General features: G+C 62.2%; 32 protein-coding genes and 1 tRNA gene. 15 read left to right on the top strand and 18 right to left on the bottom strand.

The annotated features are described in order from the left end of the window. Nucleotides 1-136: 136 nt before the first annotated feature. The 3 genes from JNK74_22940 to JNK74_22950 all read right to left on the bottom strand — a co-directional run bounded on the left by JNK74_22940 (nt 137) and on the right by JNK74_22950 (nt 6,601). On the bottom strand, nt 137-4,150 hold the full coding sequence (locus tag JNK74_22940; GenBank protein ID MBL7649044.1) for an IPT/TIG domain-containing protein: 4,014 nt from the start codon (nt 4,148-4,150) through the stop codon (nt 137-139). Nucleotides 4,151-4,500: 350 nt separating this feature from the next. Further along, nucleotides 4,501-5,361 (bottom strand): prolipoprotein diacylglyceryl transferase, encoded by an 861-nt coding sequence (locus JNK74_22945; protein MBL7649045.1) that lies wholly within the window; start codon nt 5,359-5,361, stop codon nt 4,501-4,503. A 115-nt stretch (nt 5,362-5,476) separates the two neighbouring features. Then, nucleotides 5,477-6,601, bottom strand: coding sequence for a hypothetical protein (locus tag JNK74_22950; protein MBL7649046.1), 1,125 nt, complete (start codon nt 6,599-6,601; stop codon nt 5,477-5,479). A gap of 134 nt (nt 6,602-6,735) precedes the next feature. Between JNK74_22950 and JNK74_22955 the strand changes: the two genes are divergently transcribed. From JNK74_22955 to JNK74_22965, 3 genes are all read left to right on the top strand, one after another. Further along, a complete protein-coding gene (locus tag JNK74_22955; GenBank protein MBL7649047.1) occupies nt 6,736-8,403 on the top strand; it encodes an SUMF1/EgtB/PvdO family nonheme iron enzyme in 1,668 nt (555 codons plus the stop codon). A gap of 131 nt (nt 8,404-8,534) precedes the next feature. Beyond that, a complete protein-coding gene (locus tag JNK74_22960) occupies nt 8,535-9,278 on the top strand; it encodes an FKBP-type peptidyl-prolyl cis-trans isomerase (protein ID MBL7649048.1) in 744 nt (247 codons plus the stop codon). A gap of 85 nt (nt 9,279-9,363) precedes the next feature. After that, nucleotides 9,364-10,062, top strand: a complete 699-nt coding sequence (locus tag JNK74_22965) for a DUF1499 domain-containing protein (GenBank protein MBL7649049.1) — start codon at nt 9,364-9,366, stop codon at nt 10,060-10,062. On the opposite strand, the gene JNK74_22970 is transcribed toward JNK74_22965, so the two are convergent. After that, complete coding sequence (locus JNK74_22970; GenBank protein MBL7649050.1) at nt 10,053-11,519, bottom strand: FkbM family methyltransferase; 1,467 nt, start codon at nt 11,517-11,519, stop codon at nt 10,053-10,055. The two genes, JNK74_22965 and JNK74_22970, sit on opposite strands and share 10 nt — an antisense overlap. A 160-nt stretch (nt 11,520-11,679) precedes the next feature. Between JNK74_22970 and JNK74_22975 the strand changes: the two genes are divergently transcribed. After that, nucleotides 11,680-12,447 carry a hypothetical protein gene (locus tag JNK74_22975; protein MBL7649051.1) on the top strand — a complete coding sequence of 256 codons (768 nt, stop codon included), beginning with the start codon at nt 11,680-11,682 and terminating at the stop codon, nt 12,445-12,447. A 7-nt stretch (nt 12,448-12,454) separates the two neighbouring features. Here JNK74_22975 and JNK74_22980 read toward each other — a convergent pair whose 3' ends face one another. Further along, nucleotides 12,455-14,095 (bottom strand): hypothetical protein, encoded by a 1,641-nt coding sequence (locus JNK74_22980; protein ID MBL7649052.1) that lies wholly within the window; start codon nt 14,093-14,095, stop codon nt 12,455-12,457. Between the two features lie 103 nt (nt 14,096-14,198). Beyond that, nucleotides 14,199-15,560, bottom strand: coding sequence for a sulfatase-like hydrolase/transferase (locus JNK74_22985; protein ID MBL7649053.1), 1,362 nt, complete (start codon nt 15,558-15,560; stop codon nt 14,199-14,201). 175 nt (nt 15,561-15,735) lie between these two features. On the opposite strand from JNK74_22985, the gene JNK74_22990 reads away from it, so the two are divergent. Then, nucleotides 15,736-16,185: a hypothetical protein gene (locus JNK74_22990; protein ID MBL7649054.1), complete on the top strand. Its 450-nt coding sequence runs from the start codon at nt 15,736-15,738 to the stop codon at nt 16,183-16,185. 235 nt (nt 16,186-16,420) lie between these two features. Here the strand turns inward: JNK74_22990 and JNK74_22995 are convergent, their stop codons facing one another. From JNK74_22995 to JNK74_23010, 4 genes are all read right to left on the bottom strand, one after another. Further along, complete coding sequence (locus JNK74_22995; protein MBL7649055.1) at nt 16,421-17,239, bottom strand: flagellin FliC; 819 nt, start codon at nt 17,237-17,239, stop codon at nt 16,421-16,423. A 263-nt stretch (nt 17,240-17,502) separates the two neighbouring features. Then, the gene (locus JNK74_23000; protein MBL7649056.1) at nt 17,503-18,624 is read right to left on the bottom strand and encodes a tetratricopeptide repeat protein; all 1,122 of its coding nucleotides are present in this window, start codon (nt 18,622-18,624) and stop codon (nt 17,503-17,505) included. Between the two features lie 3 nt (nt 18,625-18,627). Next, a complete protein-coding gene (locus JNK74_23005; GenBank protein ID MBL7649057.1) occupies nt 18,628-18,939 on the bottom strand; it encodes a hypothetical protein in 312 nt (103 codons plus the stop codon). A 20-nt stretch (nt 18,940-18,959) separates the two neighbouring features. Continuing rightward, nucleotides 18,960-19,844, bottom strand: coding sequence for a hypothetical protein (locus JNK74_23010; protein MBL7649058.1), 885 nt, complete (start codon nt 19,842-19,844; stop codon nt 18,960-18,962). Nucleotides 19,845-20,288: 444 nt separating this feature from the next. Between JNK74_23010 and JNK74_23015 the strand changes: the two genes are divergently transcribed. Continuing rightward, nucleotides 20,289-20,807 (top strand): ankyrin repeat domain-containing protein, encoded by a 519-nt coding sequence (locus JNK74_23015; GenBank protein MBL7649059.1) that lies wholly within the window; start codon nt 20,289-20,291, stop codon nt 20,805-20,807. Here JNK74_23015 and mnmA read toward each other — a convergent pair. From mnmA to trxB, 5 genes are all read right to left on the bottom strand, one after another. Next, nucleotides 20,804-21,886: a tRNA 2-thiouridine(34) synthase MnmA gene (mnmA, locus tag JNK74_23020; protein MBL7649060.1), complete on the bottom strand. Its 1,083-nt coding sequence runs from the start codon at nt 21,884-21,886 to the stop codon at nt 20,804-20,806. The two genes, JNK74_23015 and mnmA, sit on opposite strands and share 4 nt — an antisense overlap. A 207-nt stretch (nt 21,887-22,093) precedes the next feature. Further along, nucleotides 22,094-22,513: a polymer-forming cytoskeletal protein gene (locus tag JNK74_23025; GenBank protein ID MBL7649061.1), complete on the bottom strand. Its 420-nt coding sequence runs from the start codon at nt 22,511-22,513 to the stop codon at nt 22,094-22,096. 178 nt (nt 22,514-22,691) lie between these two features. Continuing rightward, nucleotides 22,692-23,699 carry a M23 family metallopeptidase gene (locus JNK74_23030; protein MBL7649062.1) on the bottom strand — a complete coding sequence of 336 codons (1,008 nt, stop codon included), beginning with the start codon at nt 23,697-23,699 and terminating at the stop codon, nt 22,692-22,694. Nucleotides 23,700-23,953: 254 nt separating this feature from the next. Next, nucleotides 23,954-24,559 carry a YkgJ family cysteine cluster protein gene (locus tag JNK74_23035; protein ID MBL7649063.1) on the bottom strand — a complete coding sequence of 202 codons (606 nt, stop codon included), beginning with the start codon at nt 24,557-24,559 and terminating at the stop codon, nt 23,954-23,956. A gap of 503 nt (nt 24,560-25,062) precedes the next feature. Then, nucleotides 25,063-26,010, bottom strand: coding sequence for a thioredoxin-disulfide reductase (gene trxB / locus JNK74_23040; GenBank protein MBL7649064.1), 948 nt, complete (start codon nt 26,008-26,010; stop codon nt 25,063-25,065). A gap of 272 nt (nt 26,011-26,282) precedes the next feature. Between trxB and JNK74_23045 the strand changes: the two genes are divergently transcribed. The 3 genes from JNK74_23045 to JNK74_23055 all read left to right on the top strand — a co-directional run bounded on the left by JNK74_23045 (nt 26,283) and on the right by JNK74_23055 (nt 28,458). Further along, nucleotides 26,283-26,359: transfer RNA gene (locus JNK74_23045), tRNA-His, on the top strand. A gap of 265 nt (nt 26,360-26,624) precedes the next feature. Further along, a complete protein-coding gene (locus JNK74_23050; protein MBL7649065.1) occupies nt 26,625-27,776 on the top strand; it encodes an AAA family ATPase in 1,152 nt (383 codons plus the stop codon). Next, a complete protein-coding gene (locus JNK74_23055; protein MBL7649066.1) occupies nt 27,769-28,458 on the top strand; it encodes a DUF4276 family protein in 690 nt (229 codons plus the stop codon). The genes JNK74_23050 and JNK74_23055 overlap by 8 nt, the downstream gene beginning before the upstream one ends. A gap of 75 nt (nt 28,459-28,533) precedes the next feature. Here the strand turns inward: JNK74_23055 and JNK74_23060 are convergent, their stop codons facing one another. Next, the gene (locus JNK74_23060) at nt 28,534-30,003 is read right to left on the bottom strand and encodes a hypothetical protein (protein ID MBL7649067.1); all 1,470 of its coding nucleotides are present in this window, start codon (nt 30,001-30,003) and stop codon (nt 28,534-28,536) included. Between the two features lie 323 nt (nt 30,004-30,326). Here JNK74_23060 and JNK74_23065 point away from each other — a divergent pair, with 323 nt between their 5' ends. The 5 genes from JNK74_23065 (at nt 30,327) to JNK74_23085 (ending at nt 38,476) form a co-directional block, all read left to right on the top strand. Next, a complete protein-coding gene (locus tag JNK74_23065; GenBank protein ID MBL7649068.1) occupies nt 30,327-30,971 on the top strand; it encodes a TetR/AcrR family transcriptional regulator in 645 nt (214 codons plus the stop codon). After that, nucleotides 30,959-32,704: a TolC family protein gene (locus tag JNK74_23070; GenBank protein MBL7649069.1), complete on the top strand. Its 1,746-nt coding sequence runs from the start codon at nt 30,959-30,961 to the stop codon at nt 32,702-32,704. Before JNK74_23065 ends, JNK74_23070 begins: the two co-directional genes overlap by 13 nt. Continuing rightward, nucleotides 32,691-33,920 (top strand): efflux RND transporter periplasmic adaptor subunit, encoded by a 1,230-nt coding sequence (locus JNK74_23075; protein MBL7649070.1) that lies wholly within the window; start codon nt 32,691-32,693, stop codon nt 33,918-33,920. The genes JNK74_23070 and JNK74_23075 overlap by 14 nt, the downstream gene beginning before the upstream one ends. After that, the gene (locus JNK74_23080; protein ID MBL7649071.1) at nt 33,917-37,033 is read left to right on the top strand and encodes an efflux RND transporter permease subunit; all 3,117 of its coding nucleotides are present in this window, start codon (nt 33,917-33,919) and stop codon (nt 37,031-37,033) included. Before JNK74_23075 ends, JNK74_23080 begins: the two co-directional genes overlap by 4 nt. A gap of 129 nt (nt 37,034-37,162) precedes the next feature. Continuing rightward, nucleotides 37,163-38,476 carry an alpha/beta hydrolase gene (locus tag JNK74_23085; protein ID MBL7649072.1) on the top strand — a complete coding sequence of 438 codons (1,314 nt, stop codon included), beginning with the start codon at nt 37,163-37,165 and terminating at the stop codon, nt 38,474-38,476. A 10-nt stretch (nt 38,477-38,486) separates the two neighbouring features. On the opposite strand, the gene JNK74_23090 is transcribed toward JNK74_23085, so the two are convergent. Together JNK74_23090 and JNK74_23095 are read right to left on the bottom strand one after the other, a co-directional pair. Beyond that, nucleotides 38,487-40,784: a Tat pathway signal sequence domain protein gene (locus JNK74_23090; protein ID MBL7649073.1), complete on the bottom strand. Its 2,298-nt coding sequence runs from the start codon at nt 40,782-40,784 to the stop codon at nt 38,487-38,489. Between the two features lie 772 nt (nt 40,785-41,556). Continuing rightward, on the bottom strand, nt 41,557-42,618 hold the full coding sequence (locus JNK74_23095) for an acyltransferase (GenBank protein MBL7649074.1): 1,062 nt from the start codon (nt 42,616-42,618) through the stop codon (nt 41,557-41,559). A 365-nt stretch (nt 42,619-42,983) separates the two neighbouring features. Here JNK74_23095 and JNK74_23100 point away from each other — a divergent pair, with 365 nt between their 5' ends. Continuing rightward, entirely contained in the window at nt 42,984-44,120 is a 1,137-nt protein-coding gene (locus JNK74_23100; GenBank protein MBL7649075.1) for a DUF2961 domain-containing protein, read from the top strand. Nucleotides 44,121-44,171 lie beyond the last annotated feature (51 nt).

The following is a 44,171-nucleotide window of genomic DNA, read 5'->3' on the forward strand; positions in this document are numbered from 1 at the left end:
CATACGACCCATACGACCCATAAGACCCATAAGACCCATAAGACCCATAAGACCCATAAGACCCATAAGACCCATAACCAAAACGGCGGCGCGCAATCTCTTGCGCGCCGCCGCCACGAAACGTTACGGAATCAAATCAGCCCTTGCGAGTCAGGCGCCGCTTGCGGCGCGCGATAAACATCGCCGCCATGGACAGCACCAGCACCCCGAAGAGCACCGGCGACGTCAACGCCAGCTTGCCCAGGAAAACCACCGGCACGAGGGCCAGGCGGACCATCGCCGCGAGCGCGGGGCTCTGGGCGACCCAATCGGCAATTGCCGGGCTCACGTGGTAGTACACATCCACGAACGCCGTGCCCGCCGCATTGTCCAGCAGGTAGGTATCGCGCACATCCCGGAGCACGTCAATCTGAGCAGTCATGGGCGTGTCATAAGCCGCCGTGGCGATGAAGCAGGGGCCACCGCCGCCGCCACCCGAGCCGCCGGCGATCAGGCCAAGCAAGGCAAGGAGGAAGCCCAGCAGCGACACGATCGGCAGGTCCTGACCCTGGCGCGGCGTGTATTCAAAGAATGCCGGCAGGGTGACCGCCGCCGTGTCCGGATTGGAGGCGAGGAAGATCGTCACATCCGTGATGCCCGTGCGGTTGGTGGCCGGCGTGCGGAACGTGAACGTCGTTTCGCTGGCGCCCGGAACAGACACGAAGTCGTCCGATTCCACCGTGACACTGACCTGCTTCGAGGCCTGCGTCGTGGTCAGCGTTACGTGGTCCACCCAGGCCAGACCGCCTTCAGGCGAAACAATCGTGACTTCCGTGCCGCCCGCCGTCGTTCCGTCGAAGGAAACATCGGCGTTCGCATCCAGAATCGAATCCACCAGGGCGTCCGGGATGCTCGCGCCGCGTCGCAGCGAGAAGCCGTTCAGGCTGTAGAGCCGCGCCTCGTTCACCGCGTCGATCGGGGTGTTATCCGTGACCGTCGGTGTCAAGCTCGGGTCGACTTCGGTATTCAACAGACCCGACTGGTAGGCCACCATCGCCGTTTCGGGCACGGTCAGCTCGCCGGTCGTATAGTCGAAGGTGCTTTCCACGCCGAACCACGTGAGGCCGGTGCGAACCACGCCCGCGTTGAAGTCGTCGTCGTTGGTAACGAAGGACAGCTCGATGGGGGCCAGCTCAATCGGCTCGCCCGTGGTCGAGTCGATGACGGGCTCGCCACTCTCGTCCAGCAAGTAGCGCGACCGCGCGCCCGCGGCGAAGGCGCCGCCGGTGGCCGGGTCCGTCGACGGAAGTCCGACGGAGGGCGTGTTGTTCTTGGCGTCGCTGAAGTCAATGGGCTCATAGAAGTACAGGGCGAAGTCGTTGATGCCGCCGCCCAGCGTTGAGCCGGCGTCCACACCCTGTCCGTTGAGCACGGTGTCGATAGCGCCGGTGCCCAGCGGACCATCGGTCTGCTTTGCGCCCGTGGAGGCCGTGCGCACAATGCCGTAGGTGCGACCGCCATTCGCCACCGACGGAATCGTGATGGTGCCGAAGTCGTTTTCGCCCAGCGCCACATCCAGCGAGGCCACGCCCTCGTCACCATCGTAGTAGTAGGCCGTCGTGTTGACGGTCTCGCCACGGGTGTATCGGTTGTAGCGGAAGCTGTTGAAGATGGACGCCGTCTCCTGGCCGTTGTTCGCCACCGTCACCGAAACGTCCACGAAATCACTGTTGGACATGTCGGGGCTTTCGGGAACAATCACCTCGATCGTGTTGCCGCCATCGCCCACACGGAATCCATCCACTTCGACGCCGCCTATCTTGATGACGGTGCCTTCGCTCAGATTCTGACCCGTTATCTCGGCCACCACGCCACCGAAAATCCACGCCTCGGCGGGTGTGATTCCGGTGATGACGGCTTCGCCGACCGTCTGGAACGCCTGAAGCTCACCGATCGCAAGGCGCTGATCGTTGTTGGTGTCCAGGCGGCCAAACTGGTCAACCGTCAGGGACGGATTGTAGAGTTGCGCTTCCACAAGCGTCAGCAAACCATCGTTGTCCGTGTCCGCCTCGTCAAAGTTCGCGATGAAATCCGCAGCGACTTCCTCGTCGGTCGGCTCAACTTCGCCTTCGCCTTCGCCTTCGCCTTCACCTTCACCTTCGCCTTCACCTTCTCCCTCGCCTTCACCTTCTCCCTCACCTTCGCCTTCACCTTCTCCCTCACCTTCGCCTTCGCCTTCACCTTCACCTTCACCTTCGCCCTCACCTTCACCGCCCGGCGTGCCGAAGGTCACGGCCAGAACCTGATCCTGATCAATGTTGAAATTCAGCGTGTTCGCTTCCGTGACGTTCTCGGTCACGTCGAAGCCGCCCAGCAGCACTTCCAGAATCTCCAGGCCTTCGCCCGGAGTGAAGGTCGCAACCAGCGCCTCGTCCTTCACATAGATCCCGCCGGAAGTTTCGCCGCCCAGGGCCGCGGGGTCGATGGTTACGGCACCGTCGCCTTCCACTTCGACCGAAAGTTCCACGGTGGCGGTGAGCGTCGCCGCATCCGTCAGCGTGACGCTGTTGCCTTCATTGCTGTTGTCCACGACCGTAACGGTAACGGGCGTATCCACCGCCTCGCCGCTGATCACATCCAACGGCAGGGAGGGCGTGGTGACATAAAGCGCGGTCGACGTCGCCGCGATTCCCGTCTGCTTGCCGACCAACTCGATTTCGCGGAAGGTCGCGGCCACGCCGTTCAGCGTCACCGTCAGGGCTTCGGCGGCATCCGCCGCATTCAGCGGCGTCTCGCCGATGATCGGGAAGGCGCCGTTGATGACGATATCGAAATTCCGTTCCGCGGGAAGCAGATCGGGGGTAACGCCGCCCACCTCCAGCGCGGCGGCAAACGGGGCCACCAGCGAAAGGGTCGAAAGGTTTACATTAATGTCGCCGTCGATGGAAAGGGGCGCGGCGGAAAGGAGGGACCAATCGCCGTCGGCGGCCGATTCCAGCACCACGGCGGAGGCATCACTCGTGCCGGAGGCCACGCCATAGGCATAGAGCTGCACGCGATCCAGTTCTTCTTCGGGGAATTCATCACCGGCGATGAAAAGATTGACTTCCAGATCACCCAGGTCCGATATCGAAGTCATGTCGGCGGTCGAGGTGCCGGCGACGATGCTCATCGCCACGTAGGGAGACCCGGCAAGAATATCCAGCGGCTGCGCGGCGGCAACGGCCGTCGCCCACTCGCTCTGGCTTCCACCCGTCGTGTTCTCGTCGATGGCGCCGTTCAGATCGCCAACCACTTCCACCAGGATAAAGGCGGAGTCGCCTTCCTGAATCAGTCCCTCGGCCAGCAATTCGCTGGTGGTGGGAGCCGTAACCATGACGTTACCGGCGGCCAGAACGATGTCCTGAGCCACACCCTTGCCGAGGTCGTTCAGATTCGCCATCAGCGCCGTGCGGCTTCCGCCATTCACCGTCACCGTGGCAACGGAGCTCTCCCCGGTGTTCACAAAGGTAAAAGGATCGTCCGGGAAACCGTTGGCGTCCGCATCGATATCCACCGACTTCAGCGTCAGGGCGATGGCGTCTTCCGCCGCGTTGACCGCCTCATACGTGTAGGTCGAGGCCTGCTTGGCATCCGCCACCGCGTTGACCAGCGCGTAGATCAGCACCGCCGTCGCCTGGCCGTCCGTGCCGGAAACGAAGCTGCTGAGCGGCAGGGTGCTGGAGAAATCGGAAAACACGCCGTCCTCCGAGACGACGCCGTCGGCACCCGTGGTGTACACGCCGTCATTCGTCTGCCAGGGCGCAACCTGTTCACCCTCGTCGTCCGCCTCGTTGGCCACATACGTCACCGTCGTGTCGTTGCCCGAGCCGGGAACCGTGGCGCTGAGCATCAAGTCGATCTCGCCCTCATTCGAGGTCGGAACCAGAATCGTATCGCCGGTGCTGTAGGGCGTGGAATCCAGCGTTATGACACTGGCGCCTTTATCGGCCAGCGCGCCCCCCTCGTTCAGCAGGATCATGTCCAGGAACTGACCGAAGTCAATCCGCCCGTTACTCCCGGCGGCACTGGTACGGTCCGCGTCGTGGGACGGCACCAGGCCGATCCCGAACGCGAGTACCACCATCATGCTCACGAGCGATGCGAGCATTAGTTTCTTGCTGGTCCCCATTCTGGCTTCTCCTCTACACCGTTGGTATTGCTCAGGATACGCAGACGCCCCACGTCGCGGAGACAAAGGGACCACCTGTCGTAACGCTTTCAAGTCTGGGTTAGAAATTGCACTTGAGAAAGTCCCCTCCGACCCCGAAACGGGTCTCGCAGGCCGATACTGAGGCGGACATAACACACCAATTCTGGTTTTGCTTAGTATAGATAAGCGCTAAAACCTTGTCAACACTTTATCTGGCGGGGGAAACACATAACCATATATTCCGCCGCGCAGCCTCATGGATGACCACCCGCACAGTGCGACAGATGCGCATTATGCCCTCCGGCCGGTTTCCCGGGGGAACCGCCGCGCTATTTCTCGCTGGAGGCCGGGCCCGCACTGACCGGTGCCCGCCAGATCGTCTGGAACAGAACCACATAGGTACAGGCCGCGCTCAGAAACAGGCCCAGGGCCACCGCCTGACTCACGGTCATGAACCCGAAAACGGACCGCACGCTTTCCCCCCGGAAGGACTCGTCGGTGAAACGCAGGATACCGTAGAGCAACGGATACAGCAGCATCACGGAGCCGTCGTACTTCTTGTGCTTGTAGGCGTAGCGCATGACGAGAAAGATGCAGAAGAGACCGCAGGACTCGTAGAGCTGGGTGGGGTGAACCGGCAGGGAATGTTCCGCGGAGCGGGTGATCAGGCCATCTTCCAGTTGCCGTCGCCAGGCCAGGCTGAATTTGGGAAAAGAAACGCCGGTGAAGGCATCCGTGGGATATCCCCAGCAACAGCCGTTAAAGAAGCAGCCAAGTCGGGCAATGGAGTGGCCCAGAGGCAGAAAGGGCAGGCCCACATCGCCCATCTTCAGGAAGGGCACGCGCTTGTACTTGATGTACGAGATCCCCCCAATCACCCCGCCGATCAGACCGCCAAAGAAGACCTGGCCCCCCTCCCACAGGAAGAACACACGGTACCACTGGTAGGGATTTCCCTCGTCATCCACCCAGGTGAGTCCGTACTGGAGATACCAGTAGATCTTGGCACCCAGCAGCGCGCCAAAAAAGATCCAGACCCCGCCCGCGGGCGTTACGTTGAAGGGGTGCTCCAACTTATAGTTCTCGCGCACGGCAAGCAGCACACCGACCAGAAAGGCGATGGCCGTGGCGACCGTGTAGGCGTGGAAGTCCATATTTAAACTGTCGATGGAGAACAGGGTTGGGTTCATACTGGAATGAGCCTCTTACGCGAAACGCCGCCGCAGTGATTCAGGTTGGGTTGACCAAGGCCGGAACAAGACCGCCCATTGTGTCACAGGTTCCAGCCGCGTATCGAACCGGCCGTCAGGCACCCGAGCGCGCCTTCGGGCGCATGGGTGCCGTGGAAAGCGCGAGCAGCAGTACCGCCGAGGCAAATAGCGTACCCATCGCCGCGAAGCGCGCGCTGCCCGCCGTGCGGAAGCCCTCGGCGGGCGCCGCGCTCAGGGGGCTCTCGCAGCCCTCCTCGGAACGGGCCTTCACCCAGTAGAAATAACGTACTTCCCGCAGCGTGTCGGGCGCATTGCACCCTTCCCCGGGAACGACTTCCGGCACGAGGGCCGTAATATCACTGAAGGTTGCCTCGGCCTGCCAGCCCTCGCCTATGGGTGCGGCCGTGGCCGCATTGTTGGCGGTATTCCGGTAGACACGGTATTCGATTCCCGCGCCCGCCACGGCACTCCACGATACAAACACGCTGTCACTGCGATTCTGGGTCGCCGTCACGCCGCCCGGGGCGACCGGCGGAACACAACCGATGGGTACCGCCACATCTTCGTAGCGATAGGTCACATCGACCACCTCAAAATTCCCGGGCGAGGTTTCCACACTGCGCGCCGCCGATGTGGCCACCGCCGTGACGCCGCCGTTGCCGTCGGGAATCAAGACTTCGGCCCCTTCGCTTACGCCGGCAATTTCCGTCGTCGTTCCCTCGGCAGCGTCTTCCGCGACCTGAAACGCCACGGTAAACAACTCGCCCGGAGCGATTTCGAGCATATTCAACCCCTGAATGCTCACCCCGAGCACGCCCTCGTCACCATAGGTCTCGGAGTCGATGCTCTTTCCCGATCCGCGCAGGTTCTCCGAGGGGCGCAGTGCGCTGAAGGTGGCGATGGTGTTGCCCTCACCGTCCAAGATGGGTTCGCCGGACAGGGCATCGCGCAGAACGAGTTCATAAGCGTCTTCCACCGGAGTGAGCACGGCGGGATCGTAGGCAAGAAAAAGCACCAGAGATTCGGGCAGGATATCATCCGCTTCCATCGTCACCGTCACTTCAATGGCGTCCCCGGCGTTTCCGGTTGTTGAGCCCAGCCGAAGTGTTATATCATTTCCTTCCTGGGCGGCGGCAAGCCCCATGCCCGCAGCCCACATAAGCAGGCTGGCCAAGAGGATAGCGGGCGCGGTGGCCGAACCGAACAGTTTCCGGGACATACAACATACTCCTTCAGAATGGAATCGAGATTGCCTAGCCTAATGATTGCACCAATGCTCAGTCAAGTACCGCGCGCCGGTCGCCGAAACACAGCGCCTTGTGTATTTCCGCCCCTAACGTGTACGATTTCAATATGATACAGGTTACTTGCGCACACTGCGGCCTCCGGATCATGGTGCCACCTACAGTACAAGGGAAGCAGGGCCTTTGTTTCAATTGCGCCCAGCCCCTTCAGATACCCTCCGCGGGCGATATCAACCGGCACATCAACTTACAATACGAGCAGGGCGACAAAATCGCTGACCGCTATGTCATCGAGCAGCACGTGGGCAAAGGCGGCATGGGCGTGGTTTACCGCGCCCACGACACGCTTGTGGACGAGACGGTTGCCCTCAAGTTCATGAACCCCAAGCTCTTGAGAACCTCCAAGGGCAAGCGCCTCTTCATCCAGGAAGCCCAGATCGCCCGGCGCCTCCGCCACGAAAACATCGTGGCCGTGCACGACGTAAGCTGGACCAACGAGGGCATCCTCTATCTTTCCATGGAGTTCGCCGAAGGCCAGTCCCTCCGCACCTACCTCCGGAAACACCGCACCGAGCGCCGCTACATCGACGTGCGTCTTTGCGTAACCTATATCACCCAGATACTTCGGGCCCTCGAAAATGCCCACCGTACCGTGATCCATCGCGATATCAAGCCCGAAAACCTCATCCTCATGCCCGGCGAACGTATCAAGGTACTCGATTTCGGTCTGGCCAAGGCCGTGCAGGAGGAGTTCCTCAAGCACGACGCGGACGAAAAACAGCCCAACCAGGTCATCGGCACATTGGCCTACGCGGCCCCGGAGCAACGCCGCGGCATGACGGTCGATCCCCGAACCGATATATTCGCCGTGGGGCTGGTCTTCCACGAACTGCTGACCCTGCGTACACCCATGGACGAGCCCGTCACCGTGGAACGGGTCCGGGAGGACGTGGCCCCCTCACTCCTCATGGTGCTGAAAAAATCCCTCCACGAAGAAAAGGAGCATCGCTGGCAGAATGCCCGCGAGTTCCGCCGCGCCCTGGAGGGGGCCTTCAACGAGTCCTACCGGCGTCTGACCGAGCAGATTGAGGTCAATACCGAGCGGGGCGCCGTCTCCACCGAAAACATGGTGTTTATGGAAGGCGGCAACTTCATCATGGGCAACGATGCCTACCGGGAATCGGCCCCCGAGGCGGAAATCTACGTCGCCCCCTTCTGGATCGATGCCTACCCCGTGACCGTTAAACAATACCAGGCCTATCGCGAGGCCACCGGCGTGCCCGAGCCCAAATACTGGCGGGACCCGAACTACAACGGCCCCGATCAGCCCGTCATCGGCGTGACCTGGCAGGAAGCCCAGAAATATGCGGAATGGGCCGGAAAAAGGCTGCCGACGGAGGCCCAGTGGGAGTTTGCCGCCCGAGGCAAAGAAAACCGAAAGTATCCCTGGGGCAACCTTTCGCCCGACACCACCCGCTGCAACTATGCGGACTATCTGGGCATGCCCTCCATCGTGACCATGCACGAAGACGGTCGGACACCGGAAAACGTGTATGATCTGGCCGGAAACGTCATGGAATGGACCCTGGACCCGTTTATCCCCTACAAGAAAATCCGCCAGGAGCCCGACATCATCCTCGATGCGCCGCGCCGGGCCGTGCGCGGTGGCTGCTTCAACTCCTCGGCCGACGAACTCCTCACGAGCGTGCGCCGGGGTATCTTCCCCGAGTCGCAATTGACCACCGTGGGCTTCCGCTGCGTCTTGCCCGCCGGATAGGCGGGAGCCTCCAGATGATATTTTGATTTTCATCCCTTCCAGACGATAAGCTGTCCCGATTGTCCGGGCTGCAAGGCGCGACATGGTATCGAAAATCCTCCCCTTTTCCATCAACCCTAAGGAACACATGAATGAAAAACGCAATGCGCCTGGCCTCCCTGACCGCGGGAGCCGTCGTCATGACCCTGACGATGTCCGCGAACGCCGCTGAAGAAGCCGCCGCCGCGCCGGCCCCCAACCTCGAGTCCGAGATGTCCAAGGAAAGCTACGCCGTGGGCGCAAACATCGGCCGCAGCATCGCCGAGCCCGGTATCGAGCTGGACCTGGACGCCTTTCTGGCCGGTTTCAAGGCCGCCTATGCCAAACAGGAACTGGCCATGAGCGTGGAAGAGATCCAGGCCGCCATGATGTCGCTGCAGGGCAAGGCCCAAGCCGCGGGCCAGAAGAAAATGGAAGAAGCGGGCGCCACGGCCAAGGCCGAGGGTGAGGCGTACCTGGCCGAGAACGCGAAGAAAGAAGGCGTGAAGGTTACCGAGAGCGGCCTCCAGTACAAGGTCGTCACCGAAGGCACCGGCGCCATTCCCACGGCCGCCGACACCGTCAAGGTCCACTACACCGGCACCTTCACCAACGGCGAAAAGTTTGACAGCTCCGTCGACCGCGGCGAGCCCGCCATGTTTGGCGTGACGCAGGTCATCAAGGGCTGGACCGAAGCCCTTCAGATGATGAAGGTCGGTTCGAAGTGGCAGCTTGCCATCCCCTCCGATCTCGCCTACGGCCCCGGCCGCGGCTCCATCCCCCCGAACGCCGTGCTGCTGTTCGATGTCGAGCTGATCGATATCGTGAAGCCCGAGGCGGCCGCTGCCCAGCAGTAATCCAATCGCATGCCCCGAACGGCAGCCGCGGAATGCGCGGCTGCCGTTTTTTGTTCCCCTTGTGTACCCCGAAGCGGAGCCAGTCATGTTTGGAAAAGCCACGATCACCATCGCCCTGTCCTCCGTCGTGTGCGTGATTGCCGGCCCCGGCCTCGCCCACGTCGGGCTCCTGCCGCCCCTCGTCGGGCTGGCGCTCTTCGCCTTCAGTGGGTTGATGGGCATGGCGGCGATTATCGCCTCGGCTATCTCCGCGCTTCGATTTCGCGCGTGGTTTCCCTCCCTCGTGGGCATGCTCGGCTGTCTGCCCCTCATCGCCGTCGCCGCCGGCACCATCGATGGACTTCGCTACCCCCCCATCAATGATGTCGCCACCGATCTCGCCGATCCCCCGGCGCTGGTCCACGCCGCGACCCTCCCGGAACTGGCTGATCGGGATCTGACCTTTCCCGCCGGAAACGTGGAGGTGGTCGCCGCGCACTATCCGGAATTGAAACCCCTCCATCTCAAGGAGCCGGCCCTGCAGGTGCACCAGCGCGCGCGGGCCATCGCCGCCTCGAAACCATTCGGCTGGACCATCACGATGGAAAGCGAAAACTACGGCGGTTTCGAGGCCATCGCCGAAACCCGGCTCTTCAAGTGGAAAGACGATGTGGCCGTTCGTATCCGCCCCGAAGGAGAAGGCACCTGCATTGTGGACGTGCGCTCCCGCTCCCGGGAGGGCAAGGGCGACCTGGGCGCCAACGCGCGACGCATCCGCCACTTCCTGGAAGCCCTTCAGGAGTAGGGGTGACGGTTTCGCGCCCAGACAATCGCCGAGGACGTGCCTTCAAAATGGGTCAGGGGCCGCCGCCGGGAGGTCTCCCCGTAGTTGTGAGACTTGGCCACCTGCACGTCAAATCCGGACCTCTCCAACAGCGCCAGTATTCGCACCAGCCGTTCCGAGTCCAACCCGCCCCCCTGGTGAACCTCACAGAAGATCTGCCCCACGTTGGGGAGCAAGTCCGATGCCTCCGCCAACACCTCCCACTCCGCACCCTCGATATCCAGCTTCAGAAAATCCACCGGCTCGCGCAGATAGTCGCTCAAGGGCACACAACTGACGGATATCGCCGATACCTCGTCCCCCTGGCCCGCGCGTCGATCCACCAGCGAACCCGCCATACTCCAGGTTGCGGATGCGTAGAACGTTGCCTCGCCGCAGTTGGCCGCGAGCGCGTGGGGCAGGATTTCCACATCCTCCCAGCCGTTGCGGGCGGCGTTCTCTTCCGCCATCGCGCGAAGGGCCGGATGGGGTTCGAAGGCCGTAATCCGCGCCTGGGGATAGAGCGATTTGAAGTAGTAGATCGCCATGCCCATGTGTGCGCCGCCGTCGATGATACGCGGGCGCACTGAATCGCAGGCGAAGTAATAGGCTTCGTTCAGCAGAATTTCATGCAGCAAGGTCCACAGGGAGTGACGGCAGGCGAAACGCAAGGTCCCATGGGCAAGGCGGACCGTATCGCCCTCCGTGATGGCGTCAATGATCCGCCCGCGCACGTGTTCGGGCCGCGCGATGCGCGCGATTGACGTCCGAATCCGCGCGCCGAGTCCCCCGTCATCCGCCGACAGAATGGGCAGCAGTTGCTCCCAGGTCCTCGCGAGTTCCAGCATGGCGTAGAGCCGGGGCTCGCCCAGCACACGCTCCTGAAAGCCATCCATGCGCGTCAACAGTTCCAGGGGCTCGGGACGGCCCGCGAAGAGCAGGGCGCCGGCCAGTGCGGCCCGTTCCGACGCATCGAGGGAGGCCAGCACGGGCACGAGCGCCCCCGCGCCCCGCACCCGGAGAACGTGGCGCAACAATGCGGCATCATCCTCAAAGAGCAGCGCGGTGAGCGGAGCCCCCTGTCGCGCGCGGGCGATCATGGAAAACCAGGCGGGATCGCCTTCCAGCATGATCGCCTTCAGCGCTTCATGTCCGCGACGGGCGAGCAGGCTCTTGAGCAGGCGATAGTCGTCCTCAAAGAGGAGCCCCTTTAGCGCTTCATGGTCCCGCGGGGACAGCAGGCGCTTGAGCAGCCGAGCGTCCTCGTCGAAAAGCAGCGCTCTCAGGGGCGCGCAATTCGATGACAGGGCCAGGGAGCGGAAGCGCCCGGCATCGCCCCGCAGGAGCAGGCGGGCGAGGGCCCCTTCAGCCCCCGGAAGCCGCAGCACCAGCTTCATGAGCCATCCGGCAACTCGGCCCGTCTTTTCGGTAGTGTCCATATCAGTTCCAGTTTGCCCATACGCCGTGAAGGATGGTATCACATGCGAATTCATCGGCGAAGTGAACACGATGAGCCGCCCCGCCCGAAACACCCCCTGGACTTGTCTGCACGGGACGAAACCTGCTTCAATGACGCTCCCCAACCACTGGAGTTGCCCCGTGATTTCTTACCGCATGACCGAACGCCCCGCCGCCCTGACCATCATCGTGGCCCTTCTGCTCGGCGCATGCGCCTCGGCCCCCCAAAGGCCCGATCCATTGAAACCCTTCACGCTCGTGGCCTTTGGCGACTCCACCACGGCGCCGCGCGAGGTGGACGGCGCGGCACTCCGGGTCTACGCCGACATCCTCCAGGAGGATCTCGTACGGCGCGGAATTCACGGAACCGTCATCAATGCCGGGGTGGGTGGAAACAACACGGATCAGGCCCGCGCCCGTTTCGACACCGACGTGCTGGCCCACCATCCCGATCTGGTAATCATCCAGTTTGGGCTCAATGACTCCTGCATCGATCTCTGGGACGGCAAGGACCGGCCCCGGATCTCGCGGGAGACCTATGCCGCCAACTTGCGGTATTTCGTGGAGAGCCTGCGCGGTCGGGACTGCGACGTTATTCTTATGACAGCCAATCCGATGCGCTGGACCGCACCGCTCATCAAGCTCTATGGCCGCGCGCCCTACGACGTGAATGATCCCTGGGGATTCAACCTCACCAACCGGGAATACGGCGACGCGGTACGCGCACTTGCGGCGGAACTGGACGTTCCGCTTATCGATGTGTATCAGCGGTTCTACGATTATGACGGCGTGGCGGGCCAGGCCACGGAGGATCTGCTGCTGGACGGCATGCATCCGAATAGTCGGGGCCATGCCATGATAGCGGGCTGGCTGCTGAAAGAGATGGGGACGCTGCGCGGGGTGCCCTGAGGCGCGCTCACTTCCAGCCTTCAAGTGTCAGGGAACGCTCCGGAACGCAGAAAACAACCCATTGCGCGGTCGCCAGCTCATCGGCTTGCCCGGACGCCAGCCACGCGGGAATCTCCGGATCCGGCAGGTGCTTTTCGGGAAGGGCCACGGGAAAGCCGAGGGCCCGGGAGAGATGGGCCGCGAAGGACGCGCCGCGCACGTGATGGAGAATTGCGAGACTGCCCGCGGCGAGCACCGGACTGGCGGGCGCGGGCCGGAACAGTTCCCCCTTCCCATCGCGCACACTCTGAATCGCATGCGCCTCTTCCGGTATGGTAGCGCGAAGCTCCTCCGGCAGCCCCGCAACCAGGCGCTGCTCCACGGGAATCTCATCCACCTTTTCCGTGTAGGCCTGCCGTAGTCCCTCGGGCGCCAGCAGGCCCATTTCGAGAAGCCTTGGCGCGCACCACTCGGCCAGGGCCTTGAGCGTCGCGCTCGGCACATCCCCGTCGCCATTCCAGAAAAGTGGGATACCCTCGGATTTCATTGTCCAGAGCACGGGGGCCGGGTCAAGCACCAGCACATCCTCCACAAGCAACTGCTCCACGAGCGCCGCATGGGCGGAGAGGTTCACGGGAAGATCAATGGCGGCGTCACTGAACGCGCCAAAAGTGAGTTGGATTCGTTCAGGAACGGGAATGACCACAAGCTGTACGCCCCGGGCGTTCAGCGCCCGTTCCGCCCGACGCAAGGCCGCGCGCGCGGGCCCGAAGAAATCGGAATCGCGCGGCGCGCTGTGCTGCGCAAACCAGTCCAGTTCTTCCCGCGCGGCTACAACGTGTTCGTCGCCGAGTATACTCCGGCCCGGGGCGCCCCCGGCGCTCAGAAGACGGGCGGCCGCATCGCGATTCGGCGTGGTGGCCCGGGCCCAGGACTCCACACCACCGTAGAGTGCGGCCTGGCCCCGGATCTGATCGAGGGCCTGCCCCACGAGCGCGCGGCGCGGCGCGACGTCCGCAACATTCACGGGTTCGGTCGCCTCCGCGCTTTCTTCGAGGCGCCAGGCGGACCAGACCACCGCGCCGGGAAAGGCGCTGCCGGCAAGGGCATGGCTGGAGAGAAGGACGGTGCCCCCGGCCCGGGTGCGGAAGGTGCCTTTGAAGCGCGCGGGGGTCTCGCCGCGCACCTCAACCACGCTGCGCGCAAGGGTGCGACGCGGCCCGCCGTCACCGATTTCGACAGCGCAAATCGCCGCCCCGAACCCGGCGGTGGCCGACGCAATGACCTCCAGCCGGTACTGCGTGTCGGGTGCGAGATTCACCTTCGTGCTGAAGCCCTGTTCGGGCGGCGCGTCGGTTCCGGGTCCCCGCCAGGTCTGGCGCGCCGTATACCCGGTTGCGCCGAGATGACCCCGCTTTGCATCGCGCACGAGAGTCGATTCCGAGATTCTTGCCGGCGCGTGGAAACCCTGCGGTGCGGGCAGGCCCGCATGCCACACCTCGAAATTTCCGTTTGGCAACAGGGCATCCGCGTCCGATTCATCCACACGCTCGACCGAGATCATGCGCCATGTGCCCGGCGCGGGAGACGTAGCGACGGGCGGGCTCTCGGGTCCGCAACCCGCGAGAAGGGACAAGGAGATGGCTGTGAGCGTTCGGGAGATTGACATGCGGGGCGTTACACTTTAGACGAGGAAAATAGACCGATCCATCGGAGTTGGGCTGCCGCTTGAGTGTATGCCGGGTCTGGCGGTAATTACAAACGGCGGCGCGTCACGGGCCCGCCACAGCCCGCTGAAGCCAGGCCTCGTGCAGCGCTTTCAGCCGCGCCAATTGCTCCGGGTCCGACGCGCTGCGGTTTTCACGTTCTTCCGGATCTCTTGCCAGATTTACGAGGTAGTGCGACGGCAGCGACTCCCCCGGAGGCAGGGTCGGGTCCTGAGGATTCCCGATCAACTTCCAGTCGCCTTCCCGCACCGCCCACTGCCCCTGTTCCACCGACCCGGTCAGCCAGTGAAGAACGCTATGTGGGGTGGGCGCTTCCGCCGATGCAATCACGGCGGCAAGACTTTTTCCATCCAGGGACGACCCGGGCAGTTCGACCCCGCAAAGGTCGGCAATGGTGGGAAGCCAATCGCATCCGTGGGCCAGTTGAGTCCGAACGGCTCCACCTTCGATTTTCCCGGGCCAGCGAATGATGGCGGGCACGCGAAGTCCCCCTTCGAACATGCTGAACTTGGCGCCGCGAAGCGACCCCGCGCTGCCGCCGCCGAAGTGGGCGCGCTCTTCCACGGAGTGGCCATGATCGGACTGAAAGATGATAATGGTGTCCTCCGCAAGCCCGAGGGCTTCCACCCGCGCCACCAGCGCGCCGATCCGCGCATCCGCGCTGCTCAGAAACGCCCCGTAGAGATTGCGCGGATAGGCCATCGACGCCGCCGCATACGTGTCCAGCCACTCGGGTTCGCCCTGGTAGGGGTAGTGCGGCGCGTTCATGGCGAAGTAGATGAAGAAGGGCTCCTCGCGGTGGGCCGCCATGAAATCTCCCGCCTCCTCCACCATCAGATCCGGAAAATATTCGCCGTCGTGATGCACCTCGACTCCGTTGCGGTACAGGTCGTGCACATTCGGTCCAGACCAGTAGAAGAAATGGGAGTAGTTGTCGATACAGCCCCCCATGTGGCCGAAGGAATGGTCGAAACCCTGACCGTTGGGCATCGTCTCGGGCGTGAAGCCCAGATGCCACTTGCCGATGTGCGCCGTGGCGTAACCCGCGCCCTTCAGCATCTCCGCAATCGTCACCCGGTCCGGCGGCATGCCGGCCTCGCCCCGCGTGGAAGAGACATTGCCCGGCACGCCCGCGCTCAGGGGATAGCGTCCCGTTAGCAGCCCCGCGCGTGACGGTGAGCACACCGGGGCCGGCGCATAGAACTGCGTGAATCGGAGGCCCGTGGCCGCCAGGTGATCAATCGCGGGCGTCTTGATATCGGAGCTGCCATAACAACCGGCGTCGGCCGAACCCTGATCGTCGGTGTAGATGATGATAACGTTTGGATGGGTATCGCGCGCGTGGGCGATTGGGGCGGCGAGACTGAACAGGAATATTGTGAGACGAAACGCAACGTGGGACTTCATGGGGAGAGTACCTGTGGGTTCAAACGAGATGCCTGTATTCAGACTCTCAGCAATTCTGGTCGGATCGGAGTAGGAGGCGCGGGGCATCATGCCATTCATCTGTCTCCGATGCAAGCGGACGGTGTACCCACGCATCCGTGAGTTTCTTTCGTTTCCGTGGTCGCCTGAAAGCGTAATGACCAAGGAGCGCACCGAAGAACGGAGTGTTAATCAAAAAGTGACGATCGACCCCAAAGACGTTCTTCTTCAAGAGAAGGGTGGCTCATCCGGATCGGGCGTACTGTTGGACCTTGCTGGCAAATTCATCGGGCTCCGCCGTTACATTGATCGGGGTGAAAGCGCCAGAGGTATGATTCGCGATGAGCTTCCCACGTGGGCAACGGTATTAGCTCCGCAGGAGCGGCAGTCAATAGCCTGGGGCGTAAGTCCCAGGTTGACGCTTCGCCATCCGTTTGAATCCGCGAAGCGGATGGTAGGGCAATACCACATGATTCTGACATCCGCTTTGCGGATTGGCAATGTCGTGGTCCGGATAAGCGGTCCGGAAATCTCGACCCGCGCTTCACCACGTTTCACTCGTATGGAAGCCAAAGGCTCTGGCGGATTGGACCTGTACCTGGATTAGCCGCCCCCTTTCAGGGGCCTTCCTCATACCCCCGGTTCTACCGGTGATTACTGATTCGAAGCGACTTCGCGAACAATTGCCGGGAGATTGCCTGTGCCCGCGATTTCTGGACGATTCTCGCCTCGAGAAGCCCACATGGTTAAACGAAGGTACGCTCAAACCGGGCGCACCACGAAAAAGCCCGGCGCGGAGACGCCGGGCAATCCAGTCACGATAAAGTTTTTGAGGGAACCGCTTATCCGCCGAGCAACTGGAGGGCCGTCTGCGGGACGATGTTGGCCTGGGCCAGTACGGTCGTGCCAGCGCTGACCAGAATCTGGTTGCGGGTGAATGCCTGGGTTTCGAGGGCGACGTCCGCATCGCGGATTGCGCTTTCCGAGGCCGCCGCGTTTTCTTCCTGAATGCCGAGGGTCGCGATGGTAAACTCGAGGCGGTTCTGCAACGCACCGAGAGCGGCCCGGAGGTTGTTGATGCTCTGGAGTGCCGCATCCACCGTGCTCAGGGCGCCTACCGCGCTGGCGACGGAGGAGATGTTCACCGCCGACACACCCAGGTCGCTGGTGCGCGCGCCGCTCACCGAAACCAGCAGGGTCTGGCCCTGTTGCGGGCCCGTCTGCAAGGTTACCGTCTGCGCGGAACTCAGAACGCCCACACCGTTGAAGTTCGTATCCAGCGCGATATCGTCCAACTGGTCGAGCAACTGCCGCACTTCCAGGTCGAGAGACCGGCGGTTCGCCGCGCTATTGGTGCCGTTGGCCGCCTGGATGGCCAGTTCGCGAATACGCTGGAGAATATTGGACGATTCCGTCAGCGCGCCTTCCGCGGTCTGCACCAGGTTGATACCGTCCTGCGCGTTTCGCGCCGCCACGCGGCTGCCGCGCACCTGGGAGCGGAAACTTTCGGCGATGGCGAGACCGGCGGCGTCATCCGCTGCGCGATTGATGCGCAGACCGCTGGACAGGCGTTCGAGGGATTTGTTGAGCTGCAACGTGTTGTGCCGCAGGATGCGGCTCGTATTGAGGGCAGCGACGTTGGTATTAATGCGAAGACCCATGATGACAATCCTCCGTGACTGGGTTAGCCGCTGCATCCGTGCATTGGCTGAGGCGACCGCGCTGCGGCGGGCTCGCTTCGATTAAGACTATCGGCAGAGATGGGGGAGGACTTTAGTGGGAAGGATGAAGGATGAAGGATGAAGGTTGAAGGTTGAAGGTTGAAGGTTGAAGGATGAAGGTTGAAGGATGGTGGATGGAGGATGGAGGATGCCGCAGAGCCAACTATCAACTATCAACTGTCAACTATCAACTATCAACTGTACTATTCATCCGATAACAACCGCTCATAAAGCGTGCGGGCTTCCACGTGCGCGGGGTGGCGCTCAAGAAGCCGGGACAGCAGCGCCAGGGCCTGCGGGCGATCACCGCAGGCTTGTGCCGCGATGGCCAGATAGCGCTGATTCTCCGGGTGCTCCGGATTCAGGGCCTGCGCGCGGGCAAAGGCGTCCCGCGCCCCGGGCCAATCATCCAGGCGCACGCGGGCCACGCCCAGGTTGCGCCAGGCCTCTTCGCTCCCGGCGTCGAGGCGTAAGGAAAGTTCCAGGGCCTGCACTGCCGGGGACAACTGCCCAAGCAAGAGAAGCACGCCGCCGAGATCGCGCAGCCACATGGGGTTGCCGGGGTCGAGGCGGACGGCCTCCCGGTAGCTCTCCAGGGCCTGGGGCAGTTTCCCCATATCGACATATTGATCGCCGAGTTCGTGGCGCGCCCGGGCGTCCCGCGGGTTCTCGGCCACTTTCTTGAGGCCGAGCTCCAGATAGAGGTTCTGTTTTCTTACGCGGGCTTCGGGCGACTGGTTGAGGTGGGGGTAGTGGTGAACGGGCACGGAAGCGTCGGCAACCTGGACCCCAAGGCGCTCCAGAGAACAATGAACAAGCTCGTGAACGGCCCCCTCAAAGGCGACACCGGGCAAATTCGGAAAGAGGCGCACCTTGGCGCTGGGAAACCAACCACGAAACCCCGCCGCACGAGCGTCCTCCCCTTGGGCCCACACGAAGCCGCTCGCGGTTGATTCGTCGGTGTAGTTGCGCGTCACAAGCCGGTAGCACCGATCCGGAGGGCCGGCGACAAGGGCGCGAAGGGCCACCCGGTCTTGGGGCGCGATTCGCTCGTCCGCATCGAGGCTGAGAATCCATCGCCCCGTGCAGGGCCGAAGGGCGGCATTGCGCGCGGCGGAAAAATCGTTGCGCCAGGGGAAGCTGGAGGTCACACAGCCCCGATCGCGAAGCAGGGAAAGGGTGTCGTCCTCGGAACCGGTGTCGGTAATGCAGATCTCATCAACCAAGTCGCCCAGGGCATCGAGGAACGCGGGAAGACGCCCGGCCTCGTTGCGCACGATCATGGAGAGGGACAGGTCGGGCCGCCTGGGGCTGGTCCCCGCCACGACTTAGTCCTCGGGTACGGGCAGGGTCCGTGGGCTGGGCGATTCGCCGTGCCGGGGACCTCCGGGGGGCGGAAGAACGCCCGCGCCGATGAGCGCCTCGAAGGTGCGCCGGTCCACGCGATCTCCGCTGGTCACAAGGCGTACGGTCCCCTCGACGACGATGGCCACCTGGCGGATGGGCTTGCCCTTGCGGAGGACTTTATTGCCCTTCAGCATGCTTTCATAGGCAACGACATACAGCTCGGGCTCGACGGCCGGGCGGGCGCCGCCTTCCTTCCCGGAGGGGGGCAGATCACGTCGTTTTCCAAATAACACCTGGGCGCTCCTTCCCGGAATCAGGCCGGGGGGCCGGACGGGGTGGCGGCTGATGGAAGGGCTTCGGCCTCGCCCTGCCCGGGGGGCACGGGTTCCAGGCCGGAAGCGGCTTCCAGCAGGGCAAGCGCACCGCGCGCCCGCTCCTTCACCACTTCGTCCGGGTCATTATCTACACATTTTCTCAGTATCTCAACATGCTCACGGGCGCCAAGTTGCCCGAGCACACTTACCGATTTCAGTCGCGCGGTGGCGGACAGCCGGGTGTCGAGCACCGCTTCTCCATAAATCCCGATGAAGGGTTCCACCAGGTGAGGCGGCATACCCAGAACAACCTGCTCGCGGATGGACGCGCTGGTTTCGGGATCATCCCAGAACCGCTGCAGTTGCTCCTGGACCAGCTCGGGGTGAAAGCTTAACAACACCCCCACCGCCGTCTCGCGAACCGGGCGCTGGCGGTCCGCCAGCAACATCTTCATTCGTTCCAGCGCACCGGGCGTGCTCAGCATCCCAAGAACATGGGTCGCCATCTTGCGCGTCTCTTCATCCCGCTCCTGACTGGTCCAGCCGAGTAGACGCTCTTCAAAAGGCGCCAGCCGGTCCCGCTGGGTCGTCAGACAGATAATCGCGACAATCTTCTTGTCGGCCGGAACTGTGGGATCCCCCACATACTCCACCATCGGAGCCAGGCCCGCCTCGGACGACGCCAGGGCGCTGCTGAGGGCCACCGCCCGCTCCATATCACGTTCCATCGGGGCCGCATCCGCTATGGACCGCCACTCGGCCCAGGAGTCTCCCGAAGGTTCCGTTACCTCGGGCGGCGGGGCCGGTGGAAGCGGCGCTTCGCACCCAAAGAGGGCGAATGCCAGTCCGCACAGCGGAAATACCCGCAGGAATGGTATGAACACGGTCACTCCAAAATCTGGATCAGCACGCTACAGCCAGTACGGCCTGGGCCGCAGTCACCACAGTGGTCGCAGAGCACAACAACAATATACGAGCACGCGAGACGTGTACACCTCAATATACGGTAGATTACCACAACGTAAAGGGAATTACCATCTTTGGAAAAACCCAGGGCAATCGCACTGGAAACGCTTTCGGGTTGGGTGCGGCTCGCATGCGGTTGTCGACGAAATGTTGTCACATTGTCAGTCTCCAGACGCTTTGGCCGCATTCGGGTCATGGGAGGTGTATTCCACATTCGAACACTTCGCGACCTCAGCATGACTAAGTGCCACTATATCATCAGGTTAGGCAGCGGCAAATGCGGTGTCATATCGGTCTCTTAAGTTGGCATCGCAATTGCTTAAACGAATCAGGCGTTGAAACTAACCACGGAGGTACCGCCTGTGAAAGCAGTTTGGCTACATACACTCGACGACGACGGAAAGACTCCTCTGGACCGCGCTTTTGGCAGCGGGCACATGGCGCTGGCGGAAATGATGCTGCGGCAAGTGCGCGATGACGAACGGGAAATGGACAAGAAGGCCCCCCCGATGCACCGGGCGGCCTACCTGGGCCTCACCGACGCCATTCACTCCCTCCTGCGTATTGGCACGGACCCGAGCCAGCGCGACAGCCTGCTGGAGACCCCCCTGCATAAGGCGGTGCGCGAAGGACATATTGCGACCGTGGCGGCCTTGCTGGAGTCCTGTGATGTGAATGCCGAAAGCAACATGGGCATGACGCCGCTGCACTGGGCCTGTGTTACGGGCAATCAGGAAATCGTGGAATTGCTCCTGAGCCGCGGCGCCGACCCCTATAAGCGCGACGAGTGTATCGATGGTATGACGGCGGCGGACATGGCGGACTCGCTGGGCTACGTGGAGATTTCGGATCTGATCCGGGGAGGCGCCTCGTACTTCTAAGCGGATGCCGCGCCGCGAAGCCCCAGGCATTCCTCCGGCCGGGCCAGGCGGAAACCCTGCACGATGGCGGCCCCCAGCACGAATCCCTCGAGGTCGTAAAATACCGCCCATTGCCCCGGGGTGACGGCCTGCTCCGGAACGTGAAATTCCACTTCCGCGCCGCGCAGATCGGGCCGGACCGTTGCGGGAACCGCCTGATGGCGGGAGCGCAACTGAACCAGGCACTCAAACGGAGCCTCCTGCCGGGGAAGCCCGCCCCAGCACACGGGGCCGGTTCGAAACGCGGCGGAAAAGGTCTCTTCCGCATGGCCCACGATCACGGCATTCTCGGCGGTGTCCAGACGCACCACGTAGTAGGGCCGATCACTGCTTACGCCCAGCCCGCGCCGCTGCCCGATCGTGTAGTGCATGAGCCCGTTGTGGGTACCGACGATCTTTCCGTCCGTGGTCTTGATGGGACCCGCCGGCATGGCCTCGGCACGGCCTTCAATCCAACCGGCGTAGTCCCGGTGGGGAATGAAGCAGATCTCCTGGCTTTCCTTCTTGGTGGCCATGGCGAAATCGAGGCCCCACGCGTGATCGCGCACTTCCTCTTTCGTCATCTCGCCGAGGGGAAACCACGCCCGGCGCAACTGCGCCTGGGTCAGCGGGGAGAGCACATAGCTCTGGTCCTTGGGAAGATGGACCGCACGCCGCAAGGAATAGCGATTACCCCGCTGTTCCAGCCGGGCATAGTGGCCCATGGCGATGTAGTCCGCCCCGATCTTGTCGGCCCACTGGTAGAGCGCGCCGAACTTGATCATGCGATTGCACCGGGCACAGGGATTGGGCGTGCGGCCATGCTGGTATTCCTCCACGAAGTGGGAGATGATGTCGCGATCAAAGCGATCGACGGCATGCATCACCTGGTGGGGAATGCCCACCTTCTCACAGACGCGCCGGGCGTCTTCGGCGGCTTCGAGGCCGCAGCAGGGCTCAAAGACGGACTTGCCCTCATGCTCCGGCACCAGCCGCATGGTCACCCCGACGCAATCATAGCCCGCCTTGGAAAGTAGCGACGCGGTGACGGCACTGTCCACCCCGCCACTCATGGCGACGAGAATTTTTGCGGATTTGGGGGGCGTTACAGTCGGCATGATGGAGGATGAAGGTTAAAGAATGAAAAGTTAACTGAGACGTTGGTGCTTCAAGAACGCCAGTCGACTCTAATCAGACCGATCAGTCGGATCCGACCGATCAGTCTGAAGAGTGGCCGGAAATGACCCGCGCGTCGTGAGCAACTCGGTTTAACTTTCCTTCGCTTTCGCCTGCTGCTGCCCACCCTGGACCTTGGCAGGGGCCTGGGATTCGCCGGGCGCTTTCATCGTGCACTTCCCTTCGAAAAGCACGCCCTCGGCAATGCTCACGCGGGGCGAGGTGATGTCCCCCACCACTTTACCGCCGGCACAGATCTCCAGGCGTTCATGGGCGAGGACATTGCCGTGGACTTCGCCGCTGATTATGATCTGGCCCGCGACGAGGTCGGCCTTCAGCTTGCCGCTTTCCTGAACAACGATGGTATCGCCGCTCTGGATATTGCCCGAGACCGTTCCTTCGATGCGGATCGTGCCCTGAGAGCTGATATCGCCTTTTATCGTGGTGCCCTGGCCGATGATGCTTACAACTTTGTTCTCGTTGTAGGTCTTCGATTTCCGTGATTCGAGCATGTCAGGTTTCCGTTGTTGCGACCGTGGGGCGCGTTGGGCCGGATGGGACGCGTGCGTCAACCCGCGACACACGCCAGACGGGGCCGCGAGCACCAGCCTTTACAGGATAGTAGTGCCCTGAATTGTACATGAATGGCCAAAAAATTGCGAGAAGGCGACCAGCCCCCCGGATTGCCCCCTACTCGGTCATATACTTCTCACTGTCAACCGGCGCGCCATCCACGTGTACTTCGTAGTGGAGGTGGGCTCCCGTACTGCGACCCGTGCTGCCCACATTGCCAATTACGGTCGACCGATCCACCACATCCCCTACCTGGGAACTAATCTTGGAAAGGTGGGCGTACCAGGTTTCCAGGCCACCGCCATGGTCGATCTTGATGAGATTTCCATAAAACTGGTCATATTCGGCAAAGGTTACCGTACCCCGGGCCGTCGCGCGCACTTTGGTGCCCGTCGGCGCGGCCACGTCCGTGCCATCGTGATGGCGCACACGGCGGTGGAAGGGATCGCGGCGATAGCCGAAACGAGAGGTGATCTTGCCCGCGCCATTCACCAGCGGCCAGATGGCCGGGATGCGGGTCAGCTTGTCCTTCATGGCCTTCCCGTCCATCACCAGCTCGGATAGACTCTTCTGCCGGACGCGAATTTCCTGAAGAATCAGGTCGGCCGAGGGGCGGGACATGCCATAGATGATGTGGGGCGGGCGAAACTCGTGGCCAATACCGGCGTGCGCCACGGGCTGATAGCCCGAAGGAGCGCCGCCCTGCCCGCCGCCCGTGGCGGTGGATTCCGTCTCCTCGCCCTTTTCCCGGGGCGCGATACCCGTGATGGAACGGGCCTGAGCCTCCATGTCGAGGAGTTCGGTCAATTCCGCGGTGATGGTGGCGAGATTCGCTTCATACTCCCGGCGGAGCGATTCCTCCAGCGCGCGCAGGTCCTTTTCCGTATCCACGGGGGCCTCGGCCACGGGCTGGGGGGCTTCCAGTTCCCACTGGAGCGTCTTGTTCTGCTGTTGGAGCACCGCCGCCTGAGCGGCGATGACCTGATGACGCTGGAAAAAGAATGCCGAAAAGAAAGCCAGCAGGGAGAGTACCGCAATTCCGGTCCAGAAATGATAGGCGGCCAGGGAAAATGTCTGTGTGCCGCCCCGATCCTGGGGAATAAGCATCACGGTCCAACGTTTCATAAATGTAAAGGCTCCTGTAGAGAATCGAAGCGCGCTGGGATGGCGTCTGGGAGAACACGGCTACGTCAAGAATTTCCGTGTAACGATCGCCTCGTTTCGTTGTAGTATGCCTCTGTGGGGCGATTAGGTTCCCGTCGAAGGGTGGCCCACTATAGCACCGGCGGACGGAATCAGTCAATACAATATTGATAATACGAAATCAATACGGAAGATTTGATAGGCCGTTTCCGTAGCTTTTATTGATTTTTTCTGTATTAATTTCCGCTTTTGGCGGCACGACGCGCGCCACTACCCTTCTCCGATGACTTCGTCTTCACAAACTCCACAAACATCTTGATGAAGTCTTCCGGGGCTTTGCCTTCATAGTCCCGACTGTTGAACACCTCCACCAGATCATTGTAATCACGCTGGTGAATGCTGTCATCCAGATAGAGTTCGTACAGCGGAATGGTATCCACTTTGCCATCCCGGTGCTTCGGGCAGCCCACATCCTTATGGAGTGAAAAGCCCTTGAAGGAGCCGTCCCGGAACTCTTCGAGCTTGAAAGGGTACAGTCGGCAGAGGATGGGGCGGGATTCGTAGATCGAGCAATAGCGGGTCTTCTTGTCGAGGAAGTGGCAGCCCTTCTTGCCCCGCTTCAGGGCCATCATGAAGCGTTCCTTCCCAACCTTCAGCCAGGTGGGATCGCCCTTGGTCACCCCCTGAATCTCACCCGGTCGGATGAACTCCAGAAACTCATAGGGATCCGCCCCTTCCTGCCGTACGATGCGGATGACGTCCCAGGGCGTGGGAAGGCATACCACGTCGGTGCAACAATGTCCGGTGTGATGGCAGGAAAAACTTACGGTGTCTCGTCCCATGATGGTGTCCTGGATTTCAGATGGCCAAGTCGCGGGGCGGTATCGGTGCGTCCCGCATTTCGGGCTACGATAGCAGAGCCCGGATTGCCATGCCAAACTGGTCCAGTCGGCGACCGGAACACAGGTGTTTTTATGGCAGAACCTTGGTATACTGTGAACACTAAGAAACGGGGACGCTGGCAAGAAGGTGCGCCGGTGTTGAAGGGTGTACTACAGTATCGCCGGTTTCATCGGACGAACCACGTCCATAGTTGCGTCAAGAAAAATTCTAAGGAGACAAGAGCATGGCACCGAAGATGGCATTTAACATTGAAGTTGTTCTGGACGTAATCCTTCAGATCGTGGCCGTGATCGAAGCAATTCTCGGTCTCTTCGGCATCCAGAGCCTCTAAACCACCGAATCGCGGCATCCCCCGGCCTTGGGCCGGACGCCGGAAAAAGAATTACCCGCCCGGAACTCCCTGGGGTTTTCCGGGCGGGCTTAAGTTGTTCTCCGGAGCGGCTCAGCCTTCCTGGGACTCCAGCCAGCGGGTCGCGTCGATGGCGGCCATGCAACCGCTGCCCGCGGCGGTGATTGCCTGACGGTAGACGTGGTCCTGCACGTCGCCGCAGGCGAAGACGCCTTCCACGTTCGTGTAGCTCGTGCCGGGCTTCGTGGCGATGTAATCGTTGTCGTGCAGGTCGATGATGCCCTTGAAGATGTCCGTGTTGGGCTTGTGGCCGATGGCCGCGAAATAGCCCGTGCACTCCACCTCCCGCGTCTCGCCCGTATTCACATCCTTCAGACGAACACCGGTCACGCCGTCCTTGTCATTCCCCAGCACCTCGTCTACGGTCGTGTTCCATTCCACCTGCACCTTTTCATGGTTGATAACACGATCACCCATAATCTTGCTCGCCCGGAACTTATCCCGGCGGTGCACCACATGAACCTTGCTGGCAAACTTCGTGAGAAACAGCGCCTCTTCCATCGCCGTGTCGCCGCCGCCAACCACCACCAGGGGCTTGTTTCGGAAGCGCGGCAGGGCGCCGTCGCAGGTGGCGCAGGCGGACACGCCGCGGTTCTCAAACTTGGACTCCGACTCCAGGCCCAGGTACTTCGCCGTGGCGCCCGTGGCGATGATCACCGTCTTCGCCTCCCAGACCTCCTCGCCGGAATAGACCTTGAAGGGGCGGGACGAGAAGTCCACCTTCGTGACCGTCTTGTACAGGAAGCGCGTCCCGAATTTCGCCGCCTGCTTCTTGAACTGCTCCATCATCTCCGGGCCGGTGACGCCATCGGGATAACCGGGAAAATTCTCCACCTCGGTGGTCGTCATGAGCTGGCCGCCGGGAAGAATATCCTTGCTCAGCTCGCCTTCCAACATCAGGGGATTCAGATCGGCCCGCGCTGTATAGAGCGCCGCCGTGTATCCCGCCGGGCCCGAACCAATGATGACAACATTTTCCATTTCGCGAAACTCCAGGGTAAATCCGAAAAACTATCCGCCCGATAATACGTGAAGACGGCCCGCCAGCGGTAGCGTGGACACGGGTCCGACGCCCGCTCCCGCCTTGCCGCGTTATTTATACCATATCCAAATAACAATACTCAACAACACCACACCCGACCGGGGCCGGGGAGAAAAACTTGCAATTTCCCGCCGTTGCTTCGTATACTTTGCCTTCTATTCACACCGCCCGAAATGCCATGTGCATACAGGGGGTGACGGGTAGATGACAGGCCTGGGTAGCTCAGTTGGTTAGAGCGCTGGATTGTGGATCCAGAGGTCGCGGGTTCGATCCCCTCTCCAGGTACCATTAAAGTAAATAGCCCCGAGAATCGTGTTTATTCATGATGCTCGGGGTTTTTGCGTTCAAGCTGCATGGAATCGCTGGCCCGCGCCTTGACGAAACTCCGTCCCGTTGTTAGAATCCAAACACGGCTTGGCGTATGCGACCGAAATTGGCGCGAGTATGCTGATATCCGGGGTCCGACGTGCGATCGACTAAGCGACGTTCGTCCATATCCACGAGGGACACGGGCTCCATATCCCGACCTTCGATGCACACGGAACCAATTGACATGCCTGATCAGAAACTGACTACCCTGACCGTTTCAGGATTCAAATCATTCGCGGCGTCGGCACCGGACGATTCGACCGGCGGGAACCAAATGCGCTTGAGCAATGTGACCGTGCTATTGGGGGCCAATGGCGCGGGCAAGAGCAATGTGGTTACCCTTTTCCGACTGATGGATGCCATGTTGACGGGTACGCTTCAGGATTTCGTGGGGAGAAATGGCGGGGCAGAGTCCTTACTTCACTTCGGACCGCGCGCCACGCCCCGTCTCACGTTCACGATTGAATCCGAATCAGTTGAAATTGCGAGCCGATACACCGTGACCATGTCCGCCGCCGCGCCGGATACGCTCAACATTCCCATAGAAAATTGGGAGGTCCGACTCAAGAAGTCGAATGTGCACGACTCGTCCGACACGGGAATGGCCGGGCGACTGGAAAGCCACTTGAGTACTGGACGAACCCACAGCCGCGCGTTCGACAATGGTCTCCACCGCCTGCTGCGTGGTTGCCGCACATACCAGTTTCACGACACCACAGAGAACGCCCGCATTCGCAAAGCGAGCTATATTGAGGACGCTGCGCGTCTCAGGGGCGACGCAGGCAATCTCGCGGCTTTCCTTTTTGGATTAAGATTGAACCACAGCGACTACTATGAGCTTATCGTACATACGATACAGCAGGTGTGTCCTCAGTTTGGCGGGTTCGAGTTGGCGCCCTCAACACTGAATGCGAACTCCATCCTCCTGAATTGGAGAGATCGCACTCGCCTCGACCATCTCATGGGCCCCCATCAACTTTCCGACGGCACACTTCGTTTCATGGCCTTGGCGACCTTGTTCCTGCAACCCCCGGAACTGCTGCCGCCGGTGATCATCATTGACGAACCCGAACTCGGCCTCCACCCCATGGCGCTCGCGATTCTCGCCGGTCTCGTGCGCGGTGTGGCGGGCAAATCCCAAGTGATCCTCGCGACTCAATCCGAAACGCTCGTTAACCACTTCGAAGTGGACGATATCAGGCCGGTATCCACCGCAAATGGGTCCTCCCGATTTCTACACCTTTCTCTCGCGGACTACGCGCAATGGCTTGAGAATTACACGCTGGGAGAACTTTGGGAAAAGAACGTATTCGCCGGGGGGCCTCGTTTTGGTTGAACTCTACGCGGTAGTGGAAGGGGTGAGTGAGCAGAACTTCGTGGAGCAGATTCTCGCGGAGCACTTCGCAAAGCGAGGGATTTATATCAGCGCGACACGCGTGGGAAGGCCGGGACACAAGAGTGGCATTTGCGGCTGGGAGCGCGCCCGAAGGGACATTGTCAATTTCCTCAGGCAGGGCAACCCTGGGCGGCGCGTCTACGTGACGACCATGTTCGACTACTACGGGATGCCATACACGTGGCCCGGCAGGGCGCAAGCGGCGGCGAAACACATTCCCGAACGGGCCGCGACAGTGGAAGATGCATTGCTGAACGACATCGCGGCCCAGCTCAACGACTTGGACCGGAAATTGTTCATTCCCTACGTACAGCTTCACGAGTATGAGGCGCTGATCTTTAGTTCGCCTGGGGCCTTGACTTCCGAGTTTCCCGGACGTGTTCGGGAGATTAAGGAATTGATTGCGGAGTCTGGTAATTTGGATCCCGAGTCCATAAATGACGGCCCCTCCACCGCCCCTTCCAAACGGATCGAAGCGCGAATACCCGAATACGCGGGGCGGAAGCCATCCGCGTCGGTAAATGTTCTGCGGGAAATCGGTCTAGTTGAGCTTCGGAACCGGTGTCCCCATTTTGATCGCTGGCTCTCACGCCTCGAATCGTTGGACTCCGCAAGATCATAGTCAGGACCGACCTTTGATGGACTGTCTTATCGCCTCGGATCTGCATAAACTGAGGTACACAGTGAATCCCCCACCTCACTCGGCCCACAACGCATTCACCGCCTTCACGGTCTCGTCCGTCAGCATCTGGCCGCCTTCGGGGCCGACTTCGTTGCTCTGCACGATGGCGCTGTACCCGCCCCCTTTGGCCGCGATGGGCGTGGGCACGTAGGTGCCGGGACCCGCAAGCTGGATGAGGAAAGTCTGGAGCGCCTTGCTCCGGGCCTTCATCTGGATGCCGTACTGCATGAAGAGCTCAAAGGGATTGGTGGCGATGGCAATGTCACCCAGGCGGACGGCATGCATCTCCACCGGATAGGGCTTCGCACCTTCGGCCTGCTGGCGCGCGTAGCGATCGAGGACGCGCTGCTGCCACACGGTACGGCGACTGAGTTTCGGGTCCTTCGCGGATTCGTCCCGCTCGCGTATTGCCGCTTCGTACTCTTCCTTGGTCACCATCCGCTCGGGCAGGCCCAGGGCGTGCACGGTGTGGCTCAGGGGCGGATCAGTCTTGATATCTTTCTTCGCTCCCTCGAGCGCCTCCTCCCACGCAAGAATGACGCGGCGGGCGATTTCGTCGAGGCGGCTCAGGCCGCGCAATTCGCGCATGCGATCCTCCGCCGCCTGCCGGTAGCGGATGTGGGGCGAGATATCGCCGCACGCACTGGCCCAGCCGAGCACCACGAGGTGCTCGCCATGCTTCGCGCGAAGTCCGGCGCGCACCGGCGCCCAGAAGTCGGCATTGACATACATGGCGCTCTCCACCTCCTGCGAGGGACAGGCCACATTCACGGTGGAAGCGATCAACTGATCCTTCGCGTCCCAAAAGAAGAGCGTTTCCACCGCGTGGTCCTCAGGCCCCTCCACACCACGAAAATCATCGCGCTGCACGGGCCCATACATCACCGCCGTGCCGTCCGCGTTGAGCATGCGCCGGTTGTAGCCCACCACCGCGTGGCCCAGCCCCCAGCCCGCCCGGGCCGGTTGCAGCGACTTCCAGGCGGACTCCGCCACCTGAACCACGCGCTCCACCAGGAAAGCCCGGTACTCGGTCGGCGTCATCACGCCCTCCACCTCAATCAGATAGTGGCCCTCCGTCAGCGACGGCGCCGTGTGGGTGTGGGTCGCGCTGAGGATCATCTTCCGCACATCGAAGCCCGGCAATCGCGGGGCCAGCGCCGCGCGCACCTCGTCGATCACGCCTTCCCGAATCGCGACAAGATCGCAGGCCACAAAAAGGGCCTGGCCGACAGTCGTCTCGCCATCCCGCGATTCCAGCGCGAGCGCCGAAGCGGTCAACTCGCTCTCCACCCCCTGCGAAATTCGCGTGGACAACTGGCCGTCGAGCGCCACGGGGCGATCCGGGGTGATGCTGAGCATGGACGCGCCGGCATAGAGGGATGCGGCGTGAACGTGTGACGCGGCCAGGGCCAGTGTCACGAGCAATAGTGAGCGAATAAGCATGTTTTCATCTCCCGCTTGTTCATACGTACATCTTATAACCATAGCACCCGCGCCGGGCGTATCGCGACCTGGTTCACGGGGGCTTTGACACAGCGCCACCGCTCGGCGGGCATCGCGCTTCATTCAGGCGGAATAATTCTCACCCAGGCTTTCTGACCTGCCCCTCTAAGAGGCGAAGCGGTCCAACGACCGTTAATAGTGCGATAGTCCCGACGCCTTCGCGTATTCGGCGTGGAGAGGCGCATTCATTGACAGCAATTCTTCCCGACGGCGAATGCACCTTCGCAGCCAGGAATTTCTCGAAACCCCCGCGGCTCTGCTATTGTCTCTGATCTCAGACTGACCGGTCAGTTCTGGCGAAAGGGATGAGTATGGAGAAAAGGGACAAGCGGGAACGCATCCTGGACGCGGCGGAAAAACTGTTCAAGCACCGGCGCTTTCACGAAATCACCTTGCAGGAGGTGGCTCAGGCGGCGAAGGTGGGCAAGGGCACCATTTACTTGTACTTCGAAGACAAGGACGATCTGTTCTTCCAGGTGGCGACATCGGGCTTCGACGAGCTCTGCGAAGTGGTGGAGCGCCATGGCGCGCCGGATGCCCCCTTCATGGAGCGGCTGCTGGCCATGTGCGAAGAAGTATCATCCTTCTTTGAGCGTCGCATCGAGATGTTCAACATTATCCAGGCGGAGGCGGCGTGGATGCCGGGCGGCGCGAAGGGCAAGTTGATGCAACGCTGGGGCCGACGGCGCAGGAAGCTGGTCGAGGCCACAGTAAAGATTCTGAAGCAGGGTGTAGACGAAGGTGTGGTGCGACCGGATCTTCCGGTGGACGTCATGGCCATGTACCTGCTGGGCATGCTGCGCACGCGCACGCGCGACCTGCTGGATTTTCCAAAGGAACACCGGAGCCATCATGTTTTGGTTGAATTATTCTGCAATGGGACCTTCGAATGTGGTGTAGAGAACGAAAAAGCGCGCGGTGGAACGCGGGGGCTCGCATGCGCGCTGTGAACTTGAACAGGTGGAGCGCCGCCTTCGCCCTGGTCGCCATGCTGGCCGGCTGCGCGCACACGGAAACAAGCTGGACGCCGGAGACCGTCGCGCCGCCCCCACTGGCCAAGGCCGCCATCGAGGCGCCGGCCTCGCTCGAATCGCGGGCGGAATCCCTGGCGCTTCCGGCGGAGCTCTCCGGCCCGGTGACGCTGACGCGGGATGGCGCCATTCTCACGACCTTGCTGAACAACCGGCGCATCGAAGTGGCGCGCTTCGGCCCGGAAATAGACGCAACGTACATCGACGAGAACCGCGCGGTTTTTGATCCGCGCCTCCTGGCGCAGATATCCCGGGGGCGCGGCACGCGTCAGAGCCTGGGTTTCAGCAGCACGGGAACCGCCACTTCAGGCGGAACCACCGCCAGCAAACAGTTGACGCCGGACAATGTGGCCGATTTGCTGGCCAGTGTGCAGCGGTTGAACGAATCGATCGACGCGCTGAACGGGGACAACGACAGCACGGTCGTGGGTAACTCGGGCTCGGTAGAAGTGCAGCAGTTTCTCCCCACGGGCACGCTGCTTTTCCTCACCGGCGCGGGCACAACGCTGGACCATAATCCCGGTGGCGATTCGTCTCAGCACACATGGACCGCAGGCGTTTCCCAGCCCCTCCTTCGCGGCGCGGGCATGGAAACCAATCTTGCCGCGCTGCGTCAGGCAAGAAACATCGCAGCCCAGTCGGAGCACGAGTTTCGCCGGGCGGTGCTCGACGTGGTGCGTGAAACGGAGCGGGCCTACTGGGAATTGGCGCTGGCGAAGGAGGTTCTCGCGATTCGCGCGTTTGGCGTGACCCTGGCCAATGATCAGATGAAGCGGGAAGAAGAACTGGAGTCCGTGGGCAAGGCCCTCGGGGGCGACGTGATGACGGCCCGCGCGGAACGCCTGGCGCGACAGGCCGATCTGGTGGATGCGCAGGCCGCGTTGAAGTCGCAGAGTATCGAACTGATTCGCCTGATGCATCCGGAGTCCGCGCCGCGCTGGGAAGTCGGCTTCGAACCCCAGGATGAGGCCGAAGTGGTGGAGGTGGCGCTGAATGCCGACGAGAGCGAGGACCTTGCACTCCTTTACCGGCCCGAGCTTGCCCAGGCCCGGCTGACGCTGGCGAACCTGGAGCTGGATGTGGTGCGGACGCGCAATGGCCGACTTCCTCAGCTCAATCTGGTCGGAGAATATGAAGGGGCGAGCGGCGGCGAAAGCGCCACTTCGTCGAATACCTCAAGTTCGGATGAGGACACGTATAGTGTGGGCCTTCAGTTTGAGATGGCCCTCTTCAACCGGGCGGAGCGCGCCCGTCACCTCAGGGCGCAACTTTCGCAAGAGCGGGGCGCGGGCTATATCACCCAGTTGGAAGAAGAGATCGCGGCGGATGTGCGACAGGCCATGGTGGAAGTCGAGCGCCAGTGGGAGCGCCTTGCCGCCACTGCGGAGGCTGTGTTAAGCCGCCGTGAAGCGGTGCGTGTAATCGAGGGTCGCCACGAGGTGGGCAAGGCAACCAACCTGGACGTGCTGCAGGTGCAACGCGACCTGATCCAGTCCCAGGTGGACGATGCGACGGCGCGGGTCCGCTACATTGAAGCGTTGACGGAACTTTACGCCGCCGAGGGCACCCTCCTCGAGCGCCGGGGCATCGCCCTGGACGGCATATCCGGGCGGGACAAGCAACAGGAAAGTTTGACCGATGAAGTGGAATAAGATTGTCATCACGGGCTCCCTCGGCGCCATGGCGCTACTCCCCCTGGCGGGCTGTCCCGGCCAGAAGAAGGCGGGCGGCCCACCTCCCGGCGCGAACCAGCCGGCCCCCGTGCATGCGGCCCTGGCGGAAACCAATCGGGTGCCCGTCGAGCTGAGCGCCTTCGGCACGGCGGAGCCCCTCTCCACCATCGAATTGAAGGCGCAAGTCTCGGGCGAAATCATCGAGGTACTCTTTGCCGAGGGAGAGCGCGTTACCCAGGGCCAGCCCCTCTTCCGAATCGATTCCCGCCCCTTTGAGGCGGCGCTGGCGGAAGCGGAGGCCAACGTGGCCCGTGCCAGGGCCCTGCGGAGCCAGGCCGAGGCCAACCTGCACGAAAACGAAGTGAAGGCGAAGAACGCCGCGGTGGAACTGGAACGCAACAAAACGCTGCTTGCCCGGGAAATCGTCACACAGGAAGAGTTCGACCAGTCCCAAACCGCCGCGGACGCGCTGAAGGCTTCCGCCGTCGCCGTCGCCGCCGCGGTCCGCTCCAGCGGCGAAAATATTCGGGCGGCCGAGGCCGCGGTCGAGGTGGCGAAGCTGAACCTGTCCTATTGTACGATTGTTGCTCCTCTGGAGGGGCGCACGGGCAGCCTCATGGCCCATCGCGGCAATCTGGTGAGTGCCAATGCAAGCGAGCCGCTGGTCATCATCACCCAGACCGCGCCCATGTATGTGACCTTCACGGTTCCGGAGCATCATCTGCCCGCGCTGCGGCAGGCCATGGCTGCGGGTGAAGTGCCCGTCTATGCGGCGGCCCCCGACTCCGCCATGGAGCCGATCACGGGGCGACTGGTGTTCATCGACAACCAGGTCGATACCGTCACCAGCACCATACGCCTCAAGGCCGAATTTGAGAATCAGAATGAAGTGCTCTGGCCGGGTCAATACCTGGGCGTGCGCGTGGGCCTGGGCTTCCAGGACAATTGCACCACGGTACCGGCGGAGGCCGTGCAGACCGGTCAGGATGGCGCCTACGTCTACCTGGTCACGGCGGAAGAAAAGGCCGAAATGCGCCCCATCAAGGCGGGTATCACCCACGATGGACTCGCCGTGGTCGATGAAGGCCTGCAACCGGGCGACCGAGTGATCACCGAGGGACACCTGCGCGTGGCGCCGGGCAGCCCGGTGCGCGTGCTGGATGGCGATCAGCCTGCGGAGATTCCCGCGGGATGAACACCTCGGCCCTCTTCATCCACCGCCCGGTCATGACCACCCTCGTCATGGTGGGTATCCTGCTCGTCGGTATCGCGGGGTATCGCGCCATGCCGGTGAGCGATCTGCCCAATGTAGACTTCCCCACGCTGTCGGTGAACGCGAGCCTGCCCGGCGCGAGTCCGGAGACCATGGCTTCGTCGGTGGCCACGCCGCTGGAGCGCCAGTTCTCCACCATTGCCGGCGTGACCTCCATGACCTCGGTGAACGCCCTGGGATCGACGAGTATCACGGTTCAGTTTGATCTGAATCGCGATATCGACGCCGCCGCGCAGGATATCCAGTCCGCCATCACCCAGTCACTCCGCCAGCTTCCGCGCGACATGCCGAATCCACCCTCGCTGCGCAAGCTGAACCCGGCGGACCAGCCAATTATTTTCCTCACGCTGAACTCGCCCCTGTTGCCCCTTTCCCAAGTGGACGAGTACGCCCAGACCATGGTGTCGCAGCGCATTTCCATGCTGCCCGGTGTGGCCCAGGTGCAGATCTACGGTTCGCAGAAGTACGCCGTGCGTGTCCAGGTGGATCCCCACAAGCTGGCGACGCGGGGCATCGGGGTGGACGAGGTGAGTCAGGCGATCCAAGGGGCGAACACGAACCTGCCGACGGGCACCCTCCACGGCGCGCACCAGTCCTATACCATCGAGACCAGCGGCGAGCTGATGGAGGCGAAGGCCTTCGAACCCATCATCGTGACCTGGCGCGATGGCGCACCGGTGTACCTGCGGGATGTGGGACGCGTGGTCGACGCCGTCGAGAACGACAAGATCGCGAGCTGGTACAACGACACGCGCGGCGTGATCCTGGCGGTGCAGCGCCAGCCCGGCACGAACACGATTCAGATCGTGGACGCGATCAAGGGGCTCATGCCGGAGTTCGAAAGCGTGTTGCCGCCTTCCGTCAAGCTGAACGTGCTCTATGATCGATCCCAGGCCATTCGCGCCTCCGTGGCCGATGTGCAGTTTACCTTTGTCCTCACCGTGGCCCTCGTGGTGATGGTGATCTTTCTGTTCCTGCGCAACCTCACGGCCACGGTCATCCCCACGCTGGCGCTGGTGCTTTCCATCGTTGGTTCCTTCGCGGCGATGTACTTGATGAACTTCAGCATCGACAACCTGTCCCTCATGGCCCTCACCCTTTCGGTGGGCTTTGTCGTGGACGATGCCATCGTCATGATCGAGAATATCGTGCGCCACATGGAAAAGGGCGAGTCCCCCATGGAAGCCGCGCTGAAGGGCTCGAAGGAAATCGGCTTCACCATTATCTCCATGACCATCTCGCTCGTGGCGGTGTTTATCCCCGTGCTCTTCATGGGCGGCATCGTGGGGCGGCTGCTCCACGAGTTCGCCATCACCATCAGCATGGCGATTCTAATTTCCGGTTTCGTGTCACTGACCCTGACCCCCATGATGTGCAGCCGCTTCCTCCGCGATTATGAACACGCGCCCCACGGCGTGCTGTACAACACGCTGGAGCGCTTTTTTGATGCCATGCTCGCGGTGTACGCCTGGACGCTCCGCCTTTCCATGCGCTTCAAGCTGCTCACCGTATTCAGCCTGATTCCGCTGATCGGCCTCACGGTATGGATGTTTTCCAGCATGCCCAAAGGCTTCATGCCCGCGGAAGACCTGAACCAGCTCGTTGCCATTACGGAAGGCGCCCAGGGGATTTCCTTCGAGGATATGAAGGCGCACCAGCAGAAGCTCGCCGCCATCGTGGCGGCCGATCCCGCCGTGGCCGGCTTCTCCTCCTCCGTGGGCGCGGGCGGTCCAAACGCTTCGGGCAATGCGGGCCGCATGTTTATCACCCTGAAGCCCCGGGGCGAGCGCGACACGATTGACGATGTGATGAAGCGGCTGCGGAAAGACCTCGCCGCCGTGCCGGGCATCCGGGTGTTCATCCAGAACCGGCCCGCGATCAACGTGGGCGGCCAGACGACCAAGAGCCTCTATCAGTTCACACTCCAGGGCCTCGACACCGACCAGTTGTACGAGTACGCCCCGAAGCTGGAGGAGCGCCTGAAGACCCTCCCGGGCTTCCGCGACGTGTCCAGCGATCTGCAGATCTCAAATCCCCAGGTGCACATGGGGGTGGACCGGGAGAAGGCCGCTTCGCTGGGCGTCTCCATGCAGCAGGTTCAAAACGCCCTGTACACCGCCTATGGCGCGCGCCAGATCTCCACAATCTACGCGCCCAACAACCAGTACAACGTGATCATGGAAGTGCTTCCAGAGCTTCAGAAGGACCCGTCCTCGCTGGAGATGCTCTACGTCCGCGCTTCCGACGGGACCCTCGTGCCCTTGAGCACCATCTCCACGATCGAAAAGACCGTGGGGCCCTTGACCGTAAACCACCTCGGCCAGTTTCCGGCAGTCACGGTTTCTTTCAATCTGGAGCCGGGCTACTCCCTGGGCGACGCCGTCACACTCGTCAACGAGGCCGCGGCGGAGATTCTGCCCGAGGGCATTTCCACCAGCTTTCAGGGCACGGCCCAGGCCTTCGAGTCTTCCATGGTGGGATTGAATATTCTCATACTGGCGGCGATCGTCATCATCTATATTGTGCTCGGGATCCTGTATGAGAGCTTCATCCACCCTATCACGATTCTGTCCGGGTTGCCCTCGGCCGGCGTAGGCGCCCTGCTGACCCTGCACTTGTTCGGGATGGACCTGAACCTCTTTTCCCTCGTGGGCCTCATCCTGCTCATCGGCATTGTGAAGAAAAACGCCATCATGATGGTGGACTTTGCCCTGGAGGCTCAGCGCGAGCGCAACGTGCCCCCGGCGGAAGCCATCTACGACGCGTGCATCGTTCGCTTTCGCCCCATCATGATGACCACCATGGCCGCGCTCATGGGCACGCTGCCCATCGCCATGGGCCACGGCGCGGGCGCCGAATCGCGCCAGCCCCTGGGTCTTGCGGTCGTGGGCGGATTGCTCTTCTCCCAGGTCATCACGCTCTATGTCACGCCCTGCTTCTACATCTACATGGAAAAGCTGCAACAGTTGCTGAAGCGCTCGAAGTCGCCAGAGACCGCGACCGGTGAAAGCGCGGGGGAGGTGGCGGCGGGGTAAGGGTCACACATCGAACCGATCAGACGGATTGGACGGATCGGATTGGACGGATCGGTCTGATCCGTCCGATCGGCGCACGGCAGGCCTCCCCCCTAGACTTCCCCCGCCCTGGTCATTATAATCTCGGCCATGAACCCTTTCCCACGATCCTACAGAAATAGCCCGGCGCTGCTGCTCACCCTGCTCCCGATACTTTTCGGGGCGACCGGCTGCGAGCACACGGGCCTGATGAAGACCCCCAATCTCTACCTCGTTTCCGGGGAGGATCCCTTTGCGGACCTGCCCGCGACCCGGAAGACGGTGGATGTGAATCTCGTTTACGCCACCGACCGTTCCCCGGAGTTGGAGGTGGATCCGAAGAAGCGCCAGGGTACCGGCAATCAGTACGGCCACGAGAATGACGACCACCTCTTCTATGGCCGCGCCACGGTGACGCTGGGCGAGGGGGTCACCTGGGAAGAGCTCCACGACGCCAGCCTCACGCGGCAGCGCAACCATCGCTTTGTGCCCGAGTTGACCCACACGCGCCAGTTGGGCCGTTTTCCCGCCGCTTCCGGCGCGTGGCGAATGGAGAATGGCGCCCTCACCGCCGGCCCTTCACAGGAGGAGGCCGCGGCGGATTTCGCCGGCCTGGTGTCCCAGGAACTCGCGGACGCCGCACGCAAGGAAGCCTTTGTCTTCGTCCACGGCTACAACAACCAGTTTCACCATGCGGCCCTGACCATGGCCCAGGTGTGGCACTTCATGGGCCGACCCGGCGTACCGCTGATTTACACCTGGCCCGCGGGCCACGGCGGGTTGCGGGGATACACCTCCGACGTGGAGTCGGCGGAGTTTACGACCTTTCACATCAAACAGTTTCTGCGCGCCCTGGCCGCCGTTCCCGAACTGGAAAAGATTCACATTCTGGCCCACAGCCGGGGCACGGAAGTGGTCACCACGGCCGTCAAGGAGCTCATGCTGGAGTATCGCGGATCTGGTCAGGACACGCGCACCGCGCTCAAACTGGGCAATATCATTCTGGCGGCGCCCGACCTCAACCTTCAGACCGCCCGCCAGACCCTGGTGGCCGAGGGCACCATCTTTGTGCCGGAGCGCTTCACGGTCTACCTCTCGGAGAGTGACCGCGCGCTGAAGATTTCCTCCTGGTTTACGGACAGCGTGAAACGCCTCGGCAGCATTATCTTCGAGGACCTGAGTCCCCGGGATCGCGCCGCCATCGCCAGCCTGCCCAACATGAATTTTATCGATGTGAACGTGGAAAGCGACATCACCGGCCACGCCTATTTCTGGATCAATCCCGGCGCAAGTTCCGATGTGATCCTGCTCTTGCGCGACGACAAAGAGCCCGGCGCGGAAAATGGTCGCCCGCTCGTTCCACTGATGGACAATTTCTGGCAGTTGAACGACGACTACCTGAAGGGAAATACCCCCGTCCGGTAGATGTCACACTTCACGGGCTAAGCTTAAGTCCGAAGATTGCAGTTTCCGACAGGGAGCCGGCCACGGGTGCCACACGGGGCTCGTCCGCAAGCGCCGGATCGATCAACAGCGCCGTGTCTCCCTTTTTCAGGGCAAGCGCGAAGCAATGCTCACCCAGAGTGGTGAGGACTTTCCCATCGATCCCGGAGACGCGCGGCGGTCCGCTGAATTCGGCCCGTATTCGGCAGGGCTCGCCCGCCAGACTCGTCACCTGCACCCAGACCGTCTTTCCCTTCTCGCGCGCGGCACTCACGAGAAACGCGCCCTCGGCACGCCACTGGTAAAAGGTGCCATCGGTCCACGCGCCCGGTACGGCGGGGAAAATCCGGATCAGCGGACCGTCCGGCCCATCCCAGCTTTGCAGCAGCATGTCGTGGATGGACTGGGCGGCGGAGAGGGGCGTCTCGATGACCGGTCCGGCCTCGCGATACATGGTGTTCGGTTCGATGAAGCGCTTGAGGCCGTTGAGGTAGCCGAGGGCGCGGTCGCCATCGCCGATGGCGGCGGCAATGGAGGCCCCGCCCGTGAAGGAATAGCCGAAGAGGGCCTCGGGGAAGTGGTGCCAGTGTTCGAGCGAGCGGAGAATGCGCGCCCGGCCATCGGTCTGCTCTACATTGACCTGATACAGCGGATAGACCATGAGCAGGTGGGAGTAATGGCGGTGGCTGGAGTCCAGCGGCACATCCCGGGCGATGAGAAAACCCTCCTCTCCCTCGGGGAAGGGCGTCAGGCGCGCCGCGATGTCCCGCCAGGCGGGCGCCAGGGGATCGCCCGTGCCCAGCCGCGCGTCAATTTTCATCAGCGTCTCCACGCCCCACCGCAGCAGCGCGAGATCATAGTTGCAGTCAGGCCCTGTCTTGTATTCCGGCGAACGCGTGCGCGGCAGATGCAGCTTGCCGTCCGCCCCTTCCTCCAGGAAATGGCGGTGATAGTTCACCGCGCGGCGCAGCACCGGATAGAGCGTGTCGCGCAGGAGCCCATCATCGAGATTCATGCGGTAATGCAGCCACACATTGTGACAGGCCCAGAGCAGGTTGCCCACCTCGGGATCCCCCGCATCGCCGGGACGCTCCACCAGACTCGGATAGAAGGTGCCGCCGGTGAGGCGCGCCGTGGTGGATCGGTAGAGGCCCGCCGAGTCCTCCCGATATTCGGGCAGAACATTGGCGATAAGATTCGGGAGATAGTCACGGAGGCTGTTGGGCAGGGGCTCGGCCAGTTCGAGGTGATTCGAGGTGTAGAGGGGCCAGTAGGTCAACTGGACGTTGAGGTTCCACCAGATGCCCGGCCACGGCGTCGGCTGGTCCCAGGGTCCCATAATGCCGAGGATTACCCCGTCCCGGCGGGTCGCCGCACGGATCTTGTAGATCTGGTTCCAGTAAAAGCTCTGCCACCACGAATCAGGCAGGGAGAGAAAGCTCTGCTGGTAGTGGTCGCGCCAGGCCGCCTGATGGCTGTTCACAAAGTCCGCCCAGGGCAGCGCCGAAGTCGCCCGGACGGCATCGGCCGCGCTCCGGGCAATCACGGCGGGCTCTCCGGGCCAGGCGTACTGGGTGCTCGCGAATAACGTTCGCCATCCGTCCTCCTCGCCCTCGCGCCACGCCGTGGCGTAGCCCCCTTCGCTCAGGGGCTGCACCCAGACCGGCAGGCCGGCCACCTCGGTCAGGTAACCCGCGGGATTCGGCGTCCAGGATTTTGCGTAGGAAGGGTCGGGCTTGATCGCCAGGCGCGGATGAACGGCCTCGCTCGCCTTCCACGTCCACGACGCGCTCGCTTCGGCCCCCGTGCCCTTCCAGCGCACCACCATGGCCATGGCTGAGCCGTGGACCAGGGAACGCACCGCGATTTCTCCTTCGCTGGTGCGGATCGTGCCCACGAGTTCACCTCGCAGCAGATCCAGGCGCAGATCGCACCCGGTCAACGCGCCCTTCGTCTCCAATACAAACTGACCGATAGGCAGCCGCCCCATGCCGTAGTTCATGACGCGATGATCTTCCACATCGCTCCGGCCCACCTGCCACGCCACATGGTGATCATCCAGCGCGCGGACCGTGGCCCCCAGCATGCCATTGCCCAGGTAAGGCGCCTCCCACCAGTCTCCCGGCAACCGCTCCCAAACCGGATCCGCCGCCGCCAGCACCGCCGCCAGATCATCGTCCGTCGGCGCAAGGGGATCAGGCTCCGCAGCGGCGCGAAGAGCGATTGCAATGAAGGCCAGCACCAGAACGACACCGGCAACAAGCACGCGAAAGGAGTGAAAGGTTCCCACGATGAATCTCCCATGACCCCGGCCCGGAACAGCACACGGGGCCGCACGGGCCATGCGTCCACTGTGCACGATCCCGAGGGGCAGTTGCCACTCAGGGGCCACCCCGGCGCGGAAAGCCGCAGGAGGCTCCACTTTGTGAGGAATTCACTACAAACGGCGCGCCAAAGGAGGTTGACCATTCCTGGTCGACATATAGCAAGCCATAAAACGGGGACAGCCACCTATAAAAAGGACTTCTTGAACGCGCCTTGAGAATTTGCTTGGGAAACCATTTCTAACATCGCCCCTTTTGAACCGGGAAGTATGTGCCGCGAGGGGGCGGCAGTACATGGCTTCGGCGTCCTGAGTAACGGGTTTCCGCCATCTCCCTAAACCCATACCTCATAATTGTTTCCCCGTCCACCACTGCAACGTCCGATCCTAATCTAAAGGGGAGGTCCATCAACCCTCCCCGTAAGCGGGCAGTTGCCCGCCCTTTCAAATTTCGGTCCTACGCGTGCAGGCGCTACCCACAGTAGGCTGCTACTTCCACGATGGGCAGCGCTTGTCCAGCGGAGTTTGTGGTGTCGGAATCACGCGACATTCCCATGATTGGCGCTTCCACCAACGTCATCGCCACCTTTCTGGACCGTCCTGGGCTGAAGGCGCTGGATCTCCTCGCGGACTTGGGGGAATTCCTGGTGGAGGCGGGCGTTTATGCGACTGCCGAAGATGTCTACAACCTGGATGTGTACTTCGACGGCGTCTCGGTGTCGGATGGGGCCGTGTACTACTACTGCGACGGCGTACCGGAGGTTGCCGAGTTCGTCCGGGCGAGCCCGGCGGGCCATTTTGCTTTCCAGGCTTCGCCGAGGAAGAGGGTGCTCAGGAGGTGGCTGCGGCGGATCCCCATTTCCAGGGCGATGGGCATGAACATGCCGAGGGAGACCTTGAGGACGATGAGTCCGGCGACGCCTTCGTCCCACGGGGTGAGGCCGGCGAGGCGGTTGGCCACGGCCATGCCGATGGTGTGGAAGATGTAGATGGAGAAAGTGGCGTTGCCGATGGGGCCGAGGCCGGGCACTTCGCGCCGGTAGCGGAAGGCGAGGGCGCAGAAGGCGCAGCCGGTGACGAGGTTGAGCACCCCCCACTTCAGCACGATGAAATCGGGCAGGGGCAGGATGCCTCGGGCGTCGAGCTGCTCCAGGAGCATGCCCCCGGCGAAGCAGCCCCAGGCGATGGCCGCGGCGGCGCGACCGTGGAGCAGTTCGGGCCAGCGGCGGAGGGCGTAGCCCGCGAGGAAGTAGGGCATGAGCTGGACGAGACCGGCGTAGCCGAAGAAGCTGTTGAGGGGGAGGGCGAGGGAGACGACGTACCACGCGACGATGAGGACGGCGCAGGCGCGGGCGTTGCGGATCAGGGCGAAGCCGTCGATGATGGCGATGACGACGAAGATGAGGAAGAGGGATTGGAGGTACCAGAGGTGCTCGAATCGGAAGGCGTAGGCCCGGAGCACGTCGCCCCAGCCGGGGACTTTGTTGACGCCGGGCATGACGAGGCGCATGAGCAGGAGCACGGTGGTCATGGTGACGAGGGGCAGGAGGAGGCGGCGCGCTTTGACCCGGAGTGATCGGGCGATGTCGCCCCGGCCAACGGGCCGGATCGCATAGAGGTAGCCGGAGACGGCGGTGAAAATCTCCAGGGGAATATAGCGGATGAGTATTTCAAACTCGAAGTAGAAGCGGTCGGCCTTTTCGGCGTCCGCCAGGACGGCGTGATAGAGCACGACGATAAAAATCGCGAAGGCGCGAAGGGTATTGATGCTGTAGTCGCGGGTCGCGTTCGGATTTGACATGGATAAGTCCTGGGAGCCGGGTAGCGGTGTTGCGGGCTTGTAAGGTATTTCCCGACGTGCGGGGCCGGTCTCGGCCGCCGCATCCCTGAGTCGAAGGAGGCCACCCGGCAACCGTTGCATGGAGTCGCCGTGGTGCCGGGGGGGCATCGATTCTCCCAAATCGGGGGCGTGACCGTCTCGGTCCGTCTCCCTTGCCACCGCACCTCCTCATGCTGAAATACTATCATATGGAGGCTTTTTCCGGCAAATTCGGGTACTGGGGGCCGCACTGGCGTTCGTTGAATTCTCTTCTTTCCACTTGCCTGACTGTCGCGCGCGATCTACAATCATCGTCGAACGCTTAACCCATCGGGGAGAACTGAACCATGAAACGTATCGCAATTGCCCTAGTCACCCTCGCCTTCGGAGTAACACTCGTGCACGCCCAGGCCACCGGACTCGACCATCTCTACCAGCTCAAGGACGCGAAGACCCGCTCCATCAGCCCGGAAAATTTCACCGGCGAAAAGGGGAAAGGCGGCATGGCCACGCTCGAAGAGGGCACGGCCCAGCGCGCCGCCCGGGAGCTGGGCCAGGGCTGGAAGGTGAACCCCTACGTTCACATCGAGCCCGGCGCCACCTTCACCCTGGGCGAGATCAACGAGTCCGGCATTATCAATCACATCTGGATGACGCCGGTGGGCGATTATCGCCTCATGATCCTGCGCTTCTACTGGGACGGCGAGGAAACGCCCTCCGTGGAGGTGCCCGTGGGCGATTTCTTCGCGGCGGGCTGGGGCATGGGCAAGGAACCGCGCATCACCTCGCTGGCGATGTGCGTGAACCCCCGCAGTGGCTTCAACAGCTACTGGCAGATGCCCTTCAACAAGAGCGCCAAAGTAACCATGGAAAACCTGGGTGAAAAGAAGGCGACGGTGTACTACCAGATCGACTATTCCCTGGAAAAGGTAGAAAAAGACACGCCCTACTTCCACGCCCAGTTCCGCCGGACCAACCCGCTGCCCGCCAAGGAGGTCTACACCATCGTGGACGGAATCAAGGGCAGGGGAAACTATGTGGGCACCTATCTGGCTCACGGCGCGAACAGCCCCGGCTGGTGGGGCGAGGGGGAGATCAAGTTTTACCTGGACGGCGACACGGACTTCCCCACAATCTGCGGCACGGGCGAGGAAGACTATTTTAACGGCTCCTACGGCTACAACGACCACCAGGTGGACGGCAAGGACGTCTACGAGAGTTTCAGCAGCCCCTACACCGGCTTTTACCACGTGCAGCACGAGGGCGCCCAGCGCCGCTTCGGCCAGTATCGCTGGCACATCACGGATCCGGTGCGCTTCGAAGAGGATCTGAAGATCACCATCCAGAGCCTGGGCTGGCAGAGCGAAGGCCGCTACCTGCCCCTGGAAGACGATCTGGCCTCCGTGGCGTATTGGTATCAGGTGGAACCCCACGCCCCATTCCCCGCCCTGCCGCCGAAGGATAAATTGGTGATCGCGGAGTGAGGCTTCAGGCTGTAGGCTGTAGGCTTCAGGCTTCAGGCTTCAGGCTGTAGG

The organism is Candidatus Hydrogenedentota bacterium (assembly GCA_016791475.1).
Classification (GTDB): domain Bacteria; phylum Hydrogenedentota; class Hydrogenedentia; order Hydrogenedentales; family JAEUWI01; genus JAEUWI01.

Excerpts from the sequence above, each read along its gene's own strand:
- JNK74_22940 (MBL7649044.1), bottom strand. The coding sequence starts at position 4,150 with ATGGGGACCAGCAAGAAACTAATGCTCGCATCGCTCGTGAGCATGATG.
- JNK74_22945 (MBL7649045.1), bottom strand. The coding sequence starts at position 5,361 with ATGAACCCAACCCTGTTCTCCATCGACAGTTTAAATATGGACTTCCAC.
- JNK74_22950 (MBL7649046.1), bottom strand. The coding sequence starts at position 6,601 with ATGTCCCGGAAACTGTTCGGTTCGGCCACCGCGCCCGCTATCCTCTTG.
- JNK74_22955 (MBL7649047.1), top strand. The coding sequence starts at position 6,736 with ATGATACAGGTTACTTGCGCACACTGCGGCCTCCGGATCATGGTGCCA.
- JNK74_22960 (MBL7649048.1), top strand. The coding sequence starts at position 8,535 with ATGAAAAACGCAATGCGCCTGGCCTCCCTGACCGCGGGAGCCGTCGTC.
- JNK74_22965 (MBL7649049.1), top strand. The coding sequence starts at position 9,364 with ATGTTTGGAAAAGCCACGATCACCATCGCCCTGTCCTCCGTCGTGTGC.
- JNK74_22970 (MBL7649050.1), bottom strand. The coding sequence starts at position 11,519 with ATGGACACTACCGAAAAGACGGGCCGAGTTGCCGGATGGCTCATGAAG.
- JNK74_22980 (MBL7649052.1), bottom strand. The coding sequence starts at position 14,095 with ATGTCAATCTCCCGAACGCTCACAGCCATCTCCTTGTCCCTTCTCGCG.
- JNK74_22985 (MBL7649053.1), bottom strand. The coding sequence starts at position 15,560 with ATGAAGTCCCACGTTGCGTTTCGTCTCACAATATTCCTGTTCAGTCTC.
- JNK74_22990 (MBL7649054.1), top strand. The coding sequence starts at position 15,736 with ATGACCAAGGAGCGCACCGAAGAACGGAGTGTTAATCAAAAAGTGACG.
- JNK74_22995 (MBL7649055.1), bottom strand. The coding sequence starts at position 17,239 with ATGGGTCTTCGCATTAATACCAACGTCGCTGCCCTCAATACGAGCCGC.
- JNK74_23025 (MBL7649061.1), bottom strand. The coding sequence starts at position 22,513 with ATGCTCGAATCACGGAAATCGAAGACCTACAACGAGAACAAAGTTGTA.
- JNK74_23030 (MBL7649062.1), bottom strand. The coding sequence starts at position 23,699 with ATGAAACGTTGGACCGTGATGCTTATTCCCCAGGATCGGGGCGGCACA.
- JNK74_23035 (MBL7649063.1), bottom strand. The coding sequence starts at position 24,559 with ATGGGACGAGACACCGTAAGTTTTTCCTGCCATCACACCGGACATTGT.
- trxB (MBL7649064.1), bottom strand. The coding sequence starts at position 26,010 with ATGGAAAATGTTGTCATCATTGGTTCGGGCCCGGCGGGATACACGGCG.
- JNK74_23050 (MBL7649065.1), top strand. The coding sequence starts at position 26,625 with ATGCCTGATCAGAAACTGACTACCCTGACCGTTTCAGGATTCAAATCA.
- JNK74_23060 (MBL7649067.1), bottom strand. The coding sequence starts at position 30,003 with ATGGTTATAAGATGTACGTATGAACAAGCGGGAGATGAAAACATGCTT.
- JNK74_23065 (MBL7649068.1), top strand. The coding sequence starts at position 30,327 with ATGAGTATGGAGAAAAGGGACAAGCGGGAACGCATCCTGGACGCGGCG.
- JNK74_23070 (MBL7649069.1), top strand. The coding sequence starts at position 30,959 with ATGCGCGCTGTGAACTTGAACAGGTGGAGCGCCGCCTTCGCCCTGGTC.
- JNK74_23075 (MBL7649070.1), top strand. The coding sequence starts at position 32,691 with ATGAAGTGGAATAAGATTGTCATCACGGGCTCCCTCGGCGCCATGGCG.
- JNK74_23080 (MBL7649071.1), top strand. The coding sequence starts at position 33,917 with ATGAACACCTCGGCCCTCTTCATCCACCGCCCGGTCATGACCACCCTC.
- JNK74_23085 (MBL7649072.1), top strand. The coding sequence starts at position 37,163 with ATGAACCCTTTCCCACGATCCTACAGAAATAGCCCGGCGCTGCTGCTC.
- JNK74_23095 (MBL7649074.1), bottom strand. The coding sequence starts at position 42,618 with ATGTCAAATCCGAACGCGACCCGCGACTACAGCATCAATACCCTTCGC.
- JNK74_23100 (MBL7649075.1), top strand. The coding sequence starts at position 42,984 with ATGAAACGTATCGCAATTGCCCTAGTCACCCTCGCCTTCGGAGTAACA.